Source organism: Streptomyces sp. NPDC111802 (assembly GCF_055634335.1).
In genome coordinates, this window is record NZ_JBVKCZ010000016.1 from 140,142 (window position 1) to 197,812 (window position 57,671).

General features: G+C 70.5%; 50 protein-coding genes. 23 read left to right on the plus strand and 27 right to left on the minus strand.

All coding sequences use genetic code 11. The annotated features are described in order from the left end of the window. From ACZ7NC_RS19775 to ACZ7NC_RS19790, 4 genes are all read left to right on the plus strand, one after another. Window positions 1-897 (plus strand): chitosanase (locus tag ACZ7NC_RS19775; protein ID WP_471489904.1); only part of this gene is annotated, 897 nt, incomplete at its 5' end. A 98-nt stretch (window positions 898-995) separates the two neighbouring features. Further along, window positions 996-6,212: an HD domain-containing protein gene (locus tag ACZ7NC_RS19780; RefSeq protein WP_471489906.1), complete on the plus strand. Its 5,217-nt coding sequence runs from the start codon at window positions 996-998 to the stop codon at window positions 6,210-6,212. After that, complete coding sequence (locus ACZ7NC_RS19785) at window positions 6,209-6,550, plus strand: hypothetical protein (RefSeq protein ID WP_471489907.1); 342 nt, start codon at window positions 6,209-6,211, stop codon at window positions 6,548-6,550. Before ACZ7NC_RS19780 ends, ACZ7NC_RS19785 begins: the two co-directional genes overlap by 4 nt. Before the next feature lie 8 nt (window positions 6,551-6,558). Further along, window positions 6,559-7,014: a hypothetical protein gene (locus ACZ7NC_RS19790; protein WP_471489908.1), complete on the plus strand. Its 456-nt coding sequence runs from the start codon at window positions 6,559-6,561 to the stop codon at window positions 7,012-7,014. 104 nt (window positions 7,015-7,118) lie between these two features. Here the strand turns inward: ACZ7NC_RS19790 and ACZ7NC_RS19795 are convergent, their stop codons facing one another. The 3 genes from ACZ7NC_RS19795 to ACZ7NC_RS19805 all read right to left on the minus strand — a co-directional run bounded on the left by ACZ7NC_RS19795 (window position 7,119) and on the right by ACZ7NC_RS19805 (window position 14,273). Next, window positions 7,119-8,579 carry a glutamate synthase subunit beta gene (locus ACZ7NC_RS19795; RefSeq protein ID WP_471489909.1) on the minus strand — a complete coding sequence of 487 codons (1,461 nt, stop codon included), beginning with the start codon at window positions 8,577-8,579 and terminating at the stop codon, window positions 7,119-7,121. After that, on the minus strand, window positions 8,572-13,170 hold the full coding sequence (gene gltB / locus ACZ7NC_RS19800; protein ID WP_471489982.1) for a glutamate synthase large subunit: 4,599 nt from the start codon (window positions 13,168-13,170) through the stop codon (window positions 8,572-8,574). The genes ACZ7NC_RS19795 and gltB overlap by 8 nt, the downstream gene beginning before the upstream one ends. Before the next feature lie 371 nt (window positions 13,171-13,541). Next, window positions 13,542-14,273: a VIT1/CCC1 transporter family protein gene (locus ACZ7NC_RS19805; protein ID WP_471489911.1), complete on the minus strand. Its 732-nt coding sequence runs from the start codon at window positions 14,271-14,273 to the stop codon at window positions 13,542-13,544. A 271-nt stretch (window positions 14,274-14,544) separates the two neighbouring features. On the opposite strand from ACZ7NC_RS19805, the gene ACZ7NC_RS19810 reads away from it, so the two are divergent. The 7 genes from ACZ7NC_RS19810 to ACZ7NC_RS19840 are packed head-to-tail and all read left to right on the plus strand — an operon-like array spanning window position 14,545 to window position 22,659. Continuing rightward, entirely contained in the window at window positions 14,545-15,612 is a 1,068-nt protein-coding gene (locus ACZ7NC_RS19810) for an ADP-ribosylglycohydrolase family protein (RefSeq protein ID WP_471489912.1), read from the plus strand. After that, entirely contained in the window at window positions 15,609-17,120 is a 1,512-nt protein-coding gene (locus ACZ7NC_RS19815; RefSeq protein WP_471489914.1) for an ADP-ribosylglycohydrolase family protein, read from the plus strand. Before ACZ7NC_RS19810 ends, ACZ7NC_RS19815 begins: the two co-directional genes overlap by 4 nt. 8 nt (window positions 17,121-17,128) lie before the next feature. Further along, entirely contained in the window at window positions 17,129-18,304 is a 1,176-nt protein-coding gene (locus ACZ7NC_RS19820) for an ADP-ribosylglycohydrolase family protein (protein WP_471489916.1), read from the plus strand. Beyond that, window positions 18,292-19,674, plus strand: coding sequence for an ADP-ribosylglycohydrolase family protein (locus ACZ7NC_RS19825; RefSeq protein WP_471489918.1), 1,383 nt, complete (start codon window positions 18,292-18,294; stop codon window positions 19,672-19,674). The genes ACZ7NC_RS19820 and ACZ7NC_RS19825 overlap by 13 nt, the downstream gene beginning before the upstream one ends. After that, window positions 19,671-20,564, plus strand: a complete 894-nt coding sequence (gene rbsK / locus ACZ7NC_RS19830) for a ribokinase (protein WP_471489919.1) — start codon at window positions 19,671-19,673, stop codon at window positions 20,562-20,564. Before ACZ7NC_RS19825 ends, rbsK begins: the two co-directional genes overlap by 4 nt. Then, the gene (locus ACZ7NC_RS19835) at window positions 20,561-21,814 is read left to right on the plus strand and encodes a CaiB/BaiF CoA transferase family protein (RefSeq protein WP_471489921.1); all 1,254 of its coding nucleotides are present in this window, start codon (window positions 20,561-20,563) and stop codon (window positions 21,812-21,814) included. The genes rbsK and ACZ7NC_RS19835 overlap by 4 nt, the downstream gene beginning before the upstream one ends. After that, a complete protein-coding gene (locus tag ACZ7NC_RS19840) occupies window positions 21,811-22,659 on the plus strand; it encodes an HpcH/HpaI aldolase/citrate lyase family protein (protein WP_471489922.1) in 849 nt (282 codons plus the stop codon). The genes ACZ7NC_RS19835 and ACZ7NC_RS19840 overlap by 4 nt, the downstream gene beginning before the upstream one ends. 75 nt (window positions 22,660-22,734) lie before the next feature. Here ACZ7NC_RS19840 and lgt read toward each other — a convergent pair whose 3' ends face one another. The 11 genes from lgt to hisI all read right to left on the minus strand — a co-directional run bounded on the left by lgt (window position 22,735) and on the right by hisI (window position 31,514). Then, window positions 22,735-23,694, minus strand: a complete 960-nt coding sequence (gene lgt, locus ACZ7NC_RS19845) for a prolipoprotein diacylglyceryl transferase (protein WP_471489924.1) — start codon at window positions 23,692-23,694, stop codon at window positions 22,735-22,737. 99 nt (window positions 23,695-23,793) lie between these two features. Continuing rightward, window positions 23,794-24,567, minus strand: a complete 774-nt coding sequence (locus ACZ7NC_RS19850) for a DsbA family protein (protein WP_471489925.1) — start codon at window positions 24,565-24,567, stop codon at window positions 23,794-23,796. Window positions 24,568-24,653: 86 nt separating this feature from the next. Next, window positions 24,654-25,472: a tryptophan synthase subunit alpha gene (trpA, locus tag ACZ7NC_RS19855; protein ID WP_471489927.1), complete on the minus strand. Its 819-nt coding sequence runs from the start codon at window positions 25,470-25,472 to the stop codon at window positions 24,654-24,656. Then, window positions 25,469-26,755: a tryptophan synthase subunit beta gene (trpB, locus tag ACZ7NC_RS19860; protein WP_471489928.1), complete on the minus strand. Its 1,287-nt coding sequence runs from the start codon at window positions 26,753-26,755 to the stop codon at window positions 25,469-25,471. Before trpB ends, trpA begins: the two co-directional genes overlap by 4 nt. 133 nt (window positions 26,756-26,888) lie before the next feature. Next, a complete protein-coding gene (gene trpM / locus ACZ7NC_RS19865) occupies window positions 26,889-27,062 on the minus strand; it encodes a tryptophan biosynthesis modulator TrpM (RefSeq protein WP_372497317.1) in 174 nt (57 codons plus the stop codon). 21 nt (window positions 27,063-27,083) lie between these two features. After that, a complete protein-coding gene (gene trpC / locus ACZ7NC_RS19870) occupies window positions 27,084-27,893 on the minus strand; it encodes an indole-3-glycerol phosphate synthase TrpC (protein WP_471489929.1) in 810 nt (269 codons plus the stop codon). A gap of 135 nt (window positions 27,894-28,028) precedes the next feature. Next, window positions 28,029-28,478, minus strand: a complete 450-nt coding sequence (locus ACZ7NC_RS19875; RefSeq protein ID WP_471489931.1) for a DUF2752 domain-containing protein — start codon at window positions 28,476-28,478, stop codon at window positions 28,029-28,031. A 79-nt stretch (window positions 28,479-28,557) separates the two neighbouring features. After that, window positions 28,558-28,809, minus strand: coding sequence for an HGxxPAAW family protein (locus ACZ7NC_RS19880; protein ID WP_471489932.1), 252 nt, complete (start codon window positions 28,807-28,809; stop codon window positions 28,558-28,560). Between the two features lie 112 nt (window positions 28,810-28,921). After that, complete coding sequence (locus ACZ7NC_RS19885; RefSeq protein WP_471489983.1) at window positions 28,922-29,497, minus strand: TIGR02234 family membrane protein; 576 nt, start codon at window positions 29,495-29,497, stop codon at window positions 28,922-28,924. Window positions 29,498-29,619: 122 nt separating this feature from the next. Then, entirely contained in the window at window positions 29,620-31,095 is a 1,476-nt protein-coding gene (locus ACZ7NC_RS19890; protein ID WP_471489934.1) for an anthranilate synthase component I, read from the minus strand. 11 nt (window positions 31,096-31,106) lie between these two features. Further along, window positions 31,107-31,514 carry a phosphoribosyl-AMP cyclohydrolase gene (gene hisI / locus ACZ7NC_RS19895; RefSeq protein WP_471489935.1) on the minus strand — a complete coding sequence of 136 codons (408 nt, stop codon included), beginning with the start codon at window positions 31,512-31,514 and terminating at the stop codon, window positions 31,107-31,109. A gap of 74 nt (window positions 31,515-31,588) precedes the next feature. Between hisI and ACZ7NC_RS19900 the strand changes: the two genes are divergently transcribed. Continuing rightward, window positions 31,589-32,224 carry a TIGR03085 family metal-binding protein gene (locus ACZ7NC_RS19900; protein ID WP_471489937.1) on the plus strand — a complete coding sequence of 212 codons (636 nt, stop codon included), beginning with the start codon at window positions 31,589-31,591 and terminating at the stop codon, window positions 32,222-32,224. 109 nt (window positions 32,225-32,333) lie between these two features. On the opposite strand, the gene hisF is transcribed toward ACZ7NC_RS19900, so the two are convergent. From hisF to hisD, 8 genes are read right to left on the minus strand one after another with little or no spacing between them, the layout of a single operon-like run. Continuing rightward, window positions 32,334-33,089 carry an imidazole glycerol phosphate synthase subunit HisF gene (gene hisF, locus ACZ7NC_RS19905; RefSeq protein WP_471489938.1) on the minus strand — a complete coding sequence of 252 codons (756 nt, stop codon included), beginning with the start codon at window positions 33,087-33,089 and terminating at the stop codon, window positions 32,334-32,336. A gap of 13 nt (window positions 33,090-33,102) precedes the next feature. Then, complete coding sequence (locus tag ACZ7NC_RS19910) at window positions 33,103-33,498, minus strand: RidA family protein (RefSeq protein ID WP_471489940.1); 396 nt, start codon at window positions 33,496-33,498, stop codon at window positions 33,103-33,105. A gap of 16 nt (window positions 33,499-33,514) precedes the next feature. Beyond that, window positions 33,515-34,237, minus strand: coding sequence for a bifunctional 1-(5-phosphoribosyl)-5-((5-phosphoribosylamino)methylideneamino)imidazole-4-carboxamide isomerase/phosphoribosylanthranilate isomerase PriA (priA, locus tag ACZ7NC_RS19915; RefSeq protein WP_471489942.1), 723 nt, complete (start codon window positions 34,235-34,237; stop codon window positions 33,515-33,517). Window positions 34,238-34,241: 4 nt separating this feature from the next. Beyond that, window positions 34,242-34,886, minus strand: a complete 645-nt coding sequence (hisH, locus tag ACZ7NC_RS19920) for an imidazole glycerol phosphate synthase subunit HisH (protein ID WP_471489944.1) — start codon at window positions 34,884-34,886, stop codon at window positions 34,242-34,244. Continuing rightward, window positions 34,877-35,041 carry a hypothetical protein gene (locus ACZ7NC_RS19925; RefSeq protein WP_301979194.1) on the minus strand — a complete coding sequence of 55 codons (165 nt, stop codon included), beginning with the start codon at window positions 35,039-35,041 and terminating at the stop codon, window positions 34,877-34,879. The genes hisH and ACZ7NC_RS19925 overlap by 10 nt, the downstream gene beginning before the upstream one ends. Continuing rightward, the gene (gene hisB, locus ACZ7NC_RS19930; RefSeq protein WP_471489946.1) at window positions 35,038-35,631 is read right to left on the minus strand and encodes an imidazoleglycerol-phosphate dehydratase HisB; all 594 of its coding nucleotides are present in this window, start codon (window positions 35,629-35,631) and stop codon (window positions 35,038-35,040) included. Before hisB ends, ACZ7NC_RS19925 begins: the two co-directional genes overlap by 4 nt. Continuing rightward, window positions 35,628-36,764: a histidinol-phosphate transaminase gene (locus ACZ7NC_RS19935; RefSeq protein ID WP_471489948.1), complete on the minus strand. Its 1,137-nt coding sequence runs from the start codon at window positions 36,762-36,764 to the stop codon at window positions 35,628-35,630. The genes hisB and ACZ7NC_RS19935 overlap by 4 nt, the downstream gene beginning before the upstream one ends. After that, window positions 36,761-38,083 (minus strand): histidinol dehydrogenase, encoded by a 1,323-nt coding sequence (hisD, locus tag ACZ7NC_RS19940; RefSeq protein WP_471489950.1) that lies wholly within the window; start codon window positions 38,081-38,083, stop codon window positions 36,761-36,763. The genes ACZ7NC_RS19935 and hisD overlap by 4 nt, the downstream gene beginning before the upstream one ends. 188 nt (window positions 38,084-38,271) lie before the next feature. On the opposite strand from hisD, the gene ACZ7NC_RS19945 reads away from it, so the two are divergent. From ACZ7NC_RS19945 to ybaK, 4 genes are all read left to right on the plus strand, one after another. Next, on the plus strand, window positions 38,272-39,849 hold the full coding sequence (locus ACZ7NC_RS19945) for an oxidoreductase (RefSeq protein ID WP_471489952.1): 1,578 nt from the start codon (window positions 38,272-38,274) through the stop codon (window positions 39,847-39,849). Between the two features lie 109 nt (window positions 39,850-39,958). Next, on the plus strand, window positions 39,959-40,999 hold the full coding sequence (locus ACZ7NC_RS19950; protein WP_471489984.1) for a hypothetical protein: 1,041 nt from the start codon (window positions 39,959-39,961) through the stop codon (window positions 40,997-40,999). An 11-nt stretch (window positions 41,000-41,010) separates the two neighbouring features. Further along, window positions 41,011-41,745: an LON peptidase substrate-binding domain-containing protein gene (locus tag ACZ7NC_RS19955; protein WP_471489954.1), complete on the plus strand. Its 735-nt coding sequence runs from the start codon at window positions 41,011-41,013 to the stop codon at window positions 41,743-41,745. Window positions 41,746-41,785: 40 nt separating this feature from the next. Further along, window positions 41,786-42,292 (plus strand): Cys-tRNA(Pro) deacylase, encoded by a 507-nt coding sequence (gene ybaK / locus ACZ7NC_RS19960; protein WP_471489956.1) that lies wholly within the window; start codon window positions 41,786-41,788, stop codon window positions 42,290-42,292. A gap of 391 nt (window positions 42,293-42,683) precedes the next feature. On the opposite strand, the gene ACZ7NC_RS19965 is transcribed toward ybaK, so the two are convergent. The 4 genes from ACZ7NC_RS19965 to ACZ7NC_RS19980 form a co-directional block, all read right to left on the minus strand. Further along, window positions 42,684-43,439 carry an AAA family ATPase gene (locus ACZ7NC_RS19965; RefSeq protein WP_471489957.1) on the minus strand — a complete coding sequence of 252 codons (756 nt, stop codon included), beginning with the start codon at window positions 43,437-43,439 and terminating at the stop codon, window positions 42,684-42,686. 34 nt (window positions 43,440-43,473) lie between these two features. Then, complete coding sequence (locus ACZ7NC_RS19970) at window positions 43,474-44,298, minus strand: ABC transporter permease (RefSeq protein ID WP_471489958.1); 825 nt, start codon at window positions 44,296-44,298, stop codon at window positions 43,474-43,476. Window positions 44,299-44,386: 88 nt separating this feature from the next. Beyond that, a complete protein-coding gene (locus tag ACZ7NC_RS19975; RefSeq protein ID WP_471489960.1) occupies window positions 44,387-45,361 on the minus strand; it encodes an ABC transporter ATP-binding protein in 975 nt (324 codons plus the stop codon). 182 nt (window positions 45,362-45,543) lie between these two features. Next, window positions 45,544-46,764, minus strand: a complete 1,221-nt coding sequence (locus ACZ7NC_RS19980; protein ID WP_471489961.1) for an NYN domain-containing protein — start codon at window positions 46,762-46,764, stop codon at window positions 45,544-45,546. 247 nt (window positions 46,765-47,011) lie between these two features. Here ACZ7NC_RS19980 and ACZ7NC_RS19985 point away from each other — a divergent pair, with 247 nt between their 5' ends. After that, window positions 47,012-47,176 carry a hypothetical protein gene (locus tag ACZ7NC_RS19985; RefSeq protein ID WP_471489962.1) on the plus strand — a complete coding sequence of 55 codons (165 nt, stop codon included), beginning with the start codon at window positions 47,012-47,014 and terminating at the stop codon, window positions 47,174-47,176. 94 nt (window positions 47,177-47,270) lie between these two features. On the opposite strand, the gene dnaE is transcribed toward ACZ7NC_RS19985, so the two are convergent. After that, the gene (gene dnaE, locus ACZ7NC_RS19990; RefSeq protein WP_471489964.1) at window positions 47,271-50,810 is read right to left on the minus strand and encodes a DNA polymerase III subunit alpha; all 3,540 of its coding nucleotides are present in this window, start codon (window positions 50,808-50,810) and stop codon (window positions 47,271-47,273) included. Between the two features lie 235 nt (window positions 50,811-51,045). Between dnaE and ACZ7NC_RS19995 the strand changes: the two genes are divergently transcribed. From ACZ7NC_RS19995 to ACZ7NC_RS20020, 6 genes are all read left to right on the plus strand, one after another. Next, window positions 51,046-52,371, plus strand: a complete 1,326-nt coding sequence (locus tag ACZ7NC_RS19995; protein ID WP_471489965.1) for a DUF2252 domain-containing protein — start codon at window positions 51,046-51,048, stop codon at window positions 52,369-52,371. A gap of 67 nt (window positions 52,372-52,438) precedes the next feature. Then, a complete protein-coding gene (locus ACZ7NC_RS20000; protein WP_471489967.1) occupies window positions 52,439-53,137 on the plus strand; it encodes a hypothetical protein in 699 nt (232 codons plus the stop codon). Window positions 53,138-53,213: 76 nt separating this feature from the next. After that, window positions 53,214-54,023 carry a thioredoxin domain-containing protein gene (locus ACZ7NC_RS20005; protein ID WP_471489968.1) on the plus strand — a complete coding sequence of 270 codons (810 nt, stop codon included), beginning with the start codon at window positions 53,214-53,216 and terminating at the stop codon, window positions 54,021-54,023. Window positions 54,024-54,137: 114 nt separating this feature from the next. Continuing rightward, window positions 54,138-54,530: a hypothetical protein gene (locus ACZ7NC_RS20010; protein ID WP_471489969.1), complete on the plus strand. Its 393-nt coding sequence runs from the start codon at window positions 54,138-54,140 to the stop codon at window positions 54,528-54,530. 99 nt (window positions 54,531-54,629) lie between these two features. Further along, window positions 54,630-56,291 carry an alkaline phosphatase D family protein gene (locus ACZ7NC_RS20015; protein ID WP_471489970.1) on the plus strand — a complete coding sequence of 554 codons (1,662 nt, stop codon included), beginning with the start codon at window positions 54,630-54,632 and terminating at the stop codon, window positions 56,289-56,291. Between the two features lie 318 nt (window positions 56,292-56,609). Next, a complete protein-coding gene (locus tag ACZ7NC_RS20020) occupies window positions 56,610-57,599 on the plus strand; it encodes a zinc metalloprotease (protein ID WP_471489971.1) in 990 nt (329 codons plus the stop codon). The last annotated feature ends 72 nt before the right edge of the window (window positions 57,600-57,671 follow it).

The following is a 57,671-nucleotide window of genomic DNA, read 5'->3' on the forward strand; positions in this document are numbered from 1 at the left end:
GGAATCCTGCTCTTCGCGGCCGTCCCCGTCGCCATCACCGCGGCCGCCTACTTCCTCGTCCCCACCGAATCCGCGGACGGCCCGGCCGAGCCCTCCGTCGCCTCCGCGCAGCAGACATCCCGCCAGGACGCCAAGAGCCGCGCCGAGCAGGAGCGGTCGGCGGACGACAAGCTGATCGCGAGCCTGCCGCCGGGGCTGGCCGCCCCGGCGAAGAAGGAGCTGGCCCAGCAGCTCGTGTCCACCGCCGAGAACTCGACGCTGGACTGGCGCCGCGCCTACGCCTACATCGAGGACATCGGGGACGGCCAGGGCTACACGGCCGGCGTCATCGGCTTCTGCACCGGCACCAACGACCTGCTCGCCCTGGTCGAGCACTACACCGCCGACCACCCGGACAACGGACTGGCCAAGTATCTGCCCGCCCTGCGCGCGGTCGACGGCACCGACTCCCACGAGGGCCTCGACCCCGGTTTCACGGCCGCCTGGAAGGCGGAGGCCGAGCTGCCCGCCTTCCAGGAGGCTCAGCTCGCCGAGCGCGACCGCGCCTACTTCGACCCGGCCGTCCGCCTCGCCAAGCTCGACGGCCTCGGCACTCTGGGCCAGTTCATCTACTTCGACGCGATGGTCTTCCACGGCCCCGGCATCGACGGGGACGGCTTCTACGTCCTGCGGGAACGCGCCCTGCGCGAGGTGAACTCCCCGTCCGAGGGCGGCTCGGAGAAGGCGTACCTGGACATCTTCCTCGACATCCGCCGCAAGGCCATGCGCGAGAAGCGCCCGGACACCGACACCACCCGCATCGACACGGCCCAGCGGCGGTTCCTGTACGACGGGAACCTGCAGTTGCGGACGCCGTTGGAGTGGCGGGTGTACGGGGAGACGTATCGGGTGGGGTGATGTCAGGGTTCTCGCTGACAAACTCCCCAACTCACCCTGGCTGTCGGTCACTTCTGGGATGATGTGACCCCTGATGGGCTCGGCGAGGAGGCCGGTGAATGGGGTTGGAACGGGGCGGGACGGCTGTCGGGCGGCGCCGAGCTCTTCTGATCGGTGTAAAGAACACTCCGTACCTGGCCAGAGTTCCCGAACTCGCCGCTGTATACCGGGAGTTAGACTTCGTCGAACGCGATGTGTCGCTCGTCGCCACGGCTCTCGACCAGTCCGGCTACGAAGTCAGCGTCAAATGTGACGACGACACTTCCTTCGGGCCGGTCATCGCGGCCGTCACCGACTTCCTGGCCTCCTGCGAGCCCAACGACACCGCCTTCCTCTACTTCTCCGGCCATGGGGTGACCCTCAATGGCCGCGACCACCTCGTACTTCGGGACAGCCAGCCCGGAGCACCGCGCCCGGACGGAAGCCGGGAACTGCACCCGGCAATCCTGCTGAAAGCCACTCCGACCGGCCTGCTCGGCTCCCTGCCCCAGGGCGTCACCGCGATCATCTGTCTCGACGTCTGCCGTGCGGAGATCCCTCGTCACAAGTCGAGTGACACCGACGCGGAATGGGCGGGAGCGCATGAGGCCTACTGGCTCTACAGCTGCGGCCCGGGACAGCGGGCCTACGCGGATCCCGTCTCGGGCAGTTGGTTCGCGCAGGCGCTCGCTGCGGCTCTGTCTCGGGTCAACCCGCCGACCACCTTTCGCGCGGTTGCCGAGTACACGCAGGAAGAGCTGCTTCAGCTGGCCGCACGGCACCCCCGCGTCCAGCCGCCGATCGTTGGGACGCTGCGCCCGGACCCGGTTCAGGGCGCCGAGTCCCGGGATCCGCTCGTGTGCGAAGGCACCGAGCAGACTCTGGACTGGACCCGGGTCATCCGCGAGTCCGACCTGTGGCAGCACACGTCCGGGCGGCCCAAGACGCACTCCCGAATCCAGGAACGCCTGGCCGAGTTGGTGCGTTACGTCGCGGGAAGCGGCGCGCAGACTCGTGCGTACCGCGAGGACCCATGGGCCGACCCCCTGTATACGGAGCGGCTGAACGCCCGACTCACGGACCTCGTCACCCTCGCCGGACTGCGCGAGGACGAGCTTCTCTCCCCCGCCGAGACCGCATGTCTGCTGTCGGCTGCGGTAGTCCAGGAAGGCATCGTCGCCATAACCCTGGACCAGCTGACCAGGCTGATGCCCGATCAGTTCGACCCGGGACCTCGCGGCCGGGAGGAGGAGTCCACAGACGACAGACCTCGTCTGATGCGGGACGCCGCACGTGATGTGTGCCGCGCCCACTCCCTCGTCGTACGCACCACCGAGACGCTGCGCAGTCGCAGGCTCCAACCGGCTGTGACCGCCGCGGACCACTGGCTGCGGCACCGCTTCATCGCCGACTGGGACGGGCTGTGGGAGCGCGGTGGGCACGCTGACATCGACGAGCTGATCACGAAAGTCGTAGAAGCCGTCGAAGCCGCGGCCGACACTCCTGTGCCGGGACGCCGTCCACCGGCGGAGAGTCAGGAGATCGACGGAGCGATCCGTCAGGTGCTCGGTCACCTCACGGTGAAGCCTGGTCTCAGCCCTCGCTTCAACGACACCCAGCACGGCGATCAGTGGATCGAGGGCAAGACGGTGCGCGGCAACCACTGGCGCGGGCCCCAGCTAGCCCGCCTGCTGTGGACGGCCGGACTGCTCGCCGCGGATCCACGCAGGCTCTCCAGCGTTCTCGTCGACCATCTGGGGGCGCACGAGCCGCTACTCGCGAGCGACGTGGTGACCGCTCTGGGCGGTCTTGACTATGAGGACACAAACGGCCACACGGCCGACACCCGCGGCATCACCGTACGGCTACGCTGCCCTCATCCGGCGCTGCACGCCGCCATCGAGGAGCTGGCCCATGCCGCCGACGCCACGGTGCGGTCCTTCCGCCAGGAAATGGCCACGCAGCCCCTGCTACGAGGGCTGCCGGACCGGGTGACGACCGAGGAACTGCGTCCCGTGCCTGGCCGTTACAAGGAGCCGCTGGAGAGGTTCCGCCTCGCAGAGGACGAGATTCGCCCTCTGCTGATGGGTACGCAGCTGTACGGGGACCGGATGCTCGCTGTGCGCGAGCTGTATCAGAACGCGCTGGACGCCTGCCGCTACCGGGAGCTGCGCCGGCGGTACGGGAAGAACAGTTCCGTCTGGGACGGCAAGATCGTCTTCACTCAGGGCTGGGACGGTGATCGCCCGTTCATCGAGTGCTTCGACAACGGTTCCGGCATGACCCGCGCCCGGCTCACCTCGATGTTCGCCCGGGCCGGAAAGCGCTATGAGCAGGATCCCGAGTTCGTCCAGGAGCGCCGCAACTGGCGCCGGGCCGGCATTGTGGACAAATCCTTCAACTCCCGGTTCGGCATTGGAGTGTTCAGCTACTTCATGCTCGCCGACGAGGTGGTGGTGTGGACCCGCGCCGTCGACGCCACCGGCCGGACCGGCACCGAGCAGGGGCTACGCGTCGACATCCGTTCGGGCTCCGGACTTCTCCAGATCAACACCTCCGACGACCCGAAGGTGCCGGACGAGGGCGGTACCCGCGTGCGGCTGTACCTGGCGGAACCACAAGAGGGCGAGCAGATGCCGTCCCTGGTGGAGACCCTGCGGACGCATCTGTGGGTGAGCGAGCACAACGTCGTGGCGCAGGAGCTGACCAAGCAGGGGGAGCCCTTCCGCAAGCTCACTTGGGAACCGGACCAGCTCGTCGGCCGGGACCAGTGGCACGCGCCGCCCGTCGCGCTCTGCGACGAAGACGGTGGCGGCTTCGGCGAGGCGTGGCTGGTCCAAGGCAAGGGGCAGTTGCTCCTGGACGGCGTACTGGTCAAGGAGGCACCCGAGGTCTACGGGTACGTGGTAAATCTGCGCGAGCGCCATGCCCCGGTGCCGAGCGTCGACCGCAACCAACTCCTCTCTCGTGACGAGGAGTTGGTGATGCGTGAACTACTGGAGCGGATCCCGAACGCGGCCTTGCAGCTCGCGGATGTGTCATTGCCGTGGCTGTGGCGGCTGGCGCAGCAGACGCCGCGGATGGCGGTGGCGGTGCTGAAGGCTCTGCCCGAAGGGACGATGGCCGTACTCCACGGCGAGCAGGGGCGACGGCTGATGCAGGGCAAGGTTCAGCTGGACACCGTGGGATGTCTGCCCCTGGACGAGAAGGCGCTGGAGTACGTCGAGGAACTGGCCGCGCTGCCGGGCGGGATGCACGAACAGCGGCTCGTCAATCGGTGGCGAACCACCAAGCTCGGCCTGAACCAGACGGACGAGCCCTTCGCGCCCACGGGCTACCCGGCCCCGCAGCACCTCGACGCCCTGCTCTTCCAAGTGCCGAGCCTTCGGGGCTGGCAGATCGTGCTCCAGACCGCGGCGCAAGCCAGATGTCCCGTGCGCGAGGCGCTGCGGGCTCTACGTCGGTACGCCGTGCTCGGCATCGAGGTGCCGGAAGCCACGAACATCAGAGGCCTCGGTCATCAGGTCGTCACTCAGGCCGGCGCCGACCTCCATTACGCCTACACGTCTTTGCGGGACTACGTGTCGGCACTCCAGCCCGACTCCTCCGCACATCCGCTGGTGTCCGCTTCACTGGCACTCGCACAAGCACGCCCTCCGGCCACGCACGCTCCCTTGCTCACCATTTCAGCGCTGCACAACCTCGAACTGGGCAAGGCAGTCCGCCTGCTGCGGGAGTTGCAGGCCATCGACCCGACGCTGCCGGCTTGCCCTGATCTCCCCGACGAGGTCGCGAAGCAACGTCTCACAGCGGACGAAGCGTGCCGCCTCGCGGTCAGAGAGGACTCGTTCCCTCGTTCCCCCTGGCTGAATGCCATCAACTGGCTGCCGGGGTCGGTCGGGCCGGTCGACCTCCTCAGCCGCAGCAGGCCCCCGTTCGCACTGCCCGAACTGGCCCGCCGCATTGAACAGTTCGCCTCTCTGGGGTATTCGCTCGATGCGCCCCCGACCCCCGAGGCGCTCGCAGCGAGAACGCTGCCGTCCGACCAGCAGCTGCTCCTGTCGGAAGACTTCGACCGGACAGCGCCCTGGCTCGAGGACGCCATTCCGGTGTATCGACTCATCAAGATCTCCCAGCGCACTGGAGCCACCCTTGGTGAGAGCGCGGACCGCATCAACGGGGCGACTCCCGTGACCGGCGCTCACGCACCCGCGGTGCCACCGGAGGCCGCCACATGGACTGCCAAGTTCTGGCTCGACCGCCTGTTCAACACGACGCCCCTGCCCTCCCCCGACACCCCCGTCAACCCCTGGGACTTGGTGGGTTCCTACATCGAGATGACGTCCGACCGCATGGACGAGTTCCGCGAGGCCGTGGGAGCTCTCGATGCATTCGGTTTGATCGACTGGCAAGGCGCCGACCTGGCCGCGTTGGAACGCCAGCTGCGCGCCCCGCGCCACCGCCTGCTGCGCCCCTACCCCTCTCAGAACATGATCGGAAACTGCCGATTCGGCGATGGTGGTGTCACCATCGGCTATCTCATGGCTCTGGCTGCTCACTACGAGCTGGAGTTGGGTGCCGTAGCCGACGAGTTGCGCGGGCTCGACACAGCACTGGAGTTGAAGGTCCCCGACATCCCGGCGAGCTCCCGCGATTTCCGGCTGAGTGACCGGGATATCAGTTTCCTGACCAGCGAGTTCAGCCTGTACTACGGACCCATCCGGCTCAAGGACAAATTGCTGGTTGAGGATGTCCTGCGGTTCGCGATGCAGCGCAGCGGGGACGGCTACCGCACTCTCGGCAAGGCCTTCCGTCACCTGATGTCCCTGACCACAGTCGCCGGCATCGAACTCCCCGGCGACTTCCAGGGCCCTGATGCCGAACGCCTCGAAGACTTCATCCCCACCACACTCGACCTCGCTGCCTTCGACAAGGGCCTCCTCGGCCCCGGGTCTCTCGGCCCTCTCGAGCTCGTCCTTGTCGCAGGCCGCTTCGGCTGGTCCCTCACCAAGGCCTACGAACGCTACGCCCCCTTCGCCTGTCTCGGCCTGGCTGTGACAGTCGACGCCCCGGAGGGTGACGAAGCGGGCATCATCCCCGACTGGCAGGACGTCATCATCCTCACCACCAGGCTCACCGGTCGCAGCCCGGCCCTCATCGGTGACGTACCCGAAGACCACGTCACGCTCTGCGCCGAGGAGACGGACCTGGACGAGGCCGGGGTGCACGACCGTCTGAGCCGCTACGCACGCCTCTTCCAGTTCACCCTGCCCGAACGAAAGGCACCCGGCTCATGACGTCAGCGACGCCCTACCGCTTCCACGAGCACCCGGCAACCCTCACGTTCCAGTGGACGGTTCAGGACTTCGACGGTGACCAGGAGTTCACGGTCAGCGGCACCTGCCCGGTGTGCTCCTGCTCCATGACTCATTCCTTCGGCCCGATCCAACCCGTGATCGCCAAGGGCGGCGGCAAGGGCTTCCTGGGCCGCCGGAAGCCGCCCGCCGAGCCGGAGATCTGGAGCATGCCCTGCGCCTGCGACGGCTACCACCAGCCTCGCCCCGAGCGGCTCCGCGGGTGCGGAGCCATGCTGACCCTCGCGCCGCCGCCTGCCCATCTCACTGCTGGAGGCTGAGGCCGCCCATGCCATCACCGCGTTTCCCTGCCGAGCAGTTGTTCGACGCCGCACAACGGGCGCAGTCGATGCGCGACCCGCACCAGCAGTTACGCCTCGCGCTCCAGCAGGCAGAGGGATACCGCACCTACCTCTCCTCGCTCACCGGGCTCCTGGCCGCTGTCTTCGTCCTCAAGGGCCAAGAGGATCTGAGCAAGCTGTCCGACACACCACGCTGGATCGTGATCGCTCTTCTCAGCTGCGGGTTCGTCGGTCTGATCGTCGCCTCCTGGCTCAGCGTTCTGGCGGTCCACGACCGTCCCGGCGTGCAGATCTACAGTGAGCCCAACCGGCTTCTGCTCCACGAGAGACGACGCACCCGGAAGATCTGGCGGCTGGTGGAGGCAGCCCGCTGGCTCGGCCTGACCGGCGTGCTCGCTGTCGCCGCAGCGGTCATCGTCACCTGGGTGAGCCCTGCCAAGTAGCGAAAAGGCGACGGCGCCCGCCCAGTCGTCCGGTCGGGGACTGTGGGGCGGGCGCCGTCGGTGTTCCGTACGCCTTTGTACGGGACGTCTGTTGATCCTCCGGATCAGACCATCAGGGCGCGGTCCGTCGGGCGGATCGGGGCCGGCAGCTCGCTGGCGCCGGTCAGGAAGCGGTCGCAGCCGCGGGCGGCCGAGCGGCCCTCCGCGATGGCCCACACGATGAGGGACTGGCCGCGGCCCGCGTCACCGGCGACGAACACGCCCGGCACATTGGTCTGGAAGTCGGCGTCGCGGGCGATGTTGCCGCGCTCGTCGAGGTCCAGGCCGAACTGCTCGACCAGGCCGTTCTCACGGTCGGTGCCGGTGAAGCCCATGGCGAGGGTGACCAGCTGGGCGGGGATCTTGCGCTCGGTGCCCGGCTTCGGGGTCAGCTTGCCGTCGATGAACTCCACCTCGGTGAGGTGCAGCCACTGGACGTTGCCGTCCTCGTCGCCCTCGAAGTGGGTGGTGGAGACGGAGTAGACCCGCTCGCCGCCCTCCTCGTGGGCCGAGGTGACCTTGTACAGCATCGGGAAGGTCGGCCACGGCTGGTGCGCGGCGCGCTCCTCGCCCGGCCTCGGCATGATCTCCAGCTGCGTCACCGAGGCCGCGCCCTGGCGGTGGGCGGTGCCCACGCAGTCGGCGCCGGTGTCGCCGCCGCCGATGACGACGACGTGCTTGCCCTCGGCCGAGATGGGCGACACGACGTAGTCGCCCTCCTGGACCTTGTTGGCCAGCGGCAGGTACTCCATCGCCTGGTAGACGCCCTTGAGCTCGCGGCCGGGAACCGGGAGGTCACGGGCGGTCGTGGCGCCGGCGGCGATGACGATCGCGTCGTACCGCTTCTTCAGGTCGGTCGCCTTGAGGTCCTTGCCGATCTCGATGCCGGTACGGAAGCGGGTGCCCTCCGCGCGCATCTGCTCGATACGGCGGTTGATGTGCCGCTTCTCCATCTTGAACTCGGGGATGCCGTACCGGAGAAGGCCTCCGACGCGGTCCGCGCGCTCGTAGACGGCGACCGTGTGACCGGCCCGGGTCAGCTGCTGGGCCGCGGCCAGGCCCGCCGGGCCCGAGCCGATGACGGCGACGGTCTTGCCGGACAGGCGCTCCGGGACCTGCGGGGCGACGGTGCCCTCGTCCCACGCCTTGTCGATGATCGAGACCTCGACGTTCTTGATGGTGACGGCCGGCTGGTTGATGCCGAGCACACACGCCGACTCACACGGGGCGGGGCACAGACGGCCCGTGAACTCCGGGAAGTTGTTCGTCGCGTGCAGTCGCTCCGACGCCGCCGCCCAGTCCTCGCGGTAGGCGTAGTCGTTCCACTCGGGGATCAGGTTCCCCAGCGGACAGCCGTTGTGGCAGAACGGGATGCCGCAGTCCATGCAGCGGCTGGCCTGCTTGCTGATGATCGGCAGCAGGGAGCCGGGGACGTAGACCTCGTTCCAGTCCTTGAGGCGTACGTCGACGGGGCGGGACTTGGCGACCTCGCGCCCGTGGTTGAGGAAGCCCTTCGGGTCAGCCATTGATCGCCGCCTCCATCATCTTCTCGGTGATCTCGGTCTCGGAAAGACCGGCTCGCTCGGCGGCGTCCTTGGCGGCGAGCACTGCCTTGTACGTGCTGGGGATGATCTTGCTGAAGCGCTCGACGGCGGTGTCCCACTCGGCCAGGAGCTTCTCGGCGACCGTGGAGCCGGTCTCCTCCTGGTGGCGGCGGACCACGTCGTGCAGCCACTGCTTGTCGGTGTCGTCGAGGGCCTCGACGGCGCCGACGTTGCCGGCGTTGACGTTGTCGCGGTCGAGGTCGATGACGTACGCGACGCCGCCGGACATACCGGCCGCGAAGTTACGGCCCGTCTCGCCCAGGACCACCGCGTGGCCACCGGTCATGTACTCGCAGCCGTGGTCGCCCACGCCCTCGGAGACGACCGTCGCGCCGGAGTTGCGGACACAGAACCGCTCGCCCGTACGACCGCGCAGGAACAACTCGCCGCCGGTCGCGCCGTACGCGATCGTGTTGCCCGCGATCGTCGAGAACTCGGCGAGGTGGTCGGCGGCCCGGTCCGGGCGGACGATCACACGGCCGCCGGAGAGGCCCTTGCCGACGTAGTCGTTGGCGTCGCCCTCCAGGCGCAGCGTGACACCGCGCGGCAGGAAGGCGCCGAAGGACTGGCCCGCGGAACCGGTGAAGGTGATGTCGATGGTGTCGTCGGGCAGGCCCGCGCCACCGAACTTCTTCGTCACCTCATGGCCGAGCATGGTGCCGACCGTGCGGTTGATGTTGCGGATCTGGACCTGGGCGCGCACCGGCTGGGCGTCGGTCGCGGAGTCCGCGGCCAGGGCGTCGGCGGCGAGCTTGATCAGCTCGTTGTCGAGCGCCTTCTCCAGGCCGTGGTCCTGCTCGATCAGCTGGTGGCGCGCCGCGCCCTCGGGCAGCTCGGGCACGTGGAACAGCGGCTCCAGGTCCAGGCCCTGCGCCTTCCAGTGGTCGACGGCACGTGTGACGTCCAGCGTCTCGGCGTGGCCGACGGCCTCCTCGATGGAGCGGAAGCCCAGCTCGGCGAGGATCTCGCGGACCTCCTCGGCGATGAACCGGAAGAAGTTCACGACGTATTCGGCCTTGCCGGTGAACCGGTCGCGCAGCGTCGGGTTCTGGGTGGCGATGCCGACCGGGCAGGTGTCCAGGTGGCAGACGCGCATCATGACGCAGCCGGAGACGACGAGCGGCGCGGTCGCGAAACCGAACTCCTCGGCGCCGAGCAGCGCGGCGATGACGACGTCACGGCCGGTCTTCAGCTGGCCGTCGGTCTGTACGACGATGCGGTCGCGCAGGCCGTTGAGCAGCAGGGTCTGCTGGGTCTCGGCGAGGCCGAGCTCCCAGGGACCGCCCGCGTGCTTCAGCGAGGTCAGCGGGGAGGCGCCCGTACCGCCGTCGTGGCCGGAGATCAGGACGACGTCCGCGTGCGCCTTCGACACACCCGCGGCGACCGTGCCGACGCCGACCTCGGAGACCAGCTTGACGTGAATCCGCGCCTGCGGGTTCGCGTTCTTCAGGTCGTGGATCAGCTGGGCCAGGTCCTCGATGGAGTAGATGTCGTGGTGCGGCGGCGGGGAGATCAGGCCCACGCCCGGCGTCGAGTGACGCGTCTTGGCGACCCACGGGTAGACCTTGTGGCCGGGCAGCTGGCCGCCCTCGCCGGGCTTGGCGCCCTGGGCCATCTTGATCTGGATGTCGTCGGCGTTGACCAGGTACTCGGACGTCACACCGAAGCGGCCGGACGCGACCTGCTTGATGGACGACCGGCGGGCCGGGTCGTACAGCCGGTCCGCGTCCTCGCCGCCCTCACCGGTGTTGGACTTGCCGCCCAGCTGGTTCATGGCGATGGCGAGGGTCTCGTGCGCCTCCTTGGAGATGGAGCCGTACGACATGGCGCCGGTGGAGAAGCGCTTGACGATCTCGGAAGCCGGCTCGACCTCGTCGATGGAGATCGGCTGCCGGTCGGACTTGAAGCCGAAGAGCCCGCGGAGCGTCATGAGCCGCTCGGACTGCTCGTTCACCCGGTCCGTGTACTTCTTGAAGATGTCGTAGCGGTTGGCACGCGTCGAGTGCTGGAGGCGGAAGACCGTCTCCGGGTCGAACAGGTGCGGCTCGCCCTCGCGACGCCACTGGTACTCGCCGCCTATGTCGAGGGCGCGGTGCGCGGGCGCGATGCCCGAGGCCGGGTACGCCTTGGCGTGGCGGGCGGCGACCTCCTTGGCGATGACGTCGATGCCGACGCCGCCGATCTTGGTGGCCGTGCCGTTGAAGTACTTCTCGACGAAGGCGTCGTCGAGACCGACGGCCTCGAAGACCTGGGCGCCGCGGTAGGAGGCGACGGTCGAGATGCCCATCTTGGACATGACCTTCAGAACGCCCTTGCCGAGGGCGTAGATCAGGTTGCGGATGGCCTGCTCGGCCTCGATGTCCGACAGGAAGGTGCCGGCGCGGACCAGGTCCTCGACGGACTCCATCGCCAGGTACGGGTTGACGGCAGCGGCGCCGAAACCGATCAGCAGGGCGACATGGTGGACCTCGCGAACGTCACCGGCCTCGACCAGCAGGCCCACGTGGGTGCGCTGCTTGGTGCGGATGAGGTGGTGGTGGACGGCCGCCGTGAGCAGCAGCGACGGGATCGGCGCGTGCTCGGCGTCGGAGTGCCGGTCGGACAGGACGATCAGACGGGCGCCGTTCTCGATGGCGGCGTCGGCCTCGGCGCAGATCTCCTCGATGCGCGCGGCGAGCGCGTCACCGCCGCCGTGCACCCGGTACAGACCGGACAGGGTCGCGGCCTTGAAGCCGGGCATGTCGCCGTCGGCGTTGATGTGGATGAGCTTGGCCAGCTCGTCGTTGTCGATCACCGGGAAGGGCAGGGTGACCGAGCGGCAGGAGGCGGCCGTCGGGTCGAGCAGGTTGCCCTGCGGGCCCAGCGAGGAGTTCAGCGAGGTGACGAGCTCCTCGCGGATGGCGTCCAGCGGCGGGTTGGTGACCTGCGCGAACAGCTGGGTGAAGTAGTCGAAGAGCAGACGCGGGCGCTCGCTCAGCGCGGCGATCGGCGAGTCGGTGCCCATCGAACCGATCGGCTCGGCACCGGCCTTGGCCATCGGCGCGAGGATGACGCGCAGCTCCTCCTCGGTGTAACCGAAGGTCTGCTGACGGCGGGTGACCGAGGCGTGCGTGTGCACGATGTGCTCGCGCTCGGGCAGGTCGGACAGCTCGATCTCGCCGGCTTCCAGCCACCCGGCGTACGGCTTCTCCGCCGCGAGCTGGGCCTTGATCTCGTCGTCCTCGATGATGCGGTGCTCGGCGGTGTCGACGAGGAACATACGGCCGGGCTGGAGGCGGCCCTTGCGGACGACCTTGGCGGGGTCGATGTCGAGGACGCCGACCTCGGAGCCGAGGACGACGAGGCCTTCGTCGGTGACCCAGTAGCGGCCGGGACGCAGGCCGTTGCGGTCGAGCACGGCGCCGACCTGGGTGCCGTCGGTGAAGGTGACACAGGCCGGGCCGTCCCAGGGCTCCATCATCGTGGCGTGGAACTGGTAGAAGGCGCGCCGGGCCTGGTCCATGGAGTCGTGGTTCTCCCACGCCTCCGGGATCATCATCAGCACGGAGTGCGGCAGCGAACGGCCACCGAGGTGGAGCAGCTCCAGCACCTCGTCGAAGGACGCCGAGTCGGAGGCGTCCGGCGTGCACACCGGGAAGATGCGCTCCAGCGCCTTGCCGTCGGAGCCGAACAGGTCGGAGACGAGCTGCGACTCGCGGGCCACCATCCAGTTGCGGTTGCCCTTGACGGTGTTGATCTCACCGTTGTGCGCGACGAAGCGGTACGGGTGCGCCAGCGGCCACGACGGGAAGGTGTTCGTCGAGAAGCGCGAGTGGACGAGGGCGACGGCCGAGGCGAAGCGGCGGTCGGACAGGTCCGGGAAGAAGGGCTCCAGCTGGCCGGTGGTCAGCATGCCCTTGTAGACGATGGTGCGGGCCGACAGCGACGGGAAGTAGACGCCGGCCTCGCGCTCGGCGCGCTTGCGCAGCACAAAGGCCTTGCGGTCGAGGGCGATGCCCTCCGAGGAGCCGTCCGCCACGAAGACCTGGCGGAAGACGGGCATCGTCGACCGGGCGGTGGCACCCAGCAGCTCGGGGGCGACGGGAACCTCGCGCCAGCCGAGGACGGTGAGGTCCTCCTCGGCCGCGATCGTCTCGATCTGCGAGACGACGTCCTGGGTCCCCTCCTCCGGCAGGAAGGCGATACCGACGGCGTACGCACCGGCCTCGGGCAGCTCGAATCCGGCCACCTCACGAAGGAAGGCGTCCGGCACCTGGGAAAGGATGCCGGCGCCGTCGCCCGAGTCGGGCTCGGAGCCGGTGGCGCCGCGGTGTTCGAGATTGCGCAGAACGGTGAGCGCCTGCTCGACCAGCGTGTGGCTCGCCTCGCCGGTGAGGGTGGCCACGAAGCCGACGCCACAGGCGTCGTGCTCGTTGCGGGGGTCGTACATACCCTGCGCAGCAGGGCGAGCATCCATGAACGACCAGTTCTGGCCATTCGTGGAGTGCTGGGACGGCTGGCGCGGCGTACGCATCGGCTCTCCCGTCGTCGTCATGTGGCATATGCAGATTGCCGAGGGACGACGTTGGCCCTCTGCGTGAGTGCAAAATTTCGTGCAGGTTACATGATGGGGCGGTTCTCGGGAAGCGGGATAATCCGTTCCACCATGCGGACACCAAGGGCTGCGGCAGGGGTTCCGCGCACATGGCTCGAAGTATGTGGGGACCGAGCGGGACAGGTCGATGTCCGACGATCCGAGGGGCGGGGCAGGCGTCGTCGCCGACCCCGCGAGTGCGCCGCAGGCTTCATTGCCCACAGCGCTTACGGCTCATGCCCGGTGGTCACGCATCCGAAACCAGCGAGTAACGGCTACTTATGCGGCCCAACGCATAAGTTCCAGCCGAGCTATCCTACGGCCGTTCCGAACAGACTGCCCAGGGCGTACGTCACACCGGCCGCGGCGCCGCCGAGGGCGAGCTGCCGCAACCCGCTGTACCACCAGGTCCGCGCCGTCACCTTGGCCACGACCGCACCGCAGAGGAACAGCCCGACGAGCGCGAGCAGCACGGCCGGCCACAGCACGGTCGCACCGAGCAGATACGGCAGTACGGGCAGCATGGCGCCCAGCGCGAACGACCCGAACGACGAGACGGCCGCGACCAGCGGCGAGGGCAGATCGCCGGGGTCGATGCCGAGTTCCTCGCGGGCGTGTATCTCCAGGGCGACCTCCGGATCACGGGAGAGCTGCTCGGCCACGGCCCGGGCCAGTTCCGGCTCGACACCTCTGGCCTCGTACAGCGCCGCGAGCTCGGCCTCCTCGTCCTTCGGGTGCTTTCTCAGCTCCCGCCGCTCCACATCCAGCGCGGCCTCGACGAGCTCACGCTGCGAGGCGACGGAGGTGTACTCACCGGCGGCCATGGAGAAGGCCCCGGCCGCGAGCCCCGCGAGCCCGGTCAGCACAATGGTCTGCTGGCTGACCGCGCCGCCCGCGACGCCGGTCATCAGGGCGAGGTTGGAGACCAGCCCGTCCATCGCACCGAAGACCGCGGGCCGCAGCCAGCCGCCGTTCACATCGCGGTGGGTGTGGTTGTCACGGTGCGCCTCGTGCAGCGGCGCCTCGGTCTCGATGATGGCCATGAAGGTCCCCCAGGAACTCAGGTAAGGCTGGCTTTAGACAAGTTCTATTCTTCGACAACGCCAAATCTACGCCCGGAAATTCCTGCCCGCCAGCAAGGAAAGGCTGGGCTAACCTGCGGTTTTCCCTTAGAACGCTCATTCGTGTGTGCCTCTGCACAGATGTCGACCGGGTGACACCGAGGCTTCCGAGGCTCAGGTAAACCGCCGACGGTGGGACACATCCGCAAAGGGGTCCGCGCCCTGGGCGGAGCCCTCGGAGGAGAGGCCGCGTATGGCATCGATCGCCTGCATCCCCTCGGTTCCGGCGCCCGGGGACGCCGCCGAACTCCGCGCACGCGCGCGCGGGGCGCTGCTGGGCCTGGCGGTCGGCGACGCGCTGGGCGCCCCCGCGGAGAACATGAAGCCCTCCGAGATCCGCGCCCGGTGGGGCCGTATCACGGGCTTCGTCTCCGCCGACCCCTCCGGCACGGACGACACCGAGTACGCGATCTTCTCGGGCCTCCTCCTCGCCCGCCACGGCTCGGCCCTGACCCCGGCCCATGTGGAGACGGCCTGGCACGTGTGGATCGCGGACCGGGCGGAGGGTCCCTTCCGGGGCGCGGGCTTCAGCGAACGCGGCACGCTGGAGAACCTCCGCCGCGGCCTGGCCGCCCCCATCTCCGCCCAGCACCGGCACGCCTGGAGCGACGGCCTCGCCATGCGGGCGGCGCCCTTCGGCGTCTTCGCGGCGGGGCGCCCCGCCGAGGCCGCCCGCCTGGTGGCGATCGACGGCTCGGTGAGCCACGACGGCGAGGGCATCTACGGCGGTCAGGCGGTGGCGGCGGGGGTGGCGGCGGCCATGGCGGGGGCTCCGACGATCGCGGTGGTCGCCTCGGCGCTCGCGGTGGTCCCGGACGACTCCTGGACGGCCAGATCGCTGAGGAGGGCGGTGGCGGTGGCCCACCGGGGCGAACGCGCGGTCCGCTCCGCGGTGGTCATCGGCGGCTACCCCTGGACCGATCTGGCCCCCGAGGCGGTCGCCCTGGCCTTCGGGGCGTACGCGGCGGCGGACGGCGACTTCGTCCAGGCGGTCCTGACGGCCGTGAACATGGGCCGCGACGCGGACACGACAGCGGCGGTGGCGGGGGCGCTGGCCGGCGCGACACAGGGCGAGTCGGCGATCCCGGCGGAGTGGGGGGCGGCGATCGGGCCGGCGCGGGGGAGCTGTCTGCCGTCGATGGCCGGGCATCACGTGCTGGATGTGGCGGAGTTGCTGGTGCCGGGGGAGGACAGGAAATGGGTGACGGGGGGACTCACGACAACCGACGCCCCGACGCCCCCCACCGGAGCCCGACGATGAACCCGCCCACCCCCTGGGACGAGGGCACCCCGACAACAACACCCCCCGAAGCCGAGCCGACGCTCCTCACACAACCACCCGTGACACCCGACGGCCCGCCCCGGACGCAGTCACCCGAACCCGGGGCACCCGACGAACCCGGGCCCACCGACAGCCCACCCCTCACACAACCACCCGCACCCGCACCCGCACCCGGCGTCCCCATGTCACAACCACCCGCACCCGGGACTCGAGGCCGCACACCCCTCCTCCCACCACCCCACCCCACAGCCGCCCACGGCGAGCACCCCCCACCGGGGCCACCCGCACCCGAAGACGAAAGCCGCACGGGCGGTGCGGGTGGGAGACGACCGGCCGAAGGCGAAGCCGAGGCCGGCACCCCGCTCCCCCCGGAGGGCACCCGCATCCTCGGCCTCCTCCTGGGCCTGGCCGCAGGCGACGCCGCCGGCTGGCCCGCCGCCCGCCACCGAGCCGCCCGCATGCCCGAATGGACCCGCCGTCTCACCCGCGAACTCGACACCTTCGCCGAAAACAACGCAACCACCACCCTCCCCGTCCCCATCGCCCTCAACCAACCCCCCGAACCCCTCCGCCTGGGCCCCTCCGACGACGCGGAATGGGCGGCCTTCGCCGCGGAAGCCGTACTCCGAGCCGGCGACGACACCGCCCTCGGCGACCTCAGCCGAGAACGCCGCACCCGAGCCGCCATCGACCTCACCTGGAACGCCGTCGCCAGCGAGGTCGCCGCCGCGGCCGACCGCGCCCCAGAGATCGAGTCGGCCATCCTCCCCCTGCGCGCCCGCATCTCCGTCCGCGCCGGCCTCGGCAACCTCGCCACCGGCCTGCGCCCACCCGCGACCGGCCACGACAACCCGCACTACTTCGACGACGCGGCCTGCGTACGCGCCTGCGTCCTCGCCGTGGCGCACCCCGGCGACCCCCACCGCGCCGCCGATCTCGCCGAGTTCGACGCCCGCTACACCCAGGACGGCGACGGCGTACACGGCGCCCGGGCGATGGCGGCGGCCCTCGCCCTGGCCCTGACCGGCGCGAACACCGAGGCCTGCGTGACAGCCGCACTCGCCGAACTCCCCGAGGAGACGGAGATCGGCCGCAACGCCCGCCACGCACTGCGGCTCGCACAGAGCACCGACAGCGCCTTCGCCCTGATCCCCCTCCTCGAACACCAAATCGTCGACCACGTCTACAGCTACGGCATCGCCGCCGCCGAAACCGTCCCGGTCGCCCTCGCCCTCACCGTCGCCGCGCACGGCCGTATCGCCGAGGCCGTCCCCGCCGCCGCCTGCCTCTCCCGTGTCGCGGACTCGGCACCGGCCCTGGCGGGCGCGCTGACCGGAGCGTTGGGCGGCGGTACGGCGATCCCGGCGTCCTGGCGCGACACCTGCCGCACCCTCTCCGGCTGCGTACTCCCCAGGCTCACCGGCACCGACCTGGTGGAACTCGCCGAACTCCTGGAAGCCACACAACCGGACCGACCAGGAGGATGATTCGGGGCATGACGCCCAAAGCACATGAAAGCGGTGGTCCGCGTCTCGGCGAGCGGATCACCGGCGCCCTGGTCGGCGCGGCGGTCGGCGACGCCCTCGGCGGCCCGGTGGAGGGCTACTCCCCCGACCAGATCCTCGAACGCCACGGCGGCCGGGTGCACGGCATCGTCGGCCCCTGGAACGGCGACGCCTGGCGTACGGCCCGCCCCATCGCGCCGTACCACAAGGGCGACGGGCACGTCACCGACGACACGTTGATGACGCACGCCCTGATCCGCGTCTACGCGCAGGTCCGCGACCACCTCGACGCGTACACGATCGCCGACCACCTGGTCCCGGACCTGATGACGAACCCGCGCTGGATCCCGGAACTGGAGTCGGAGGCCCTCCCCCTCCACCGCGTCTTCCTGGCCGAGAAATGGCTGGTCACTCGCCTCCATTACGGCCATGTGGACCCCCGCGAGGCAGGCGTCGGCAACATCGTCAACTGCGGCGCGGCGATGTACATGGCCCCGGTCGGCCTGGTCAACGCGGCCGACCCGAGGGGCGCGTACGCGGAGGCGCTGGACATCGCGGGTGCCCATCAGTCGTCGTACGGCCGTGAGGCGGCGGGCGTCTTCGCCGCGGCGGTGGCGGCGGCGTGCACCCCCGGGGCGACACCGGACTCGATCGTCGCGGCCTGTCTGTCCCTGGCGAAGGACGGCACGAGGACGGCGATCGAGAAGGTCTGCGAAGTGGCGGGCGCCCACACGGACTTCGAGTCGGCCCTGCTCCCGCTCCGGGAGGCGATCACCCCGTACGACACGGTCGGCCCCGACTACCGCCGGCCCTCGCTCGGCGCCCGCCGCCCCTCCCGGCTGCACGCCATCGAGGAACTCCCGATCGCGCTGGCCATGTTGCTGATCGCGGACGGCGACTACCGCCAGGCGGTCCTGGGCGCCGTGAACTACGGCCGCGACTGCGACTCGATCGCGACGATGGCCGGCGCACTGTCCGGCGCCCTCGGCTCACCGTCCCCCGAGGACTGGTCGAAGACGGTCGCCGAAGCCAGCCGCCTGGACCTGTGGGAGCCGGCCCGCACGCTGACCGAGGTGACGAGGGAGATCCACGAGAGGGACGTACGCCGACGCCGGGCGCACGAGGCGGCGTTCACCGCGCTGGGGGGCCGAGGATGCTCCGACTGACCTGGGTCCAGCCGGAGGACCTGATCGGCCATGAGCTGCGCCAGGCGGCTCTGGACGGCCGGGAGCCGTCGGCGATCGCCGCGCGCTGGAGGGCGGCGGGCGGCGAGGAAGCGCCGTCGCGGGCGGGGGCGTCACCGGGAACCGCGTCACGTTACCTGCGGACGCTGGCAGAGGACCTGCTGGATGAACTGGCGGATCTGCCGAGCCGGTTGGCGGACCGCGAACCCACCGACCTGACGAAGATCAAGGCAAGCTGCCCGTCCTGGCCCGCGCCGGCGGCCGCCGCGCCCACCCCCGCTCACTACGAAGCCGCCTGGCTGGGCCGGGCGGTCGGCTGCCTGCTCGGCAAACCCGTCGAGAAACTCCCCCTCGAAGCCATCCGCAAGCTGGCCGGGTCCACCGGCAACTGGCCCCTGAACACGTACTTCACAGCCAGGGGAGTCCCCGGAGAACTCCTCACGGCCCACCCCTGGAACCGCCGCTCGGCCCCCACCTGCCTCGCCGAGAACATCGACGGCATGCCCGAGGACGACGACCTCAACTACCCCCTCCTCAACCTGCTCCTGCTCCGACGCCACGGCCGGGCCTTCACCACCACCGACGTGGCCCGCCTCTGGCTCGACGAGCTCCCGGCCGGCCGCACCTTCACCGCCGAGCGCGTCGCCTACCGCAGCCTCCTCCTCGGCATCGAGCCCCCGCACACGGCCCGCCACCGCAACCCCTTCCGCGAGTGGATCGGCGCCCTCATCCGCGCGGACGTACACGGCTGGACCAATCCGGGCGACCCGGCCGCCGCGGCCGAACAGGCCCACCGCGACGCCACCCTCACCCACACCGCCAACGGCGTCTACGCGGCGATGTTCTCGGCAGCGGTCATCGCCCGGGCGGCGACCGGCTCCAGCGACATCCACTCCTGCCTGCGCACCGGCCTCACGGTGATCCCCCCGAAGTCCCGCCTCGCAGGGGCCGTCCAGCACGCCGTCCAACTGGCCCACACCCACGAGGACTTCGACACGGTCGTCGACGAACTCCACGCCACCCACGCGCACACCCACCACTGGGTCCACGCCGTCCCCAACACCGCGCTGATCGCCGCCGCCCTCACCCATGCGAACGGCGACTTCACCGGCTCCATCTGCCGTGCCGTGTCGGGGGGCTGGGACACCGACTCCAACGGCGCCACGGTCGGCAGCATCGCCGCCCTCCTCGCCGGATCCCCCGCCGCGCTCCCCCACCGCTGGACGGCCCCCCTCAAGAACCGCCTCGCCACCTCCGTCGCCGACTTCAACGGCACCGGCTTCGACGCGCCGGCCCGCCTCACCCACGAACTCAGCCATCGGCTCACCCCCTTGGAGGCAGCCCGCCCATGACCGACATCGTCGTGCTCGGCAGCACGAACATGGACCTCGTCACCTACGTCGAGAAGGCCCCGCAGCGCGGTGAGACCGTGACCGGCCGGGAGTTCCGTACGATCCCCGGCGGCAAGGGCGCCAACCAGGCCATCGCGGCGGCCCGCGCGGGCGGCCTCGTCTCGATGATCGGCGCGGTCGGCAACGACCCCTTCGGCACCCGTCTGCGCTCCACGCTCGAACACTCCGGCGTGGACACCGACGACCTCCGCACGGTCGAGGGCCCCTCCGGCACCGCGCACATCGTCGTGGACGACCAGGGCGGCAACGCGATCGTCGTGATCCCCGGCGCGAACGGCACCCTCGACCACCTCAGCCCCGGCGACGAGGGCGTCATCGCCGCCGCCGACATCCTGCTGCTCCAGCTGGAGATCCCGCTGGCCGCGGTGCTCGCCGGCGCCCAGGCGGCCCACCGCCACGACGTCCGTACGGTCCTCACCCCGTCCCCCGCCCAGCCGCTCCCGGACGAACTCCTCGCCACCATCGACCTGTTGGTCCCCAACGAACACGAGGCCACCACCCTCACCGGCCGCACCGACCCCCGCGAGGCCGCCACCGCACTGCTCGACCGGGTGCCCGAGGTGGTCGTCACCCTGGGCGCCGCCGGCAGCCTGTACGCCGACCGGGGCGCCGATCTTCTGACCGTCCCCGCCCCGAAGGTCACCGCCGTCGACTCCACCGGCGCCGGCGACACCTTCGTCGGCGCCCTCGCGGTGGCGCTCGGCGAGGGACGCCCGATGCCGGACGCGCTGACCTGGGCGTCCGCGGCGGCCGCGCTGTCGGTCCAGCGGGAGGGCGCCACCGTGTCGATGCCGTACCGCCCCGAGATCGACGAGCGGTACGCCTCATGATCGAAGCAACCAAACCAACCGAAGCAACCGAAGCAGCCGAAGCAGCCGAAGGAACCAAAGCAACCAAAGCCCCTTTGACCGGCATCCGCGTCCTCGACCTGGCCACCCTCTTCGCCGGCCCCCTCGCCGCGACGATGCTCGGCGACTTCGGCGCGGAGGTCATCAAGGTCGAGCACCCCGGCAAACCGGACCCCTCCCGCGGCCACGGCCCGTCGAAGGATGGCGTGGGCCTGTGGTGGAAGGTCCTGGGCCGCAACAAGCGCACGCTCACCCTGAACCTCTCCCGGCCCGGTGGCCGCGCCACCCTGCTGCGGCTGGCCGCGACCGCGGACGTCGTCATCGAGAACTTCCGCCCCGGCACCCTGGAGAAATGGGACCTCGGCTGGCCGGAGCTCGCCGCCGCCAACCCCCGCCTGGTCCTCACCCGCGTCACCGGCTTCGGCCAGTTCGGCCCCTACGCCCACCGCCCCGGCTTCGGCACCCTCGCCGAGGCGATGAGCGGCTTCGCCGCACTCACCGGGGAACCGGACGCGCCGCCCACGCTCCCGCCCTTCGGCCTGGCCGACTCGATCGCGGGCCTCGCGACGGCGTACGCGGTGATGACGGCGCTCGCCGCACGTGAGCGCACCGGCGAGGGCCAGGTCGTCGACATGGCCCTCATCGAACCGATGCTGCTCGCGCTCGGCCCGCAGGCCACCTGGTACGACCAGCTCGGCTACGTCCAGGAACGCACCGGCAACCGCTCCGCCAACAACGCCCCGCGCAACACCTACCGCACCGCCGACGGCACCTGGGTCGCCGTCTCCACCTCGGCCCAGTCGATCGCCGAGCGTGTGATGCGCCTGGTGGGGCGCCCCGAACTGATCGACGAGCCCTGGTTCGCGACGGGCGCCGACCGGGCCCGCCACGCCGAGGTACTCGACCGGGCGGTCGGCGACTGGATCGCCCGCCACACCCGCGCCGACGTCCTCGCGGCCTTCGAGAAGGCGGAGGCGGCGGTGGCCCCGATCCAGGACGTACGGGACGTGATGACCGACCCCCAGTACGCGGCCCTGGACACGATCACCACCGTCGACGACCCCGAGCTGGGCCCGCTGCGCATGCAGAACGTCCTGTTCCGTCTCTCCGCCACCCCCGGCACCATCCGCTGGACCGGCCGCCCGCACGGCGCGGACACGGACGAGATCCTCACCGACCTGGGCCTCACCCCCGCCGAACTGGCGGCCCTGCGCGAGGAGGGCGCCCTGTGACCGGCCCGGCGACCGTCCCGTACCCCCTGACCTGGCTGTACGCCCCTGGCGACCGCCCTCGTGTGGTGGCCGGGGCCCTGACGTCCGGTGCCGACATCGTCATCGTCGACCTGGAGGACGCGGTGGCCCCGGAGCGCAAGGACTACGCCCGCGCGGCCACCGCCGACCTGCTCTCCGAGCCGGACCACCCCGTCCCCGTCCACGTCCGCGTGAACGCCCTGGACACCCCGCGGGCGGCGCAGGACCTCGCCGCACTGGCCGCCCTGCCGGGCCTGTCCGGCCTGCGCCTGCCCAAGGTGACCTCCGCCGAGCAGATCATCCACCTCGCCCAGACCACCCCTCCCGTCGCGCCGGGCACCACGCCGCTGCACGCCCTCATCGAATCGGCCCTGGGCATCGAGCACGCGTACGCCATCGCCGCCGCCCACCCCTCCCTGCACGGCATCTCCCTCGGCGAGGCGGATCTACGGTCCGACCTGGGCGTACGCGGCGACGCGGGCCTCGACTGGTCCCGCTCCCGCGTCGTCGTGGCCGCTCGGGCGGCGGGCCTGCCCCCGCCGTCCCAGTCGATCCACCCGGACATCCGCGACCTGGAGGGCCTGATCGCGTCCTGCGCCCACGGCCGCACCCTGGGCTTCCTGGGCCGAGCCGCCATCCACCCGCGCCAGCTGCCGGTGATCGAACGGGCCTATCTCCCCACGGAGGCGGAGCTCGAACAGGCGGAGACGATCATCAAGGCGGCCACGACACAGCAGGGCGCCCAGGCCCTGCAGGACGGAACGTTCATCGACGCGGCTGTGGTGGCGGCGGCCCAGCGGACCCTGTCGCTTGCGCGTCGGCGCTGACCACGCTGTTCCCGTCCACACATGACGAAGGCGCCCGGAAAACTCCGGGCGCCCTCATGGTCGTGGAACCGAGCCTCACGTCTTCTTGGTCGCCGACCCGGCCTCGTCCTTGGCCTCGTCCCTGACCTCGACCTCGGCCTCGGCCTTGGCCTCGTCGTCGTCCTGCACATCGGCATCGGTGCTGCCGGCCTCGGCCTCACCATCCGCTTCGTCACCGGGGGCACCCGGCTCCACCACGGCTTCCCGGCCCGGCCGCTTCTTCGCCGACACCACGATGTACACCACCGCGAGCAGGAACACGATCAGCGCGGTCCAGTTGTTGAGCCGCAGCCCGAGGATGTGGTGGGCGTCGTCGACACGCATGTACTCGACCCAGAACCGGCCCACGCAGTACGCGGCGACGTACAGCGCGAACGCCCGCCCGTGCCCCAGCTTGAAGCGGCGGTCGGCCCAGATCACCAGCAGCGCGACGCCGATGCACCACAGCGACTCGTAGAGGAACGTCGGGTGGTAGGTGCCCGGCACCCGGCCGTCCGTCGAGGACGTGATCTTCAGGGCCCAGGGGAGGTCGGTCGACCGCCCGTACAGCTCCTGGTTGAACCAGTTGCCCCAGCGCCCGATGGCCTGCGCGAAGGCGATACCGGGAGCGACGGCGTCGGCGTACGCCGGCAGCGGGATGCCCCGGCGGCGGCAGCCGATCCACGCGCCCAGCGCGCCCAGCGCGATGGCGCCCCAGATGCCTAGGCCGCCCTCCCAGATCTTGAAGGCGTCCACCCAGTCACGGCCCTCGCTGAAGTACAGCTCGTAGTCCGTGATCACGTGATAGAGGCGCCCGCCGACCAGTCCGAACGGCACGGCCCAGACCGCGATGTCGGCCACCGTGCCGGATCGCCCGCCTCGGGCGATCCAGCGTTTGTTGCCGAGCCAGACGGCTACGAAGACACCGATGATGATGCAGAAGGCGTAGCCGCGCAGCGGGATGGGGCCGAGGTGGATCACCCCGCGCGACGGGCTGGGAATGTAGGCAAGTTCCATGGCAAGGTCGACGCTACCCTGCCGGGCGGCAGCGATGTCAGGCGGCCCGGCTACGGGTCCATAACGGGCAGCGCCCTCGGGCGGACCGCCCGCCGGGGCTCACCCCTTGGCCGCCTCCTCCACCATCTGCTTCAGCTTGGCCGGGGTCATCGTCTGGTCCTGGTAGATGTTCTTGCCGTTCAGCAGGACCGTCGGGGTGCCGCTGAAGCCGCCCTTCTTGAACGCGTCGTTGGACTTCTCCACCCAGCTGTTGTGCTTGCCGTCCTCCACGCACTTGCGGAAGGCGGGCGTGTCCAGGCCCTTGACCTTGGCCGCGAGCTCGAACAGCTTGCTGTTCTTGGCGAAGGCGTCGTCGACTTCCGGGGGCTGGTTCTCGTACAGCACGTCGTGGTACGGCGTGAACTTCCCGGTGTCCTGGGCGCAGGCCGCGGCGTTCGCCGCGTTGCGGGAGCCGGTGCCGCGCATGTTGCCGTCGATGATCGTCGCCAGGTGGTACTCGACCCTGAGCTTGCCGGAGTCCGTCAGCTCGTGGATCGTCGAGCGGTACGCGTCCTCGAAGGACTTGCAGGCCGGGCAGCGGAAGTCCTCCCAGACCGTGAGCGTGGACTTGGCGTTCTCCTGGCCCACCGGGATCGCGAGACCGTCCTTGCCCTGCGCGCCCGAGGGACCCACGACGGGTCCCGCGTCACTGCTGTCGTCCTTGCCCGCGTTCGCCGCGACGACTCCGACGACCGCGGCGAGTCCCAGCACGCAGACGACGCTGGCGCCCACGATCAGCGCACGGCGCCGCTTGTCGGCCGCCTTCTGCTTCTCACGCTCGACCGCCAGCCGCTCCCGGGCGGTCCGCTTTCCGTCACGATTCTTTTCGCTCACACCCGCAGAACGAACCGGGGAGGCGCAGCGCGCCTCCCCGGCCCCAGGTCCACCCGGAAGAGGGACCCGTATGAAATCCCGGTTTGTTACGCCTGCCCGCGCACGCCCTTCGCCAGCTCACCGGCGAGCGCGCGCACGGCCTCGAGGCCGGCCGTCTCGTCCGGCGCGTCCAGCATCCGCTTGACGAAGGCCGAGCCGACGATCACGCCGTCGGCGAAGCCGGCGACCTCGGCGGCCTGCGCGGCATTGGAGACGCCGAGCCCGACGCAGACGGGCAGTTCGGTGCCGGTGGCCCGGGTGCGCTCCACCAGGTCCTGCGCCTGCGCGCCCACCGACTCGCGGGTGCCGGTGACGCCCATCAGGGAGGCGGCGTAGACGAAGCCGCTGCCCGCCGCCGTGATCCGGGCGAGCCGCTCGTCCTTGCTGCTCGGGGCCACGACGAAGACCGTCGCGAGCCCGTGCTTCTCGGCGTGCTCCCGCCACAGGGCGGACTCCTGGACGGGCAGGTCGGGCAGGATGCAGCCCGCACCGCCCGCTTCCGCCAGCTCGGCGGTGAAGCGCTCGACGCCGTAGCGGTCGATGGGGTTCCAGTACGTCATGACGAGGATCGGCTTGCCCGTGGCCTCGTGCGTCTCGCGGACCGTACGCATGACGTCCGCGATCTTGACGCCGCCGCGCAGGGCGATGTCGTCGGCGGTCTGGATGACCGGGCCGTCGAGGACGGGGTCGCTGTGCGGCAGCCCCACCTCCACGATGTCCGCGCCCCCGTCGAGGGCGGCCTTGATCGCCTCGATGCCGCCGTCCACGGTCGGGAACCCGGCCGGCAGGTAGGCGATGAGCGCGGAGCGGCCCTCGGCCCTGGCGGCGTGCAGGGTGTCCGTCAACAGCTGGATGTTTCCGCTCACTTGGCGTCCCCCTGGATCTCGGCGGCACCGCCATTGGCGTCGGCGGCGACCTCGGCGTCGGTGTCGTACAGGCCGAAGTAGCGCGCGGCCGTGTCCATGTCCTTGTCGCCGCGCCCGGACAGGTTGACGACGATCAGCCCGTCCTCGCCCAGCTCCCGGCCGACCTCCAGGGCGCCGGCGAGCGCGTGGGCGCTCTCGATGGCCGGGATGATGCCCTCGGTGCGCGACAACAGGCGCAGCGCCTGCATGGCGGCGTCGTCGGTGACCGCGCGGTACTCGCCGCGGCCGCTGTCCTTGAGGTAGGAGTGCTCGGGCCCGATGCCGGGGTAGTCCAGACCGGCCGAGATCGAGTACGGCTCGGTGATCTGGCCCTCGTCGTCCTGAAGGACGTAGGAGCGGGAGCCGTGCAGGATGCCGGGCTCGCCGGCGGTGAGGGTGGCCGCGTGCTCACCGGTCTCGACGCCGTGCCCCGCGGGCTCGCAGCCGATGAGGCGTACGTCCGTGTCGGGGATGAAGGCGTGGAAGAGGCCGATGGCGTTGGAGCCACCGCCGACGCAGGCGATGGCGGCGTCGGGGAGACGGCCGGCGCGCTCCAGGAGCTGGCGGCGTGCCTCGACGCCGATCACGCGGTGGAAGTCGCGGACCATGGCGGGGAAGGGGTGCGGGCCGGCGACCGTACCGAAGAGGTAGTGGGTGTGGTCGACGTTGGCGACCCAGTCGCGGAACGCCTCGTTGATGGCGTCCTTCAGGGTGCGCGAGCCCGACTTCACGGCGATGACCTCGGCGCCGAGCATGCGCATCCGGGCCACGTTGAGGGCCTGGCGCCGGGTGTCGATCTCGCCCATGTAGATGGTGCAGTCGAGGCCGAACAGCGCGCAGGCCGTCGCCGTCGCCACGCCGTGCTGGCCAGCGCCCGTCTCGGCGATCACTCGGGTCTTGCCCATGCGTTTGGTGAGCAGGGCCTGACCGAGGACGTTGTTGATCTTGTGAGAGCCGGTGTGGTTGAGGTCTTCCCGCTTGAGGAAGATCCGGGCGCCGCCCGCTTCTGCGGCGAAACGGGGGACCTCGGTGAGCGCCGACGGGCGCCCCGTGTAGTTGACCAGCAGGTCGTCGAGTTCGCGGGCGAACTCGGGGTCGTGCTTGGCCTTGTCGTACTCGACGGCCACCTCGTCCACGGCGGCCACGAGGGCCTCGGGGATGAACTTGCCGCCGAACGCGCCGAAGTAGCCCTCGGCTGTGGGGACTTGACCCTCCGGGTCGGGGATGAAGAAGTCGCTGGGCATGCGGAAACCTCACGGTGAGTTTGTGGAATGCACTAATCGCCGTGGGGGCGGGGATGGTCAGGCGACCGCGGGCCGTGAGTGGCTGATCGCGCCCGCGCGGCGGTAGCCGCAGATCAAACAGAGCCCCGCGCCCCTAGGGGGCGCGCTGCCATCGGCGGCCGTTTACCTGTCCCGGCTCGTCACCGATCACATAACGGACCCTGCGTCCGTGCACCCTGCGCGCGGGCGCGCGGCAGCCCCGGGGCCTGCAGCCGCGCGCGAGGCGGGCGTACGGGTCCCTGGTGGCCAGGGCGATCGGGAGGGTCACGTCGGTCAGCCTAGCGGGTGATCAGCTGCGGCCGTGCCGGAGTGCGGGGTGTTCGCCTGCCGCCACCAGGTCGGAGACCGCGGCCTTCGGGTCCTTCCCCGTCACCAGGGACTCGCCGACCAGGACGGCGTCGGCGCCCGCGTTGGCGTAGGCGATGAGGTCGTGCGGGCCGCGGACGCCGGACTCGGCGATCTTGACGATGTGGTCGGGGATCTCCGGGGCGACGCGCTCGAAGGTGCCGCGGTCGACCTCGAGGGTCTTGAGGTTGCGCGCGTTGACGCCGATGACCTTGGCGCCCGCGTCCACGGCGCGCTCGACCTCGTCCTCGTCGTGCACCTCGACGAGGGGCGTGAGGCCGATGGACACCGCACGCTCGATGAGGGACTCCAGGGCGGGCTGGTCGAGGGCCGCGACGATCAGCAGGACGAGGTCGGCGCCGTAGGCCCGGGCCTCCCAGAGCTGGTACGACGTGACGACGAAGTCCTTGCGCAGGATCGGGATGTCCACACGGGCGCGGACCGCCTCCAGGTCGGCCAGCGAGCCGCCGAAGCGGCGCTGTTCGGTGAGGACGGAGACGACGGCCGCGCCGCCCGCCTCGTAGTCGGCGGCGAGCCCGGCCGGGTCGGCGATGGCGGCCAGCGCGCCCTTGGAGGGGCTGGACCGCTTGACCTCGCAGATGACCTTGACGCCGTCGCCCTTGAGGGCGGCGACCCCGTCCTTCGCCGCGGGAGCCTTCGCCGCGCGCTCCTTGAGCTCGTCGAGGCTGACGCGCGCCTGCCGCTCCGCGAGGTCGGCACGGACTCCGTCGATGATCTCGTCGAGCACACTCACGCGAGCGGCCCCCTTTCCGAAGGTGGACTGTCAAAGCCGTACGAAACAGGTGGTCACTGCGATGGTATCCGGAGGTGGGCGTATGCCTCGCATCCGGTTGACGCCGGTCCCATTACCTGGACGTTCACCAGTTGATCAAGGGTGCAGCCAGTCACCGAAGGGCAGGTTCCGGACAACGGTGAAGAGCAGGAGCAACGCCCCTGTGGCCCATAGCGTCACCGGCGACAGTTCCAGCCTGAAGGGGCGCCCGCGCACCGACCTGATCACCCAGACGGCCCACAGGACGGCGAAGAGCGCGTAACCGGCGACCGCGAGCGCGTTGTCCTGGAGCGCCGCCGCGAAGTCCCCGTGGACCACGGCGTGCGCGCTGCGCAGACCGCCGCAGCCGGGGCAGTAGATGCCGGTGAACTGCAGGAGCGGGCAGGCGGGGTAGTGGCCGGGTTCGTTCGGGTCCACGGCGCCGACGTATGCGAAGGCGGCCACGACGGCCGCGAGCACCCCCGCCGGTACGGCCAGTCGGCCGAGTACGGCGACGGCGCCGGGCTCGGTGGCTCCGTGCGGGCTGTCGGCGTTCACGTCATGCATTGTGCCCCCGCACGCGCGTGAGGGGCGTCCCCTGGCACCCATCGGTGCCGGGTCGCCCCTCAGCGAGGTCGGACGAGTCTCAGCTCTTGGCGCTCGCCGGTTCGCGCTCCTGCGAGGTCAGCAGCGCCTTGTGCGCGTCCTTCGGCTGGCCGAGTCCCATCGAGCTCATGATCCAGCCGACGATGCCGCCGAGGACCACGACGCCCAGACCGGCCCAGAAGCCCGCGGGCTGGTCCAGCACCATGAAGGCGCCCGAGACGCAGAACCCGATGAAGGCGATCGTGACACCGGTCCAGGCGGCCGGGGTGTGACCGTGGCTGCTGCCCGCCATTGCTTGCTCCTTGTTGCTGTGTACGTGTCGTACGTGGGTGAGCCGGTCGCTCGCTGTCATTGTCCCGCACGCGTACGCCCGCGGTGATCGGGGGTCACGCCGGGGCCGCGGACTATCCGCCGGTCGGGTCCTCGCCCCGGTCCAGGGCCTTCCACAGTTCCTCGGGCCGGTCGGGGTCGGCGGCCTGGGCCCTGCGGCGCGGGCGGGGGGCGCCGCCGCGCTCGTAGCGGCCGGACATGCCGGGCCACAGCCGGCCGTAGCGCAGGGCCAGCAGTCCGGCGAGCAGGATCAGGGCACCGCCGACGGCCGCGACGTACGGCCAGGCGGTGTGGTTGAGGGCGTCGACGGTGGCCGCGGTGTCGCCGGAGGCCTGGGCGGCCTTCTCGTCGAGCGCTGAGCTGTCGGAGGCGCCGAGCAGGGCGGCGGCGACGGTGCCTGCGCCGGAGAGCGCGAGCAGCCCGGCGACCATGAGGCGGCCGGCCCGGCGTACGGCGAACACGGCGACGAGCGCGGCGAGCCCCACTATGGCCAGGGCCGCGGGGACGCCCGTGACGTCGCTGCCCTTGGCGATCAGGGGGAACGGGCCGCCCGCCACCGTCACGGTGCCCTCGGACCAGCGCTGTCGGGTGGCGAGCAGCGCCACGGCCGCGCCGAGCGCGCCGCACAGCAGGGCCACGGCGAGACTCATACGGCCGGCCCGGGCGGAGGCGGGGGCTTCGGAACGGGGGTGCGGTACGGCAGTCACCCCTCCACTATCACCCGAACCCCGGACGATCAGTCACCCGGGGTTCGGTGAGAGGGCCACCCGGTTCAGCCGAGCCGGTTCGCCGTGTGCACCGCGCGCAGTACCGCCGCCGCCTTGTTGCGGCACTCGGTGTCCTCGGCGACCGGGTCCGAGTCGGCGACGATGCCCGCGCCCGCCTGGACGTATGCGGTGCCCTCCCGCAGCAGGGCCGTACGGATGGCGATGGCGGTGTCGGAGTCGCCCGCGAAGTCGAGGTAGCCGACGCAGCCGCCGTACAGCCCGCGTCTGGACGGTTCGAGTTCGTCGATGATCTGCATCGCGCGCGGCTTGGGGGCGCCGGAGAGGGTGCCGGCCGGGAAGCAGGCCGTCAGGACGTCGAAGGCGGTGCGGCCCGGTGCGACGCGTCCCGTCACGGTGGAGACGATGTGCATCACGTGGGAGTAGCGCTCGATGGACATGAAGTCCACGACCTCGACGGAACCCGGCTCGCAGACGCGGCCCAGGTCGTTGCGGCCGAGATCGACCAGCATCAGGTGCTCGGCGCGCTCCTTGGGGTCGGCGAGCAGTTCGTCGGCGAGGGCCTGGTCCTCCTGCGGGGTCGCCCCGCGCCACCGGGTCCCGGCGATGGGGTGGACCATGGCCCGCCCGTCCTCGACCTTCACCAGGGCCTCGGGGGACGAGCCGACGACGTCGAAGCCGTCGAAGCGGAACAGGTACATGTACGGCGACGGGTTGGTCGCGCGGAGCACGCGGTAGACGTCCAACGCGCTTGCCGTGCACGGCGTTTCGAAGCGCTGGGAGGGGACGACCTGGAAGGCCTCGCCGGCCCGGATGCGCTCCTTGATGTCCTCGACGGCCTCCTGGAAGTCCTCGCCGCCCCACAGGGCCGTGTACTCGGGCAGCTCCGAGGGCGGGAGCACGGCCGGGGGCTGGGCGACCGGGCGCGAGAGGTCGGCCTCCATGGCGTCGAGGCGGGCGACCGCGTCGGCGTGGGCCTCGTCGACGCCGGTGTCGAGGTCGTTGTGGTTGATCGCGTTGGCGATCAGCAGGACCGAGCCCTCCCAGTGGTCCATGACGGCGAGGTCGCTGGTGAGCAGCATGGTCAGCTCGGGCAGCTTCAGGTCGTCCCGCTCGCCGGGGCCGATCTTCTCCAGGCGGCGCACGATGTCGTAGCCGAGGTAGCCGACCATGCCGCCGGTGAAGGGCGGCAGGCCCTCGTGGTGCGGCGTGTGCAGGGCCTCGATGGTGGCGCGCAGGGCGGCGAGCGGGTCGCCGTCGACGGGGACGCCTACGGGCGGGGCGCCGAGCCAGTGGGCCTGTCCGTCGCGTTCGGTGAGCGTCGCCGCGGAGCGTACGCCCACGAACGAGTAGCGGGACCAGGAGCGGCCGTTCTCCGCGGACTCCAGCAGGAAGGTGCCGGGGCGCTCGGCGGCGAGCTTGCGGTAGAGGGCGACCGGGGTGTCGCCGTCGACGAGGAGCTTGCGCGTGACCGGGATGACGCGCCGGTCGGTGGCGAGCTTGCGGAAGGTCTCAAGGTCCATGGCGGCTGACCCTACTGATCCGAGGCCGCTGCGCCGGAATCAGCGCCGTCCTTGAGCAGTACGTCCTCGTCGAAGCAGGTGCGCGCGCCTGTGTGGCAGGCGGCGCCGACCTGGTCGACCTTGACGAGCAGGGTGTCGGCGTCGCAGTCCAGGGCGACGGACTTCACCCACTGGAAGTGGCCGGAGGTGTCGCCCTTGACCCAGTACTCCCGGCGACTGCGCGACCAGTAGGTGCAGCGGCCGGTGGTGAGCGTGCGATGCAGCGCCTCGTCGTCCATCCAGCCGAGCATGAGCACCTCTCCGGTGTCGTACTGCTGGGCGATGGCGGGCAGGAGTCCGTCCGCGCTGCGCTTGAGGCGCGCGGCGATCTCGTGGTCCAGTCGGCTGGGCCGGGGCGTGCTCGTGGTCATGCCTGCCATTGTGCCGCCTGCCACTGACAGTGACGGTTCCATGTCCACTGGGCGGACCTGTTGCCCGGTCGTAGGCTGACTGCATGTCGACCTTCGCCAAGCGTGAACGACTTCTTCTGGCCGACCTCTTGGAGGCCGAGGGCCCCGACGCCCCCACCCTCTGCGAGGGCTGGACGACCCGTGACCTGGCCGCGCATGTGGTGGTGCGCGAGCGCCGTCCCGACGCCGCCGCAGGCATCCTCATCAAGCAGCTCGCGCCGCGCCTGGACAGGGCGATGGCGGAGTTCGCCGCGAAGCCGTACGAGGAGCTGATCCAGCTCATCCGCACCGGTCCGCCGCGCTTCTCGCCCTTCCAGCTCAAGCAGGTCGACGAGGCGTCGAACACGATCGAGTTCTACGTCCACACGGAGGACGTCCGCCGCGCCCAGCCGGACTGGACCCCGCGCGAGCTCGACCCGGTCTTCCAGGACGCCCTGTGGTCCCGGCTGGAGCGCTCCGCCCGCCTGGTGGGCCGCAGCGCCCCCACGGGCCTGGTGCTGCGCCGCCCCGACGGCCAGACGGCCGTCGCCCACAAGGGCACCCCGGTCGTGACGGCCACCGGCGAGCCGTCGGAGCTGCTGCTGCTCGTCTACGGCCGGCAGAACGCCGCGAAGGTCGAGCTGGACGGCGACCAGGACGCCATCGCCAAGCTGCACGAAGGAAAGCAACTGGGAATCTGAGCGCGATCGGGCCCGACGGTCAGACGGCCGTCGCTCACAAGGGCACCTTTCGGATCTCCCCGGCAGAAAGCCCCGGCCACCCGGTGGCCGGGGCTCGAAGCGGCGGGCGTCAGCGCACGGCGTGGCCGGCCGTCCGCAGCGTGTCCTTCACCTCGCCGATCCGCAGATCCCCGAAGTGGAACACCGACGCCGCCAGCACCGCGTCCGCGCCCGCCTCGATAGCGGGCGCGAAGTGGGTGAGCTTGCCGGCGCCGCCGGAGGCGATCACCGGGACCGTCACGTGCTTGCGTACGGCCTGGATCATCTCCAGGTCGTAGCCGTCCTTCGTGCCGTCCGCGTCCATCGAGTTGAGCAGGATCTCGCCCGCGCCCAGCTCGGCCGCGCGGTGCGCCCACTCGACGGCGTCCATGCCGGTGCCGCGACGGCCGCCGTGGGTGGTCACCTCGAAGGTGCCCTCTGGCGTGCGCCGCGCGTCGACCGAGAGGACCAGCACCTGCCGGCCGAAGCGCTCGGCGATCTCCCGGATGAGATCCGGGCGCGCGATGGCCGCCGTGTTGACGCCCACCTTGTCCGCGCCCGCGCGCAGCAGCTTGTCCACGTCCTCGGCCGTGCGGACGCCACCGCCGACGGTCAGCGGGATGAACACCTGCTCGGCGGTGCGGCGCACCACGTCGTACGTCGTCTCGCGGTTGCCCGACGACGCGGTGATGTCCAGGAAGGTCAGCTCGTCGGCGCCCTCGGCGTCGTACACCTTGGCCATCTCGACGGGGTCGCCCGCGTCGCGCAGGTTCTGGAAGTTGACGCCCTTGACGACCCGGCCGTTGTCCACGTCCAGGCAGGGGATGACTCGGACCGCCAGGGTCATGAAACCGGCTCCTCTAACGTCCTCTGAATGCTTCTATTTCCACTTCGACCAGGATGCGCGAGTCCACGAAGCCCTCCACGACGAGCAACGTCGAGACCGGGCGCACCGTGTCGAAGAACTCCTTGTGGGCCCGGCCCACGGCGTCCACATCGCGGGCGTGGGTCAGGTACATCCGCGTACGGACCACGGACTCGACCCCGAGCCCGAACTCGCCGATCGCCTCGATCGCGTGGGTGAAGGCCACCTTGGCCTGCTCGTACGGGTCGCCCTCGCCGTACAGCACGTCGCCCTTGAAGGACGTCGTGCCCGCCACCAGCACCCGGTCGCCCGCCGCGACGGCACGTGCGAAACCGAAGGACTCTTCCCAGGGACTTCCGCTCTGCACGCGCCGTACGGCATCGGATGTCATGACACTGTGTCCATTTTCACGACGTAGCCTCCAGGGCCTCTTCCAGGGTGAACGCCTTCGCGTACAGGGCCTTCCCGACGATGGAGCCCTCGACACCGAGCGGGACCAGCTCGGCGATGGCCCGCAGGTCGTCCAGGGACGACACGCCGCCGGAGGCGACCACCGGGCGGTCCGTCGCCGCGCAGACGTTCTTCAGCAGCTCCAGGTTCGGGCCCTGGAGGGTGCCGTCCTTGGCGATGTCGGTGACGACGTAACGGGCGCAGCCCTCGCTGTTGAGGCGCTCCAGCGTCTCGTAGAGGTCGCCGCCGTCGCGGGTCCAGCCGCGGCCGCGGAGCGTGGTGCCCCGGACGTCCAGGCCCACCGCGATCTTGTCGCCGTGCTCGGCGATGACCTTGGCGACCCACTCGGGGGTCTCCAGGGCGGCCGTGCCGAGGTTCACGCGCGTGCAGCCGGTGGCGAGCGCGGCGGCGAGGGAGGCGTCGTCGCGGATGCCGCCGGACAGCTCGACCTTGATGTCCATCGCCTTGGCGACCTCGGCGATCAGCTCGCGGTTGTCGCCGGTGCCGAACGCGGCGTCCAGGTCCACCAGGTGCAGCCACTCGGCGCCCGAACGCTGCCAGGCCAGGGCGGCCTCCAGCGGGGAGCCGTAGGAGGTCTCGGTGCCGGACTCGCCGTGTACGAGGCGGACGGCCTGGCCGTCGCGGACGTCTACGGCGGGGAGGAGTTCGAGCTTGGCCATGTCTCTACAGGGTTCCGATCCAGTTGGTGAGCAGCTGCGCTCCGGCGTCGCCGGACTTCTCGGGGTGGAACTGCGTGGCCCACAGGGCGCCGTTCTCCACGGCGGCCACGAAGGGCTTGCCGTGCGTCGACCAGGTGACCTTGGGCGCGGTCATCGCCGGGTTGTGCGTCTCCAGAGCCCAGTCCTGGACGGCGTAGGAGTGCACGAAGTAGAAGCGGGCGTCCGCGTCCAGGCCGGCGAACAGCTCGGTGCCCGCCGCCACGTCCACGGTGTTCCAGCCCATGTGGGGCACGACATCGGCCTGCAACGGCTCCACCGAGCCCGGCCACTCGCCGAGACCCTCGGTCTCGACGCCGTGCTCGATGCCGCGCGCGAACAGGATCTGCATGCCGACGCAGATGCCCATCACGGGACGTCCGCCGGACAGCCGACGGTCGATGATCCAGTCGCCGCGTGCCTCGGTGAGCCCCCGCATACAGGCCGCGAAGGCACCGACGCCCGGCACGAGCAGGCCGTCGGCGTTCATGGCCCGGTCGAAGTCACGGGTGATCTCGACATCGGCGCCCGCGCGCGCGAGGGCGCGTTCGGCCGACCTCACATTGCCGAAGCCGTAGTCGAAGACCACGACCTTCTTGGTGCTCAATTCCACACCTCCAGCCTGAGGACGCCCGCGACGAGACACATCGCGGCGCCTATCGACAGCAGCACGATGAGGCTCTTCGGCATCTCCTGCTTGGCGAAGGAGATGATGCCGCCGACCAGGAAGAGACCGACGACGATCAGGATGGTGGACAGCCCGTTCACAGCGCGCCCTTCGTGGAGGGCAGGATTCCGGCCGCGCGCGGGTCCTTCTCGCTCGCGTACCGCAGCGCCCGCGCCAGCGCCTTGAACTGGCACTCCACGATGTGGTGCGCGTTGCGCCCGTACGGCACGTGCACGTGCAGCGCGATCTGCGCCTGGGCGACGAAGGACTCCAGGATGTGCCGGGTCATCGTGGTGTCGTACTCGCCGATCATCGGCGCCATGTTCTCGGGCTCGGTGTGCACGAGGTAGGGGCGGCCGGACAGGTCGACGGTGACCTGGGCGAGGGACTCGTCCAGCGGGACCGTGCAGTTGCCGAAGCGGTAGATCCCCACCTTGTCGCCGAGGGCCTGCTTGAAGGCGGCGCCCAGCGCGAGGGCGGTGTCCTCGATGGTGTGGTGGGAGTCGATGTGCAGGTCGCCCTCGGTCTTCACGGTCAGGTCGAACAGACCGTGCCGGCCGAGCTGGTCGAGCATGTGGTCGTAGAAGCCGACGCCTGTCGACACATCGACCTTGCCGGACCCGTCGAGATCGATCTCGACGAGGACCGAGGTCTCCTTCGTCACCCGCTCTATGCGGCCTACGCGGTTCATGCGCTCTGCTCCTCCGGGGGTGCGGGGGTGTCCCCCACAAAACTCAGTAGTTCACGTACGGCGTCGAGGAACGCGTCGTTCTCTTCGGGGGTTCCGGCGGTCACCCGCAGCCAGCCCGGCACGCCGTTGTCCCGGACCAGGACGCCCCGGTCGAGGATCTGCTGCCAGACGGCGTGGGCGTCGTCGAACCGCCCGAACTGCACGAAGTTGGCGTCCGACGCGGTGACCTCGTAGCCGATCGCCAGCAGCTCGGTGACCAGCCGGTCCCGCTCAGCCTTCAGCTGCTCGACGTACTTGAGCAGCGTGTCGGTGTGCTCCAGGGCGGCCAGCGCGGTCGCCTGGGTGACGGCCGACAGGTGGTAGGGCAGCCGTACGAGCTGGACGGCGTCCACCACCGCCGGGTCCGCGGCGAGATAGCCCAGGCGCAGGCCGGCGGCGCCGAAGGCCTTCGACATCGTCCGGGAGACGACGAGATTCGGCCTGCCTTCGAGCAGTGGCAGCAGCGAGTCGCCGTGGCTGAACTCGATGTACGCCTCGTCGACCACGACCATCGACGGCTTCGCCGCCTGCGCGGCCTCGTACAGCGCGAGGACGGTCTCGGGCGGGACGGCGTTGCCCGTGGGGTTGTTGGGCGTGGTGATGAAGACGACGTCCGGCCGGTGCTCTGCGATCGCCTTCTCGGCGGCCGCGAGGTCGATCGTGAAGTCGTCGTTGCGGGGGCCGGAGATCCAGCCGGTGCCGGTGCCGCGCGAGATGAGTCCGTGCATCGAGTACGACGGCTCGAAGCCGATCGCGGTACGGCCAGGACCGCCGAAGGTCTGCAGCAGCTGCTGGATGACCTCGTTGGAGCCGTTCGCCGCCCAGACGTTGGCCAGGCCGACCTCGTGGCCGGACGTGTCCGTCAGGTACCTGGCGAGCTGGGTGCGCAGCTCCACCGCGTCCCGGTCCGGGTAGCGGTTGAGGTTCCGGGCCGCCTCACGGACCCGCTCGGTGATGCGCTCGACCAGGGCCTCGGGCAGCGGGTAGGGGTTCTCGTTGGTGTTCAGCCGTACGGGGACGTCCAACTGGGGCGCGCCGTAGGGGGACTTGCCGCGCAGCTCGTCCCGTACGGGGAGATCGTCGATGCCGGTCACTTGCTCTCGGGTACCTTCCAGCCGAACCTCGCCTTGACCGCCGCGCCGTGCGCCGGCAGATCCTCCGCCTCCGCCAGCGTCACCACGTGCTGCGCGACCTCGGCCAGCGCGTCCTTCGTGTAGTCGACGATGTGGATGCCGCGCAGGAAGGACTGGACGGACAGACCCGAGGAGTGGCAGGCGCAGCCGCCGGTGGGCAGCACATGGTTGGAGCCGGCGGCGTAGTCGCCGAGCGACACCGGTGCCCAGGGGCCGATGAAGATCGCGCCGGCGTTGCGCACCCGGTCGGCCACCGCGGTGGCGTCGGCGGTCTGGATCTCCAGGTGCTCGGCACCGTACGCGTCGACGACCCTGAGGCCCTCGTCCACACCGTCGACCAGGACGATCGCGGACTGTCTGCCCTTCAGGGCCGGGACGATCCGGTCGTCGATGTGCTTGGTGGCCGCGACCTGCGGCTCCAGCTCCTTCTCCACCGCGTCCGCGAGCTCCACGGAGTCGGTGACGAGGACGGCGGCGGCCAGCGGGTCGTGCTCGGCCTGGCTGATCAGGTCGGAGGCGACGTGCACCGGGTCGGCGGTCGCGTCGGCCAGGATCGCGATCTCGGTCGGGCCCGCCTCGGCGTCGATGCCGATCTTGCCGGTGAAGTAGCGCTTGGCGGCGGCGACCCAGATGTTGCCGGGGCCGGTGACCATGTTGACGGGCCGGCAGGACTCGGTGCCGTACGCGAACATCGCGACGGCGGTCGCGCCTCCGGCGGCGTACACCTCGTCGACGCCGAGCAGCGCGCAGGCGGCCAGGATCGTCGGGTGCGGGAGGCCGTCGAACTCGGCCTGGGCCGGGGAGGCCAGCGCGATCGACTCGACGCCGGCCTCTTGGGCGGGGACGACGTTCATGACCACGGAGGACGGGTAGACCGACCGGCCGCCGGGCGCGTAGAGCCCGACCCGCTCGACCGGCACCCACTTCTCGGTGACCGAGCCGCCGGGGACGACCTGGGTGGTGTGCGAGGTACGGCGCTGCTCGCGGTGGACGAGACGGGCGCGCCGGATGGACTCCTCCAGGGCCGCGCGCACGGCCGGGTCGAGCTCTGCCAACGCGCGCGTGAGGGCCGCCGCGGGCACCCGCACCTGGTCGAGCTTGACCCCGTCGAACTTCTCGGCGAAGTCGATCAGCGCCGCGTCGCCCCGATGATGCACGGCCTCGCAGATCGGACGCACCTTCTCCAGGGCGGCGGATACGTCGAAGTCGGCTCGGGGCAGCAGGTCGCGCAGGGCGGGGCCCTCGGGAAGGGCGTCGCCGCGCAGATCGATTCGGGCCAAGAAGGAATTTCGCAGCACGGGCTCAATTCTCTCAGACCCGGGTCCGGCACCGTTCGCGCGTATCAATGGCTGATACAGAACCCTGCGGGAACCCGGAAGATCACCTTCACGTCTAGCGTTCGGGGCGTCACACAGCGGGCATGAACGGTTGTATAAACCCACGAGTAGCTGAGAGGGATGAAAGAGACGTGACCGAGGGGGCCGGCATCCGGGACGGGGATCCGCCGGACGATCTGACCGCCGCCGAGATAGGCATGTGGCAGGCCTTCCGCAACGGCAGCGTGTACGACCTGAGCAGCGGCGACACGGTCGTCGACGATCCGCACGGCGGGCACCCCTGGGGCGAGGAGCGGACCGTACGCGCGCGTATCGTCTGCTGGCTGCTGCTGGACGGGCCGCCCGCGCTCGCGGGCCGGGTGTCTTCGCTGAAGCTGGTCGGCGTGCGGATCAGCGACACGATGGACCTGGCGGGCGGCACGGTGGTGCCGTACGTCGAACTGCGCGGCTGCCGCTTCGACCAGGAAGTCCGGCTGCCCGAGGCCCGCTTCACCACCGTCCGGCTGGTGGACTGCGCGGTGCCGCGGCTGGAGGCCGCCCGGGTGCACACCGAGGGCGATCTGCATCTGCCGCGCTGCCGGTTCCACAACGGCGTACGGCTCACCGACGCCCACATCGGCACGGATCTGCTGCTCAACCAGGCGATCGTCTACCGCGACCGCAGCGGCCGCTCGATAGCGGCGGACGGCATCAGCGTCGGCCAGGACCTCCAGGCCGAGATGCTGGAGTCGCACGGCGAGCTGAGTCTGCGCGGCGCCAGCATCGGCGTGTCGCTGAGCCTGCGGGGCGCACGGCTGGTCAACCCGTACACGCGGCTCGCGCTGAACGCCCCCCAGCTGACCGTCGGGCGCACCCTCTACCTGACCCCGGCGGGCGTCGGCAGTCCGCTGCTGAGCGGCCGCACCCCCGCGCGCGGGACGCGCATCCAGCGGTTCGCGTGCCAGGGCGGGGTGCGGCTGGACGACGGGCGGTTCGGGGACGCCGTCGACCTGGAGCGGGCCCGGTTCGCCTTCAGCGACGAGCAGGAGCTGTCGCTGCGCCGCGTCCAGACACCCGAGCTGCGCTTCCTCGGGGAGCGGCCGGAGCGCGGCAGGGTGGTGCTGTCCGGGGCACGGATCGTCAACCTGATGGACCGGGCGGACGCCTGGCCGGGGCCTGGGCTGCTGCACATGGGCGGGTTCACCTACGAGAACCTCGTGCCGCGCGGCCCGTTCCCGCTGGAGCGGCGGCTGGAGTGGGTGGCCGCCGCGACCGCCGAGTACAACCCGGAGCCGTACGAGCGACTGGCCGCCGTCCTGCGCAACGGCGGTGAGGACGAGGACGCGCGCGAGGTGCTGCTCGCCAAGCAGCGCCGGCGCCGCGAGACCCTGCCGCCCGCGGCCAAGCTGTGGGGTTACGCACAGGACTGGATGGTCGCCTACGGCTACCGGCCGGGCCGGGCGGCGGTGTGGATGGCGGTGCTGTGGGCGGCGAGCTCGGTGGCCTTCGTGTACGCCGATCCGCCGCCGCTGAAGGGCACCGAGCACCCGACGTGGAACCCGCCCCTGTTCGCCCTCGACCTGCTGCTGCCGGTCATCGATCTGGGCCAGGTCGGGTTCTGGCAGCTGAGCGGCGCCTGGCAATGGCTGGCCGCGGCGATGATCCTGCTGGGCTGGATCCTGGCGACGACGGTGGCCACCGGGGCCACGCGCACGCTGCGCCGAAGCTGAGATCGACGATTGTTGAACTCTACCCCTTTACCCGTTCTTGACCTGTTGGCGTACAACTTTCCACATCTTGCCCGTTCCCTCTGGCGCGGGCGTGACCAGCGGTCCTTCAATGGTCGACACCATGGCTCTCATGCTGCCGTTCGGCCGGGCGTCCCGGTCGGCAAGGACCGCGCAGCGCCCCGCCGTCGGTCTCCACGCCGACGACGAGGTGCTTCTCGACGCGCCCGACGACCGCCTGGGCCCCGCGCTGGTCGCGGCCGGGCGGGGCGCGTACCAACCGGCCGCCGAACTGCTCGCCGTCACCCGGCAGCAGGCGCAGTGGGAATACCGCGACAGATACGCGCTGCATCTAGCGGCCTTCGCGCGCTCCCGCCCGGAGTGGCTGGAGGCCTGGTACGCGGCGGCCCCGCACGATCCGGACGCGCTGCTGATCAGGGCCCAGGTCGCGGTGGACCACGCCTGGCGGTCACCGGCGCGGGCCGAGGTGCTGCGCGGGGTGAGCCCGATGATCACCGCCGCCGCGCGGGCCGACGACCGCGACCCGGTGCCGTGGCGGATCGCCCTGGACCACGCGCGCGGCTCCCGCGCCGGGCACACCTACTTCGGCGAACTGTGGGAGGCGGCACTGCGCCGCGCCCCGCGCCACTACGGCTGCCATGTGGCCGCCCTGCGCTATCTGGGCTCCGCCTGGCACGGCTCGCACCGGGAGTGCCTCGACTTCGCCGACCGGGCGGCACAGGACGCTCCGGCCGACTCCCTGGTCCAGGCGCTGCCGACCCGGGCCGCCCTCGCCTACCTCGACGACGACTGCGGTCCGGGCATGCCGCGGGCCCGGCTGGACGCGGCGGCCGACCGGGCCCTCGCGCTGTCCGCCCGGTTCCCGGCGGCCGACCTGTGGCCGGCTGCGATCCGCAACAAGCTGACGTACGTCCTGGTACGGCTGGGCCGCTGGGAGGACGCCCTGGAGCAGCTGCGCCTGATCGGGCCGTACGCCACGTCCTTCCCGTGGAGCCGGGGCTCGGACGATCCGCTGGGGCGGTTCCTGGAGGTACGCGAGGAGGTCCGGCTGCGGACGGCGGCCGAGCGGGATGCGCGCGGCGAACATCCACGGAGTGGGCGCGCGGAACGCGTTCACTCCGGTGACCACTAGGCTTTGACGCCGTGACCGTCCGCCTTCCGCTCTTCCCCCTGAACTCGGTGCTCTTCCCGGGCCTCGTGCTGCCGCTCAACGTCTTCGAGGAGCGCTATCGCGCCATGATGCGCGAGCTGCTGAAGACTCCCGAGGAGGAGCCGCGCCGTTTCGCCGTCCTGGCCATCCGGGACGGCCACGAGGTGGCTCCGAGCGCCCCCGGCATGCCGGATCCGACGGCCCAGCCCGACCGCGGGCCGGCGGCGGGCTTCGGCCCCGACCCGGCGAAGTCCTTCCACGGCGTGGGCTGTGTGGCGGACGCGGCGACGATCCGGGAGCGGGCCGACGGCACCTTCGAGGTGCTGGCGACGGGGACGACGCGGGTACGGCTGGTGTCGGTGGACACATCGGGCCCGTTCCTGACGGCGGAACTGGAAGAACTCCCGGAGGAGCCGGGCGACGAGGCGGGCGCGCTGGCCGAGGGGGTGCTACGCGCGTTCCGGCAGTACCAGAAGCGTCTGGCGGGCGCCCGTGAACGTTCCCTGTCGACGGCCGACCTGCCGGACCAGCCCTCCGTGGTCTCCTATCTGGTGGCGGCCGCGATGATGCTGGACACCCCGACGAAGCAGCGCCTGCTCCAGGCCCCGGACACCGCGTCCCGGCTGCGCGACGAGCTGAAACTCCTTCGCGCCGAGACCTCGATCATCCGTACGCTGCCGTCGCTGCCGGCGTCGGACCTGACGCGCGGCCCGACGAGCCTGAACTGACGCACCACACACGACGCACGACTCTGGGGAACCGGCCACCATGGCGAAGAAGCCGAAGAAGAACCAGCATCAGTCCGGCGGCACACCCGCGACGGTGTCCCTCACGGCGGCCGGCATCGCGTACACGATCCACTCCTACGACCACGACCCCTCCCACCCCTCCTACGGCGAGGAGGCCGCGGAGGCGATGGGTGTGTCACCGGAGCGGGTCTTCAAGACGCTGGTGGCGGACGTGGACGGCGACCTCACGGTGGCGGTGGTCCCGGTGGCGGGCCAGCTGGACCTCAAGGCCCTGGCGTCGGCGGTCGGCGGCAAGCGCGCGACGATGGCCGACCCGGCCCTGGCGGAACGCACCACCGGCTACGTCCGGGGCGGTATCTCCCCCCTGGGCCAGCGCAAGAAGCTCCGCACGGTCCTGGACGCCTCGGCCCGCGGCCACGCCACGATCTGCGTCTCGGCCGGCCGCCGCGGCCTGGAGGTCGAACTCTCCCCCGAGGACCTCACCAGCCTCACCCAAGCGGTCCTCGCCCCCATCGGGCGTGCGTGACCTCTCGACGGAAGCGGTGTCCTCGGTTAAGTACGAGGGACATGTCGAAGAAAACGCGGAAACGAAAGTGGCGCGTCAAGAAGGGCCGCTCGAACCACGGACGCCGCCCGGCGTAGGCATTCAGAACGCCGGTCGAGGCATTTCAGCCCGTCCCTGGGCCTTCAGAACGCCGGTCGAAGCATTTCAGCCCGTCCCTAGGCATTCAGAACGCCGGTCGAGGCATTTCAGCCCGTCCGGCGTTTGAGGACGAGGCCCGTTCAGGGCCGACAGCGGGGGTCTGGGGGCGGCAGCCCCCAGAAAGCACCCGGGGTCAAAGGGGCAGAGCCCCTGGAGGACGGGACGGGTAGGGGCGGCGGGGGCGAAAAACCCCTCGGCGCGACCACCCACCCACCTACGCCGGCGGCACCCCGTAGGACCCCGGCTGCCGCCCGTCAGCAGAATCCTGCTGATACGGATCCACATCCCGGGGCCCGAACAACGCCGTCAGCCCGAGATGCACCACCAACGCGGCCAACGGCCACGCCAGCCACGCCCCCTTCGCCCCCAACTTCAACGGCGCCGAGAACGCGACCCCCTTGCCCGCTTCCTTCGCGTGGGCGATCACATCCCCCGTGGGCCCGAGCCACACCCCGACCCGCCAGGCCAGCAGCGACCCCGCAAACCCCCCGACGGCCAGCGCCACCACCAGCGGCACACCCCCACGCCGCCGCCACAGAAAGACAGCGGCCGCACTGACCAGCCCGAACGCGAGGGCAAGCAGAGTGAACGTTCCGTCCACCCCGACAGCCTGCTCCCCCTCGGAGTCCTTGAAGTAGACGACCCAGGCATTGTCGACGACATCCCCGACGAGCGGCACACTCGGCGCCAGCCACCACCACAGCACCCCGAGCAGCGCCCCGAACAGCGCCACCACCACCGCGACCAGGCCGGCCTCTCGCACTTCGGTCTTCATTCCGGGACCGTCCTGTTCGTACGAGCCATATATGCCGTACGGACCGGGAGAGCCGTGCGGCCCCTGTGCCCCGGGCGGAGCGTCGGTTATGGCGTCATGCGGAAGGGCAGCCGCATGCCCGGCAGCGGGCGGCTGCCACCCCCCGTTGGGGGACGGTTCACGCGGCGGCGGTGGCGGAGTCAGCGGAGCGGTCACCCTGCCATCGTGCCAGGCCGACCTGTGCGGCGCGTCACCGGACGGCCGCCCGACGGTACGCCCAGGTGGCGGCGGCCAGCGAGACGACGCCGACGACACCGCACACGGCCAGGTCCCCGAGCACGAACGCCCAGTCCGGCCGCTCCCCGAAGGTCCGCGCCAAGGCCTCCACCCCGTACGTCGAGGGCAGCAGATCCCGCGTGAACCGCACCGCCTCCGGCATCCGGTCGGCCGGCAGCACCCCCAGCAGCAGCGCCGCGGACATCCCCAACTGCCCGAGCAGCGTGGCCAGTTCGGGCCGCGGCGCGAGCAGCCCGAGTGCCGCGCCCAGCCCGGCGAGCGCGGCCCCCGCCAGCGGGATCACCGCGACGAGCACCCACAGATGCGCCATCGGCAGCCCGAACAGCACGCACCCGAAGACGGCCGTCACCACGGTCCCCGGCACGGTGAAGGAGGCGTACGCCCCCGCCGCCCCGAGCACCACCGCGGCGGGCGGCACCGGCAGCGTGGCGTAGTGGTCGAGCCCGCCGCTGGCCCGCAGTTGCCCGAAGTACTGCGCGAGCAGGTTCAGCGCGACGAAGGCGACCACGAGCACCGCCGACCCGGCCACCACGGCCTGCGCCTCGGCCCCGCCGTCCACGACCCCGCGCATCAGGACCATGATCCCGATCGACTGGAAGGTCGCCACGAACAGCAGCGGAATGCGCGCGACCCGCGCCCGGGACAACTGCGCCCGGTACACGGCGCACAGCGCAGGCCACAGCCGCGCACGCGGCCCGAGCTCGGCCGCGGCCGGTCCGGCCGTCTCGTCCACGGCCAGGGCGCTGCCCGGCAGAACCTCGGCGGGTACGACACTCACGTGGCGCTGCTCCCTTTCACACGGGGGATCACTGGGGAGGTGGCCCTGTCCCGTACGGATACCGATACGGATACGACGGTCTGTGTGCTCAAGCCTTCACCAACCCCTGCTGCGCGGCCCCGCCCAGAGCCAGATAGACGTCCTCCAGGCTGGGCGTGGCGAGCGTGAAGTCGTCCAGCGCGGCGAACGCGGCCCCGCCGGTGACGGTGGCGACGACCGCGCGGGCCTCCTCGGGAGCGAGCCGCAGCGTCCAGCGCCGCCCGGACTCCACGACCCGGTCCTGCAGCGCGGCGACCTCGGGCACGTCCAGCGGTGCCCGCTCCCGCCACAGCAGTTCGACCCGTACCTCGCCGGCGACCCGCTCCTTGAGCCCGGACGGTGTGTCGCAGGCGATCACACGGCCCCGGTCGAGCACGGCGACCCGGTCGAGCACGGTCTCGGCCTCGATGACGTTGTGGGTGACGAGCAGCACGGTCGTCCCGCGCTCGGCCCGCCGCCGGTCCACGGCCGACCACACGGCCCGCCGCGCCACCGGGTCCATCGCGGTGGTGGGCTCGTCCAGCACGAGCAGCGGCCGCTCCCCCACGAGCGCGGCGGCGAAGCAGGCCAGCCGCCGCTGCCCACCGGACAGCTTCTTGATCGGCCGCCCGGCGAGCGACCCGAGGCCCAGCTCGTCGAGTACGGCGTCCCGCTCGTCCCGCGCCTGCCGCGCGTCCAGTCCGCGCAGCCGCCCGGTCGTCTCGGCGGCGAGCGACACGGTCAGGTCGTCGAGGGCGGTCGACTCCTGCCCGAGGTAGGCGAGGATGCGCGCGGCCCGCTCCGGGTGCCGCACGATGTCGTGCCCGAGGATCTCCACGCTGCCGGTGTCGGGCCGCATCAGCCCGGTGAGCTGTCGTACGAGGGTGGTCTTGCCGGCGCCGTTCGGCCCGAGCAGCCCGAAGATCTCGCCGCGCCGGATGTCCAGCCGTACGTCGTCGGTGGCGCGCACCTCGGGCGTGCCGGGTGCCCCGCGCCGCCCGCGTACGGCCGGATAGGTCTTCGTCAGCCCGCGCACGGCACACACGACGTCACCATCGTGCCGAAATACCTGTGCCGCGCGCGTACTCACAAGGCACGAGACTACGGGGTCCGGACCCCGCCCGAGTCCTCGGGTCGGCCACCGGGCACAAACCGACAGCTGGTGGCCGCAAAACCCCCGGTCCCGATAAATCCACCGCTACGACGCCCAACCACGACGGCGCCGGGTCACTCCCCCGCGGGAGCGTGTTCCGCGGCCGTCCGCACATCGATCTCCCGCCAGAACCCGGCCCGGATCGCATACCGGTCGTGCTCGTCGATCTGGTCGTCCTTGTGCGCGAGCAACCCGAACCGGGCCGCGTACCGCAGCAGCTCACCGTCGATCCGATGCGGAATCCGCGGGTACATCCCGGACAGCTTGTGCAGATGGCTCTGGTCTCCCAGCCGTCCCATCCACCGCCGTGCGAACACCTGTCCCACCTCGTACGGATCCCCGCCGACCGTGGTGATGTCCTCCTCCCGGTCGGCCCACCGCTGCTCCGCCGTGGTCAGCTGGGCGAGCGTCGGCATGGACGCGGCGTCGGGCGCCTCGGCGGCGACCCCGGGCCGGTCGACCCATCCCTTGTCGGAGGACCACCGCAGCGTCGCGCTCGCCGGGGGCTGGGCAGCCTGCACGCCGGGCGCGCGCAGCGCCGCGAGGTCCTTCGGGGTGGGCACGCCCTTGGACGCCGGTACCCGTTCCTGCGTGCCGTTCCCCGAGGCGGCGCCCGCCGGGGCGTGCTCGCCCTCGTCGGCGGGCCGCTCGTCCCTCGCGCCGAGCGCGGAGTCGGGCAGCGGCGCGGACAGGATCGCGGCGATCTCGGGCCGCGGCACGGGCGGTGGCGCGCACACCCCGGTGAGCTCCTTGGCGCGTACGGCCTTGGTGATCCACGTACGGTCGAGCACGCGCCGCTCGTCGGCCTCGGCGACCAGGTCCTCGGACTGGTTGTAGTCACCGTCGGCGGCCTGCACGGCCCACAGGTGTACGGCGACCCCGTGCTCCTTGGCGGCCATCATGCCCGGCAGCAGATCGCCGTCGCCGGTCACCAGCACGATGTCGGAGCAGGCGCGGTTGCGAGCCAGCTCGGTCAGCTCGGCGTGCATCGCGGCGTCCACGCCCTTCTGTGCCCAGCGGCCGTCGCTTCGGGTCAGGGCACCGAGCCGGACGGTGACCCGGGGCATCACGCGCAGCCTGCGATGCTCGGGCTGCGGGACGCGGTCGGGGGCGCCGTCGAACCAGTAGATGCGCAGCAGGGGCCGTTCCGTGTCGGACTCGGCGCGCTCGCGCAACCCCTGGATGAGGGCGGTGTGATCGACGGTGATCCGGGACCGGGAAGGTTCCCCGGCGAGCAGGCTGGCGGCGGCCCCCAGCAGATACCCGGCGTCCACCAGGACGATGCAGCGGTCCACACGACTCACCCTCTTCCCGGGAGGTTTGCTTCAGGCTTCCTTCGAGTCTGCCCGACCGTGCGGGGGTTAACGGGGCGAACTCGATCTTCGGCGTGGCGTTTCGGGGCATCGGCTCGACAACGCGCCACGCCTCACGCCCCGACAACCGCTGTTACACACGGTAATTATCCGAAATGCGTTCTTTATCAGCCTATGTGAATCTGGTCGCGGCCCTGGCCCCTAGATCCCCCACAGGAGGCAGATCACCATGGCCAAGAACAAGAAGCAGGACCGCAAGCAGCCGCAGTCCGAGCGTGGTCAGCAGCAGGCGCAGCACTCCTCGATGGAGGTGCAGACCGAGCAGCACATGCCGCAGGTGACCCCCGCCGACATGGCGCGCAAGGGCAAGCAGAAGCGCTTCGGCCACAACTGACATCTGCATAAAGGGCTGTTGCAGCCCAGGCACACGATGAGGGGCGCACCCGACGCGCGGGGTGCGCCCCTCTCGCGCGAGGCACGAGGTCGGCTCAGCCGGCCAGGCAGGACGGTCCGAGCAGCACCTTCAGGTCACCGAACAACGCCGGGTCGGGCTTCACCCGGTGCCGGTCCAGCCGTAGCACCGTCGTCTTGGTCGGGCCCTGGAGCTTGATACGGACCTCGCTCTCGCCCTTGTGATGGGTGAGGATCTCGCCGAGGCGGCTGACCATCGGCGGGGTGACCCGGGTGGCCGGGATGGTGAGGATCACGGGCGCGTTGGTGCCCGCGTTGGACAGGTCGGGGACCTGGAGCTCCATCGCGACCAGTCGCGGCACGTCCTCGCGCTTGTCGAGGCGGCCCTTGACGAACACGACGGCGTCCTCGACGAGTTGGGTCGACACGAGCTGGTACGTCGCCGGGAAGAACATGCACTCGATGGAACCGGCGAGGTCCTCGACGGTGGCGATGGCCCAGGCGTTGCCCTGCTTGGTCATCTTGCGCTGGAGGCCCGAGATGATGCCGCCGATGGTGACCACCGCGCCGTCCGCGTGCTCACCGCCGGTGAGCTGGGCGATGCCCGCGTCGGCCTTGTCGGAGAGCACATGCTCCAGGCCGAAGAGCGGGTGGTCGGAGACGTACAGACCGAGCATCTCCCGCTCCTGGGCGAGCAGATAGGTCTTGTCCCACTCCTCGTCGGTGAAGACGACGTCGAGTCCGAAGCCGGGCTCGTCGCTCTCCTCCTCCCCCATGCCGCCGAAGAGGTCGAACTGCCCCTCGGCCTCCTTGCGCTTGACCGCGACCACGTTGTCGATCATCGGCTCGAAGTGCGCGGTGAGGCCCTTGCGGGTGTGTCCGAGGCTGTCGAACGCGCCCGCCTTGATCAGCGATTCCGTGGTGCGCTTGTTGCACGCGGTCGCGTCGACCTTGTCGAGGTAGTCGGGGAAGGAGGCGTACTTGCCCTTGGCCTTACGGCTCTTGATGATCGACTCGACCACGTTGGTGCCGACGTTGCGTACGGCTTCGAGGCCGAAGAGGATCACGTCGTCGCCCTGGGCGGCGAAGTTGTGCACCGACTCGTTGACGTTCGGCGGGAGCACCTTGATGCCCATGCGGCGGCACTCGTTGAGGTAGACGGCCGACTTGTCCTTGTCGTCCTTGACGGAGGTCAGCAGCGCGGCCATGTACTCGGCGGGGTGGTTCGCCTTGAGGTAGGCGGTCCAGTACGAGACCAGGCCGTACGCGGCCGAGTGCGCCTTGTTGAACGCGTAGCCGGCGAAGGGGACCAGCACGTCCCACAGGGCCTGGATGGCTTCGTCGCTGTAGCCCTTCTTGCGGGCGCCGTCCTGGAAGAGGACGAAGTTCTTCGCCAGTTCCTCGGGCTTCTTCTTGCCCATCACGCGGCGGAGGATGTCGGCCTCGCCGAGCGAGTAGCCGGCGATGATCTGGGCGGCCTTCTGCACCTGCTCCTGGTAGACGATCAGGCCGTAGGTGACGGCCAGGACCTCTTCGAGGGGCTCCTCCAGCTCCTTGTGGATCGGCGTGATCTCCTGGAGCTTGTTCTTGCGCAGCGCGTAGTTGGTGTGCGAGTCCATGCCCATCGGGCCCGGACGGTACAGGGCGGAGACGGCGGAGATGTCTTCGAAGTTGTCGGGCTTCATCAGGCGCAGCAGCGAGCGCATGGGGCCGCCGTCGAACTGGAAGACGCCGAGGGTGTCGCCGCGCTGGAGCAGTTCGAAGGTCGTCGGGTCGTCGAGCGGGAGGCTCAGCAGATCGATGTCGATGCCCTTGTTGGACTTCACCATCTTGACGGCGTCGTCCATGATCGTCAGGTTGCGCAGGCCGAGGAAGTCCATCTTCAGCAGGCCGAGCGACTCACAGCTCGGATAGTCCCACTGCGTGATGGTCACGCCGTCGGTGTGCCGCACCCAGACGGGCACGTGCTCGGTGATGGTCTCGCTGGACATGATCACGCCGGCCGCATGCACACCCATCTGCCGCACCAGGCCCTCGACGCCCTTCGCGGTGTCGATGACCTTCTTGACGTCCGGCTCGTTCTCGTACATCGAGCGGATCTCGCCCGCCTCGCTGTAGCGGGGGTGCGAGGGGTCGGTGATGCCGTTGAGGTCGATGCCCTTGCCGAGGACGTCGGCGGGCATGGCCTTGGTGAGGCGGTCGCCCATGGCGTACGGGTAGCCCAGGACGCGCGCGGAGTCCTTGATGGCGTTCTTCGCCTTGATCTTGCCGTAGGTGCCGATCATGGCGACCTTGTCGGCGCCGTACTTCTCCGTCACGTACCTGATCACCTCGACGCGCCTGCGCTCGTCGAAGTCGATGTCGACGTCGGGCATGGAGACGCGCTCGGGGTTGAGGAACCGCTCGAAGATCAGGCCGTGCGGGATCGGGTCGAGGTCGGTGATGCCCATGGCGTACGCGACGATCGAGCCGGCGGCGGAGCCACGGCCCGGGCCGACCGCGATGCCCTGGTTCTTGGCCCACATGATGAAGTCGGCGACCACGAGGAAGTAGCCGGGGAAGCCCATCGAGATGATGACGTCCATCTCGTACTCGGCCTGCTTCTGGCGGTCCTCGGGGATGCCGCCGGGGAAGCGGCGCTCCATGCCGCGGCGGACCTCCTCCTTGAACCAGGTGACCTCGGTGTAGCCCTCGGGGATGTCGAACTTGGGCATCAGGTCGCGCTTCTCGAACATGCCGGTGGTGTCCACCATCTCGGCGACGAGGAGCGTGTTGGCGCAGCCCTGCTGCCAGGCGTCCGAGGAGTCGATGGCGTACATCTCGTCCGTGGACTTCAGGTAGTAGCCGGTGCCGTCGAACCTGAAGCGGTCGGGGTCGGAGAGGTTCTTGCCGGTCTGGATGCACAGCAGGGCGTCGTGGGCGGTCGCCTCGTGCGCGTACGTGTAGTGCGAGTCGTTGGTGACCAGCGGGGGGATGCCGAGCTTCCTGCCGATCTCCAGGAGGCCGTCGCGGACCCGGTGCTCGATGTCGATGCCGTGGTCCATCAGCTCCAGGAAGTACTTGTCCTTGCCGAAGATGTCCTGGTAGTCGGCGGCCGCCTTGAGGGCCTCTTCCTCCTGACCGAGCCGCAGCCGGGTCTGGACCTCGCCGGAGGGACAGCCGGTGGAGGCGACGATCCCCTCGGACCACTGGGCGATGGTCTCCTTGTCCATCCGGGGCCACTTCTGCAGCCAGCCCTCGGCGTACGCGTCCGACGACAACCGGAAGATGTTGTGCAGCCCCGTCTTGTTCACGGCCCACATCGTCTTGTGGGTGTAACCGCCGGAACCGGAGACGTCGTCGCGCTTCTGGTGCGGCTGGCCCCACTGGATCTTGCGCTTGTTGCGCCGGGACTCGGGGGCGACATACGCCTCGATCCCGATGATCGGGGTGACTCCGGCCTTCTTCGCTGAGTGGAAGAAGTCGTACGCCCCGTGGAGGTTGCCGTGGTCGGACATGGCGATGTGCGTCATGCCCATCTCGTTGCACGCGTTGAACATGTCCTTCAGCCGCGCGGCGCCGTCCAGCAGGGAGTACTGGGTGTGGACGTGCAAGTGCGTGAACGGCGGCTTTGACACGGTTTCGGCCTCCAAGGCAAACGTACGTCGACAAGATCCGGGCGAGATCCCGACGGGCTGCGGACAGTCTGGGGGACAGCGTCGAAGTCTATGCCTCGGCACTGACACTCGGGCCGCTTCCCCGCGTACCTTCATCCGAAGAACGCGGGCACTCCCACGGACCCTCGCACGTTGCCCTGAGGGGAGGATCCGCCCCCACACGTCATGCACCACCTGCACCAGGAGGCACCCAGCGATGTCGGTCCCCCAGCTCAACGACGAGCAGCGCGGCGACGAGATCCTCGCCGTCTTCGACACCGCCTTCGGCGAGCTCCTGGCCGCCGATCCGGCCGCGTTCCGCGTGAAGTTCCGGAAGATGGCGGCCTCGGCCTTCGCCTTCTACCGCGGCACGGCGTGCCTCTTCTACCACGACCTCGACGCCGAGAAGCGCGGCGGCCCGTACCTGGACGAGCGCACCTCGCGCGTGTGGATCCACGGCGACCTGCACGCGGAGAACTTCGGCACGTACCTGGACGCCAACGGCCGCCTGGTCTTCAACGTTAACGACTTCGACGAGGCATACGTCGGCCCCTTCACCTGGGACCTCAAGCGCTTCGCGGCCTCGATCGCCCTCATCGGGTACGCCAAGGCGTTCAGCGACGACCAGATCACCGAGCTGGTGCGCATCTACGCGGGCGCGTACCGCGAGCGGGTGCACGCGCTGGCGACCGGCGCCAAGAGCGACGAGGTGCCGCCCTTCACGCTGGACAGCGCCCAGGGCCCGCTCCTGGACGCGCTGCGGGACGCCCGCGCGCTGACCCGCTTCGGGCTGCTGGACTCGATGACGGAGATCCGTGACTTCGAGCGCCGCTTCGCCCCGGGCGGCGGCTCCATCGAGCTGGACGCCGCCACCCGCTACAAGGTCCTCGCGGCCTTCGACGGCTACCTGGAGACGCTGCCGGACGCGTCCCTGGCCCGCCCGGACTCCTACCGGGTGAAGGACGTCGTCGGCCGCCGCGGCATCGGCATCGGCTCGGCCGGGCTGCCGTCGTACAACATCCTGCTGGAGGGGCACACCGACGCCCTTGAGAACGACGTCGTGATCTACATCAAGCAGGCCCAGACCCCGGCCGTCTCCCGGCACATCACCGACCAGGCGATCCGCGACTACTTCCAGCACGAGGGCCACCGCACGGTGATCTCGCAGCGCGCCCTCCAGGCCCACGCCGACCCGTGGCTGGGCTGGACCGAGCTGGACGGCGCGGGCCAGCTGGTCGCCGAGGTCTCGCCGTACGCGGTGGACCTGGACTGGGGTGACATCGACGACCCGGAGGAGATCGCGGCGGTCGTCGCCGACCTCGGCCGGGCCACGGCCACGATGCACGCGGCGGCGGACGACACCTCCGGCGAGTCCCTGGTGCCGTTCTCCACCGAGCGCGCCATCGACGCGGCCATCGCGGCCGACGAGGACGGCTTCGCGGAGCTCCTGGTCGGCTTCGCGCACGAGTACGGCGCACGCGCGCGTGCCGACCACCACATCTTCGTGGACCTTTTCCGCAACGGCCGGATCCCGGGTCTGTGACGAAAGGGCCGCTCACAGGCACCCTTTAGGGGTCTCTTACAGGAGCACGTGGCACACTCTCACCGCTATGGACATATCCGGGACCCAGCTGCGAGCCGTACGCGCGGCGCTGTTCACGTCACTCGTCGTGACGCTGAGCGCCGCGTCGCACGTGCTGCTGTCCCGGGCACCCCTGCCGCTGAACACGGTGGCCCTGCTCACGGCCGCCGTGTTCGTCCTCGCGTACGCCCTGGCCGGCCGGGAGCGGACCTTCGGGCGGATCGCCGCCCTGCTGATCCCGCTGGAGCTGGCCGCCGACACGATCCTCACCACGGGCCAGCACGTCTGTTACGGCAGCGCGGGCGGGCCGGTCGCCGGCCCCCTGGCCTCCGTCGGCTGGGACGTGCTGTGCGGTGACGGCACCCAGGTCGGCGCCCCGCTCGCCCAGGTCACCGGCACCGACCCCGACCAGCTCGGCGGTCTCCTCGCCCACGTCGACCCGGTCACCGCCTGGCTCCTGCTCGGCGCCCACATCGGCGTCGGCCTCCTCGCCGCCGCCTGGCTGCGCCGCGGCGAGCGGGCCCTGGCGCAGCTGCTGAGCGCGGTCGCGGCCACCACCTTCCGGCCGCTGCTGCTGGCGGTCGCGGCGGTGACGGTGCGCACGGCCGTGCCGGCCCGTCGCCTCCCGCGCCCCGCCCGCCGTACGGCCTCCGCCCGCAACCGCCTCCTCGTGCACTCCCCGGGACGCCGTGGACCGCCGTGCTCGCCCGCCTTCACCAGCGCGTGAACAGCGTCTGAGCACCACAGCCCACCCATACGTATTCCGCACACGACGTGTGCGCGTCCCCATGGAGATCACCAACATGAGCAAGCGGAACAGCCAGGCCTCGAAGTCGGCTGCCCGGGAGCGGCTGCGCGCCGAGCGCGAGCGCGAGGCGAAGCGGGCGAAGACGAGGCGGCAGATCATCGTCGCCGCCTCGGTCGTCGGCGTCCTGGCGGCGGCAGGCGGCATCGGCTACGCCGTCGTCCAGGCCAACAAGCCCACCCACTGGGAGTCGGCGAAGGACGACAAGGTCGTCGCGCCGGCCAACACCACGGGCACCAACGGCACGACCATCGTCATCGGCAAGAGCAGCGCCAAGAAGACCCTCAAGATCTACGAGGACCCGCGCTGCCCGGTCTGCGCCCAGTTCGAACAGACCGTCGGCTCGACCGTGAAAAAGGACATCGACGACGGCAAGTACAAGTTCCAGTTCGTGGGCGCCACGTTCATCGACAACAAGGACAACGGCGAGGGCTCCAAGAACGCGATGAGCGCCCTGGGCGCCGCGCTGAACGTCAGCGACGCGGCGTTCCTGGAGTACAAGACCGCGCTGTACTCGGCGAAGTGGCACCCGGACGAGGCGGAAGACAAGTTCAAGGACGACAGCTACCTCATCGACGTCGCCGACACCGTCCCCGCGCTGAAGGACAACAAGAAGTTCCAGGATGCGGTCAAAAAGGGCACCTACGACGCCTGGGCGATGGCCATGTCGAAGGCCTTCGACGACAACAAGGACGGCGTGACCGGCACCCCGGGCTTCGTCATGGACGGCAAGCAGCTCAACGGGGGCACGCCGCTCATGACGGTGGCCGACTTCAACAAGGCGGTGGGTGAGGCCCTCAAGGGCTGAGTTGCAAGAGGCGGCCGACAGCAGCAAGTTCAGCGCTCCGCCCGCTTTGATCTTGCACTGACGCTTTTGTTAGATTCCCCCTCGTAATCGACCATGCATTCGAGGGGGAACTCGATGTCTCGCATCAAGTCCGCGCTCTGCGCGCTCGCCGCCGCCGGCGCTGCAACCATCCTGGCCGCCAGTCCTGCCAGCGCAGGCACCGACGTCTTCGTCAACACAGACGACCCCTGGAACGCCGGCACGGCAGAGTTCCGCAGCTACGGGGACAAAGTGATCGTTTGCGACAACAGGTCCGACGGCATGCGCGCAACGGCGACCTTCGTCTATACGGGGGCGCACTCCAGCGAGAAAGTGAACATCTCGGACACCAACGGCGCCGGGAACAGCTGTGCCGCCAAGTCCTTCGACATCCCCGAGGGAAACCGCGTCCTGCTTGCGGTCTGCGTCCAGAACGGCGCGGGCGGCACTCTCAAGAACTGCTCAGAGGACAAGGAAGGCAAGGCCTGAGTCATCGAGGCCCTCAGCCGCTGACAGCACAGTGACGAGTGGGCGAACTTTCGCTGGTTCGCCCGCTCTTGTTCATACCAGTCAGTAACCTGATCGGCTGTGACCAGTCGATACAGATCATCCGAGCAGCACAACTCCCTTAATCCGCGCCGCCGTACGGTCGTCAAGGCCGCGGCGGCGACGGCTGTCCTGGCCGGTCCGCTCGCCGCCGCGCTGCCCGCCGGCGCCGCCGAAGCGGCCCCCGCCTTCCTGCACGGCGTCGCCTCCGGTGACCCGCTGCCCGACGGCGTCCTGCTGTGGACGCGCGTGACGCCGACCGCCGACGCGACGCCCGGCTCCGGGCTCGGTCCGGACACCGAGGTCAGCTGGGTCGTCGCCCGGGACAAGGCGCTGATGAACATCGTCGCCAAGGGCTCGACCACCGCGACCGCCGCCTCCGACCACACCGTCAAGGCGGACATACGGGGCCTGGAGCCGGCCACCGACTACTGGTTCCGCTTCTCGGCCGGCGGCACGGACTCCCCGGTGGCGCGCACCCGCACCGCGCCGGCGGCGAACGCCTCCGTCTCCGGCCTGCGCTTCGGCGTGGTCTCCTGCGCCAACTGGGAGGCCGGCTACTTCGGTTCGTACCGCCACCTCGCCGCCCGCGGCGACCTGGACGCCTGGCTGCACCTCGGCGACTACATCTACGAGTACGGCACCGGCCAGTACGGCACGCGCGGCACCGTCGTACGGCAGACGGAGCCCGCCAACGAGATCCTCACGCTCGCCGACTACCGCGGCCGGCACGGCAAGTACAAGACCGACGCGGATCTCCAGGCCCTGCACGCGAAGGCGCCGGTCATCGCGATCTGGGACGACCACGAGATGGCCAACGACGCCTGGTCGGGCGGCGCCGAGAACCACACCGAGGGCGCCGAGGGCGCGTGGGCCGCGCGTCAGGCCGCCGCCAAGCAGGCGTACTTCGAGTGGATGCCGGTGCGTCCGGCCATCGCCGGCACCACCTACCGGCGGCTGCGCTTCGGCAAGCTCGCCGACCTCTCGCTGCTGGACCTGCGTTCCTTCCGCTCGCAGCAGGTCAAGGCAGGCAACGGCGAGGTCGACGACCCGGACCGCACCCTCACCGGCCGCGCCCAACTGGACTGGCTGAAGGCGGGCCTGAAGTCCTCTGACACCACCTGGCGACTGGTCGGCAACTCGGTGATGATCTCGCCGTTCGCGATCGGCTCCCTCTCCGCGGACCTGCTCAAGCCGCTGGCCAAGCTGCTGGGCCTGCCGCAGGAGGGCCTCGCCCTCAACACCGACCAGTGGGACGGCTATACGGACGACCGCCGCGAGCTGCTCGCGCATCTGCGCTCGAACGCGATCCGCAACACCGTGTTCCTCACCGGCGACATCCACATGGCGTGGGCCAACGACGTGCCGGTGGACGCCGGCACCTACCCGCTGTCGGCCTCCGCCGCCACGGAGTTCGTCGTCACGTCGGTCACCTCCGACAACCTCGACGACATCGTGAAGGTCCCCGAGGGCACCGTCTCCGCGATCGCCTCACCGGTCATCCGGGCCGCCAACCGGCACGTCCACTGGGTCGACACCGACCGTCACGGCTACGGCATCCTGGACATCACGGCCGACCGCGCGCAGATGGACTACTACGTCCTGGCCGACAAGACCAAGCAGGACTCCGGCGCCTCCTGGGCGCGTTCGTACCGCACCCGCAGCGGCACGCAGAAGGTCGAGCGCACCTACGACCCTGTGTAAGCCCTGTGCCACGAGGTCGATTTTCGGCCACTCCTGGCCCGATTGCGGGCTGTTAACCGGAGATCACATCGCTACGGCGGGTGGTGCGAGTCGCATCCCGAATGCGGACACACCACCCGCCCGGGCAACGGAACCCGTTACGCCGCGATCTCGCACTCCGGACAGTTGATCATTCACTTACCCCAAATGCTCCCATCTGCCGGGTATTTGATTGGGCCTGATCGATTCTCTTCGGACATGGGCATGTCCACGTAATGTCCGGGCGGCGGCCAGGAAGACCCCTGTGCCCCCTCCCCAACGCATCAGCCAGGAGTCAGCATGCGTGTGCTTGCCCGAATATCCCCCTCTACGCGCAGACGTGTTCTTGCCACGACAGCCGTGGCCGGAACCTTGATGCTCACTCCGCTGTCGGCACCCACCACAGTCGCGGCGGCCCAGGCTCCGGCCGCCGACTGCGCCGAGGAGAGCAGCCCCGCAGCCCGCGAGGCGCACCCCGGACACGGTGGCGAGGCCGTCGCCGAGCCCAACGAGGTCAGCGCGGCCAAGGCCCAGGCGATGGACGCCGATCTGCGGAAGAAGCTCGACAAGCTGCCCGCCACCGGCAACCGCAGCCTCGCGGCGGCCGCCTCGACCACCATCCCGGTCTACTTCCACGTCATCCACGACGGCGCGACCGGGCAGCTCGACTCCGCCGACATCAACGCCCAGATGAACGTCCTGAACGCGGCCTACGCCGGCCAGGGCACCGGAAACGTCGACTCCGGCTACCAGTTCACCCTGGCCGGCACCGACTACACCGACAACGCGGCCTGGTACGGCGTCGGTTACGGCTCCGCCGAGGAGAAGGCGATGAAGACCGCCCTGCGCAGGGGCGGCGCGAACGCGCTCAACGTCTACACCGCCAACCTCGGCGACGGCCTCCTCGGCTGGGCCACCTTCCCCAGCTCCTACAAGTCCAGCCCCTCGATGGACGGCGTCGTCCTCCTCGACGAGTCCCTGCCCGGCGGCTCGGCCACGAACTACGACGAGGGCGACACCGCGACCCACGAGGTCGGCCACTGGATGGGCCTGTACCACACCTTCCAGGGCGGCTGTAGCGGCAACGGCGACTACGTCGACGACACCCCGGCCGAGAAGAGCGCCGCGTACGAGTGCCCGGAGGGAAGGGACACCTGCACCCGCAAGGCGGGCGCGGACCCGATCCACAACTTCATGGACTACACGTACGACGTCTGCATGTACCAGTTCACCGCGGGCCAGGTGACCCGCATGCAGCAGAACTGGGCGGCGTACCGAGCGGCGGGCTGAGCCTAGTACTGCAACGGTGCTTGCCGTGACTGCTGGCCAGTTCGCTCGTTGGTGTGGTCATGGGTGGGGACC

What these genes read in the sequence shown, in the direction of transcription:
- ACZ7NC_RS19785 (WP_471489907.1), top strand. Translation starts at nt 6,209, where the DNA reads ATGACGTCAGCGACGCCCTACCGCTTCCACGAGCACCCGGCAACCCTC.
- ACZ7NC_RS19875 (WP_471489931.1), bottom strand. Translation starts at nt 28,478, where the DNA reads ATGCATGACGTGAACGCCGACAGCCCGCACGGAGCCACCGAGCCCGGC.
- ACZ7NC_RS19900 (WP_471489937.1), top strand. Translation starts at nt 31,589, where the DNA reads ATGTCGACCTTCGCCAAGCGTGAACGACTTCTTCTGGCCGACCTCTTG.
- ACZ7NC_RS19790 (WP_471489908.1), top strand. Translation starts at nt 6,559, where the DNA reads ATGCCATCACCGCGTTTCCCTGCCGAGCAGTTGTTCGACGCCGCACAA.
- rbsK (WP_471489919.1), top strand. Translation starts at nt 19,671, where the DNA reads ATGACCGACATCGTCGTGCTCGGCAGCACGAACATGGACCTCGTCACC.
- ACZ7NC_RS19825 (WP_471489918.1), top strand. Translation starts at nt 18,292, where the DNA reads ATGCTCCGACTGACCTGGGTCCAGCCGGAGGACCTGATCGGCCATGAG.
- ACZ7NC_RS19795 (WP_471489909.1), bottom strand. Translation starts at nt 8,579, where the DNA reads ATGGCTGACCCGAAGGGCTTCCTCAACCACGGGCGCGAGGTCGCCAAG.
- ACZ7NC_RS19805 (WP_471489911.1), bottom strand. Translation starts at nt 14,273, where the DNA reads ATGGCCATCATCGAGACCGAGGCGCCGCTGCACGAGGCGCACCGTGAC.
- priA (WP_471489942.1), bottom strand. Translation starts at nt 34,237, where the DNA reads ATGGCCAAGCTCGAACTCCTCCCCGCCGTAGACGTCCGCGACGGCCAG.
- ACZ7NC_RS20000 (WP_471489967.1), top strand. Translation starts at nt 52,439, where the DNA reads ATGGACATATCCGGGACCCAGCTGCGAGCCGTACGCGCGGCGCTGTTC.
- ybaK (WP_471489956.1), top strand. Translation starts at nt 41,786, where the DNA reads ATGGCGAAGAAGCCGAAGAAGAACCAGCATCAGTCCGGCGGCACACCC.
- ACZ7NC_RS19810 (WP_471489912.1), top strand. Translation starts at nt 14,545, where the DNA reads ATGGCATCGATCGCCTGCATCCCCTCGGTTCCGGCGCCCGGGGACGCC.
- hisI (WP_471489935.1), bottom strand. Translation starts at nt 31,514, where the DNA reads ATGGCAGGCATGACCACGAGCACGCCCCGGCCCAGCCGACTGGACCAC.
- ACZ7NC_RS19890 (WP_471489934.1), bottom strand. Translation starts at nt 31,095, where the DNA reads ATGGACCTTGAGACCTTCCGCAAGCTCGCCACCGACCGGCGCGTCATC.
- gltB (WP_471489982.1), bottom strand. Translation starts at nt 13,170, where the DNA reads ATGCGTACGCCGCGCCAGCCGTCCCAGCACTCCACGAATGGCCAGAAC.
- ACZ7NC_RS19885 (WP_471489983.1), bottom strand. Translation starts at nt 29,497, where the DNA reads ATGAGTCTCGCCGTGGCCCTGCTGTGCGGCGCGCTCGGCGCGGCCGTG.
- ACZ7NC_RS19780 (WP_471489906.1), top strand. Translation starts at nt 996, where the DNA reads ATGGGGTTGGAACGGGGCGGGACGGCTGTCGGGCGGCGCCGAGCTCTT.
- ACZ7NC_RS19815 (WP_471489914.1), top strand. Translation starts at nt 15,609, where the DNA reads ATGAACCCGCCCACCCCCTGGGACGAGGGCACCCCGACAACAACACCC.
- hisB (WP_471489946.1), bottom strand. Translation starts at nt 35,631, where the DNA reads ATGAACCGCGTAGGCCGCATAGAGCGGGTGACGAAGGAGACCTCGGTC.
- ACZ7NC_RS20005 (WP_471489968.1), top strand. Translation starts at nt 53,214, where the DNA reads ATGAGCAAGCGGAACAGCCAGGCCTCGAAGTCGGCTGCCCGGGAGCGG.
- ACZ7NC_RS19985 (WP_471489962.1), top strand. Translation starts at nt 47,012, where the DNA reads ATGGCCAAGAACAAGAAGCAGGACCGCAAGCAGCCGCAGTCCGAGCGT.
- ACZ7NC_RS19835 (WP_471489921.1), top strand. Translation starts at nt 20,561, where the DNA reads ATGATCGAAGCAACCAAACCAACCGAAGCAACCGAAGCAGCCGAAGCA.
- ACZ7NC_RS19995 (WP_471489965.1), top strand. Translation starts at nt 51,046, where the DNA reads ATGTCGGTCCCCCAGCTCAACGACGAGCAGCGCGGCGACGAGATCCTC.
- ACZ7NC_RS19910 (WP_471489940.1), bottom strand. Translation starts at nt 33,498, where the DNA reads ATGACATCCGATGCCGTACGGCGCGTGCAGAGCGGAAGTCCCTGGGAA.
- ACZ7NC_RS19880 (WP_471489932.1), bottom strand. Translation starts at nt 28,809, where the DNA reads ATGGCGGGCAGCAGCCACGGTCACACCCCGGCCGCCTGGACCGGTGTC.
- trpB (WP_471489928.1), bottom strand. Translation starts at nt 26,755, where the DNA reads ATGCCCAGCGACTTCTTCATCCCCGACCCGGAGGGTCAAGTCCCCACA.
- ACZ7NC_RS19820 (WP_471489916.1), top strand. Translation starts at nt 17,129, where the DNA reads ATGACGCCCAAAGCACATGAAAGCGGTGGTCCGCGTCTCGGCGAGCGG.
- ACZ7NC_RS19950 (WP_471489984.1), top strand. Translation starts at nt 39,959, where the DNA reads ATGGTCGACACCATGGCTCTCATGCTGCCGTTCGGCCGGGCGTCCCGG.
- hisF (WP_471489938.1), bottom strand. Translation starts at nt 33,089, where the DNA reads ATGACCCTGGCGGTCCGAGTCATCCCCTGCCTGGACGTGGACAACGGC.
- ACZ7NC_RS20010 (WP_471489969.1), top strand. Translation starts at nt 54,138, where the DNA reads ATGTCTCGCATCAAGTCCGCGCTCTGCGCGCTCGCCGCCGCCGGCGCT.
- ACZ7NC_RS20020 (WP_471489971.1), top strand. Translation starts at nt 56,610, where the DNA reads ATGCGTGTGCTTGCCCGAATATCCCCCTCTACGCGCAGACGTGTTCTT.
- lgt (WP_471489924.1), bottom strand. Translation starts at nt 23,694, where the DNA reads ATGGAACTTGCCTACATTCCCAGCCCGTCGCGCGGGGTGATCCACCTC.